The organism is Dolichospermum sp. UHCC 0260 (genome assembly GCF_009711985.1).
Classification (GTDB): domain Bacteria; phylum Cyanobacteriota; class Cyanobacteriia; order Cyanobacteriales; family Nostocaceae; genus Dolichospermum; species Dolichospermum lemmermannii.
This window is the reverse complement of record NZ_VIKZ01000014.1, coordinates 15,876-73,546: the sequence shown is the minus strand read 5'-3', so window position 1 is coordinate 73,546 and position 57,671 is coordinate 15,876. Positions and strand designations below refer to the sequence as shown.

Below are 57,671 nucleotides of genomic sequence, written 5' to 3'. Positions count from 1 at the left end.
GCTCATGAATTACCTCATCTTACACCATTAGATCCAGCATTATTACTATTTACTTCTGGTAGTACAGGCCTACCCAAGGGAGTGATGTTGCATCATCGCAACCTTTTATCTATGTCCGCCGGTACAGTGCGGATGAATAATTTTACACGACAAGAAGTTACCCTAAATTGGATGCCCTTAGACCATGTAGGGGCAATAGTATTTTTAGGAATTATGGCTGTGGATTTGGCTTGTCATCAAATCCATGTGCCAATTGAATTAATTTTACGTCAACCACTCAAATGGTTAGGACTAATTCAAAAGTATCAAGCTACTATCTCTTGGTCTCCCAACTTTGCATTCTCCTTAATTAATCAGCATACTGAAGAACTTAACCAATCTTGTTATGACCTCTCCTCAATCAAATTTTTAGTTAATGCCGGAGAACAAGTTTCGGTCAAAACTATTCGCTTGTTTTTAGAAATTTTAGAAAAACATAAATTGCGGGATAGAGTAATTAAACCAGCATTCGGGATGACTGAATCTTGTTCTGGAATTACTTGGTCAGCAGGTTTAAGCAAAGATGAATTGATAGAAGAAAATAGTTTTGTCTCTCTAGGTCGCCCTATTCCTGGAGCTACTATTAGAATTATTGACCAAGAGAATAATATTTTGCCAGAAAACGAAGTTGGACGACTTCAGATTAAAGGACCTTCTGTAACTGAAGGATATTATAATAATCCCGATCTTAACCAAGAAGTTTTTCAAGATGGAGGTTGGTTTACTACTGGAGATTTAGGTTATCTACACAATGGTGAATTAGTTATTACTGGTAGAGAGAAACAAGAAATTATTATTAACGGTATTAACTACTTCGCCCATGAAATTGAAACAGCGATAGAAGAATTAGATGGTGTAGCTATTTCCTATACGGCTGCCTTTGCAGTTTTCGACCAAAACAGAGAAACAGATTTATTAGTTATTATTTTTAGTCCAGAATCAAATAATATTGATAATGCAGTAAAAGTATTCAGACAAATTCGCAGGCATTTAACACAGAAAGTAGGAATTGCGCCTGCTTATGTGATTCCTTTGGCGGCTGAGTTAATTCCCAAAACATCTATTGGTAAGGTTCAAAAAGCTAAATTAAAAAAAGATTTTGAACAGGGATTATTTAGTGATCGCATCCAAGCAATCAATGAATATTTAGCGAGCGATCGCCAAAAAAACGCCAGCTTACCACAGTCTGAAAATGAACGCCAAATAGCAGCAGTTTGGTGTGAGATTTTACAACTTGATTCAGTAGGTATACAGGATAACTTCTTTGAATTAGGAGGGAATTCTCTACACCTAATTCGTGTCCGAAACCAATTAGAAAAAATTTTTGGTCGCCAGATACCTCTAACTGAAATATTTAAAAATTCTAGAGTTGCCACATTAGCCCATTTCTTAACTGAAGAATCTAATACCACAAATGTTATAGCAGAAAAAAGTCGAAAACGCGCCGAAAATCGTTCGCGTCGCCATCAGGACACTCATGATATTGCTATTATTGGTATGGCAGGTCGATTTCCTGGAGCTAACAACATAGATAGTTTTTGGGAAAATCTCAAAAACGGAGTCGAAACAATATCCTTCTTTTCTGAAGAAGAACTACTAGAGTCGGGGGTTGCTCCTGAACTTTTCCAGCAGCCTAACTATGTCAAAGCTAGACCGATTCTCGACAAGGTAGAATCCTTTGATAATGAGTTTTTTGGATACACAGACCGAGAAGCAGAATTACTCGATCCCCAGCAACGTTTACTGCTGCAATGTAGCTGGGAGTGTTTAGAAAACGCTGGCTATAATCCTAACTCCTATGAGGGAGCGATCGGGATGTTTGCTGGGGCAAGCATGAACACCTATTTTATTAATAATTGCTATCCGTATCGCGGTCAATTAGATGCCAACGACGAGTTACAACCCTTCACATTAGATTCGATGGGAGGGTTTCAAACGATGGTGGCTAACGATAAAGACTATTTGACTACACGGATTTCCTATAAATTGAACCTGCGTGGACCTAGTGTGAATGTCCAAACAGCCTGTTCCACTGGACTAGTAGTTGTGCATCTAGCCTGTCAAAGTCTGTTGAACGGTGAAAGTGACATGGCTTTGGCTGGAGCTGCTTCTATCAACTCTCCCCAAAAGATTGGTTATTTGTATCAAGAAGGTTTGATTGTATCTCCTGATGGGCATTGTCGCGCCTTTGATGCCCAAGCGAATGGTACTATTTTTGGCAGTGGGGTTGGAGTTGTTTTGCTCAAGAGATTAAAAGACGCTCTAGCAGATAACGATCATATCTACGCTGTGATTAAGGGATCTGCCATCAATAACGATGGCGGTAGAAAGCTAGGATTTACAGCTCCTGGAGGAGAAGGTCAAACTTTAGTAGCAGCCGAAGCACTAGCCTTTGCCGGAGTCGAAGCTGATACCATTGGCTTTGTAGAAGCTCATGGCACAGGTACAAAACTGGGAGATCCTATCGAAATCGATGCTTTGGCTAGAGCATATAGCACTGCAAATCAGGGAGAGTGTGCTTTGGGATCGGTGAAGACCAATATCGGGCATATGCAAATTGCTTCTGGTATTGTTGGTCTAATCAAAGCTGCTTTGGCTCTCAAACATCAAATTATTCCCCCGACTTTACACTTCAATACTCCCAACCCCCAGATTGATTTTTCCCAGACTCCTTTTTATGTCAATACCGCAGCCATACCCTGGACTGCAAAGCAAGAAGATGGCAAGGAGTTGCCTCGACGCGCTGGGGTTAACTCTTTAGGAATTGGTGGCGTGAATGCTCATGTGGTGCTGGAAGAAGCGCCCGCCATTATTCCCCAGTCCAATGACATCAAGCGTCCCCACCATTTACTCACACTTTCTGCCAGAACAGAACAGGCTTTGGTAGATTTAGCAAAAAGCTATGCAGAATTTCTTCAAAATCATCCCGCCAGCGATATCTCCGATATAGTATTCACAGCCAATACTAGCCGAGTTCATTTCCAGAATCGTTTAGCGGTGACTGGTTGCCAAATTGATGATTTTGTTACTAAATTACATCAGTTTGGACAACAAAATATAGAGTCAGTAATTCACGCTCAAGTTGATGAAAAGCAGCCTCCCAAAATTGCCTTTTTGTTCACAGGACAGGGTTCTCAGTATCTGGGAATGGCTAACCAACTCTATCAAACCCAACCAACTTTCCGGCGAACTTTAGACCAATGTGAAACAATATATCAAGAACTAACAGGTAGATCTTTACTGCAAGTCATCTTTGCTAATTCTGATGTAGCTTTAAATCATACATCTTATACCCAACCAGCTTTATTTGTTGTCGAAGTAGCACTAGCTCAATTATGGCGTTTTTGGGGCATTGAGCCTACTGCTGTTTTAGGGCATAGCTTGGGCGAGTATGCGGCTGCTTGTTTTGCAGGAGTTTTTGATATTGAAAGTGGTTTAAAACTGGTCGTACAAAGAGCAAATTTAATTGGTGGATTACCCGCAGAGCAAGGAGCGATGGCTGCCGTTTTTCTGGATGAAACATCTGTGCGGCAATTGTGTAAAAATCAGGGGATAAAAGTTGCGATCGCAGCAATCAATGCAAAACAACATACAGTAATTTCCGGCGAACAAACAATCATTCAACAACTTAGCGAACACTTTATTAACGCTGGAGTAAAAGTTCGCCAATTAAAGGTTTCTCATGCTTTTCATTCACCATTAATAGCACCCGTATGTGGAGAATTTAAAAATACCCTGCAAGAAATTGATTTTGCTAAACCCCAAATTCCTATTATCTCTAACCTGACAGGAGAAATTGCAGATGACAGTATTGTTACTCCTGATTATTGGATTCAACATTTGCTGCATCCTGTGCAATTTTATCAAGGAGTTGTGTCTCTAGAATCTCTTGGATGTGATAGTTTTATCGAAATTGGACCACAACCTGTTCTTTTAGGCATTATTCAGTCATCGATATCTTTATCTAACCCTCTAATATTACCGAGTTTACGCTCAGGATTTTCTGATTGGGAAGTTCTACTAGAAAGTCTAGGTAAACTTTATGTACGTGGTGCAAATATAGATTGGTTTGGACTTGAAAAAGATTACCAACCTAAAAGATGTGCTTTACCAACTTATCCTTTTCAGCAACGTCAACATTGGATTCCCTTAAAAACTCAATTCCAAACTGCCAAGGAATCTGCTGTTGTCAAGATGTTGTCTCAAAAAGATACAAACAATTTGATCCAGACTCTAATAGAAACTGGGAATTATTCTGAAGCTGAAAAACAAACTTTATCGGCAATTGTTCAACAATTAATTCAGCTACATCATCAAGACACAGGTAATTCTAATTTTGATAACTTACTTTATCAGTTAGAGTGGCTACCTCATCTTTTATCAGCTAAGAAATTAGAGAATTTAGAAATAATTCAAACTGATTTAGGCTCTTATTTGTCAGAACAAATCAAATCTACACAATTTACAGGAGTTTCTCTAGCTTTTTCCCAAATGGAAGAACTTAGTGCCAACTTTATTGTGAAAACGTTAAAAGATTTGGGATTATGGCAAATAAATACTATCCTCTCTCCAGAAAATAGTTTACGTCAGGCTGGCATTAAAGAGGAGTATAGATTACTATGGCAGCACTGCTTAAAAATATTGGCACAAACAGGCTTTCTAGAAAAGCAGGGTTTGGGCTGGAAAATCATCAGTGAACCGCAACAATCTCACTCTGATTTAACAGTAGATGATTTGATTGTTCAGTATCCAAATGCTTCCATAGAATTAACGCTGTTTAAGCGAGTTGCGGTCAATCTTGCAGCCATAATTACCGGGAAGATTTCTCCTTTATCCATCTTATTTGCTCAAGACGGGCAAATTGGAGTAGCAGAGTTTTATAAAAACACATCTTGGGCAAAAGTTCTCAACCTTAGTATCTCTAAAACAGTAGAGCTTTTATTATCAAACTATTCTCCATTAGAACCAATCCGAATTCTAGAAATTGGTGCGGGAACTGGAGCTACTACCCATCAAATTCTCCAAGCTTGTGCTTCTCGTCAAATTAACTACACATTTACTGATATCTCGCCATTCTTTCTAGAGACTGCCAAAGATACTTTTGCTCATTCTTTCATAGAATACAAAGTTTTGGACATAGAAAAAGACCCCGAAATTCAAGGTTTTTTACCCGGTTCTTACGATCTAATTATTGCAGCAAATGTATTGCATTCTACGCGGGATTTACAAGGAGAAACCTTACCCCATATTCGAGGTTTACTGCGTCCTGGAGGACACTTGTTACTCCTAGAACTTACTCATCAGTCCCGGTGGATTGATTTAATATTTGGCGTGACTCAAGGTTGGTGGCGTTTTAGCGATCGCGATTTACGCTCAGATCATCCCATTATTGCAGCATCTACTTGGCAATCTATTCTCCGAGAATCTGGTTTTGCTCAAGCTGAATTTATTTCTCCTGACGAAAAAATTGGCAGTCCTTTATTTCAGCAAAGTATTATTGTTGCCCAAAATGCCGAAAAAAGCAGCGATATTTCGGGTAATTGGCTAATTTTTACCGATAGTGAAACAGATAATCTAGCTCTAGCAATTCAACAGCAACTAAGCAAAGATTGTGGATCTTGTGCGATCGCCAATTTAGAAAATAGCTCTGAGCTAGAAACACGGCTGGCTTCATCTCTCTGTTGGCGTGGAATTATTTATCTTGTGAATGGTGGTGAGGGCGATCAGTATGAGTCTACTTTATTCAATCGCTGTCACCATCTTTTAAATCTTCTCCAGGCGATTAAAAAAATACCTCATCCTCCCAAATTATTCCTCGTTACCCAAGGCGGTCAACCCTTTCGATTAGAGCAGCCATCTTTTGTTACTCAGTCTCCGCTTTGGGCGTTGGGGCGCGTGATGGGGCTAGAAGAACCAGAACTATGGGGGGGAATGATAGACCTCTGTCCCCACGCCGATATTGCTCAAAATCTTGTTGCTTTACTCTCAGGATTGACTAACTCTGTCACCGAAGATCATCTGATGTTCCGCAAAGGTCAAGCTTACGTTGCGCGTCTTTCCCCACTGGAATCTCTACCTACAAAACCAGTCACTATCCAAGCTCAAGCTACTTATTTGATTACAGGAGGTATTGGTCATCTAGGATTACAACTTGCTCGCCATCTGGTTGATTTGGGCGCAAAACACCTCATTTTGACTACACGTCGTCAATTTCCACTACGAGCAGAGTGGGATTCACAAGCAGAATTTGGGGAAATAATTCAAAATATCAAGACTTTAGAACAAAAGGGAGCAACTGTAGAAGTTTGTCAAGCAGATGTGGGAGATTTTGAGCAAATGTCACGCATCTTTACCAAAATTCAAAAAATATCTGATCCGCTCCGGGGTATTTTCCATCTTGCCGGAGTGTCAGGACGCAAAGCTAAATTAAGCGAATGTACATTAGATGATATTGCAGAAGTTTTTCAGGCAAAAGTTCGCGGTTCTTGGAATTTGCATCAGTTATCTTTAGCAACTCAATTAGACTACTTTGTTTTGTTCTCTACCGCAGGTGCAATTTGGGGAGCTAAAGAGCAAGGTTTATACGATACTGCTAGTCATTTTATGGATGCTTTAGCTCATTTACGTCATCTTCAAAAATTACCAGCTACTAGTTTGAATTGGGCATTATTAGCTGGAAATGGCATAGTTTCTCAAGATTATGAAGATTGGCTCAAACAAATTGGTATGAAAGAAATTGCTTTAGATAAAGCTTTTGCAGCAATGACCGCTATTATGGAATCTGGAAAAACACAAATCTTACTAGCTGATGTAGATTGGGTGCGATTCAAAAATATTTATCAATCTAAAGGCAATAAACCAATTTTTGAAAAATTAGGAGAATACAAAAATTCAGTTAAAGGAATTCAACAGTCAATCTCTACACGTCGTTTTCTAGAAGAAATTCCACCAGGAGAACGTCGGCAACATTTGTTTGAATATATTGGCAAACAAGTAGGGACAATTTTAGGAAATAAACAGATACCAGATACCGAACAAGGATTTTTAGAAATGGGGATTGATTCTTTGCTTTCGATTGAATTAAAAAATCGTTTAGAGAAAGGATTGGAAGTGGCTTTACCTGCTTCTTTGATATTTGATTTTCCTAACATTAGAAGATTAGTTGATTATTTAGTGGAACAGGTGTTTGGTTGGCAGGTTTATGCTTCTGTAAATGTTGTTCCTATTCAGGAGGAGGTTGATCAGGATTTATTTTTACAAGAGCTTGCAGATTTAGAGGCTTTTTTAGGTAATTCTTAATTTTTTAGCTCACGCAGAGAGAAGTTGCGGTGCGAGGGGAACCCTCGTTAAGCAAACTTAGGTAGACGCAGAGGAAGAGGGGAAGGAGAAAAGATGGAGTTGGAGATATCAAGTAACGATAAGTCTGTCCAAGCTAGGGTGTTTAAGGCACTGAATGAAGCGAAGGAGAGATTAAAAGCTGTTGAAGCTCAACAAAGCGAACCGATTGCGGTTGTGGGTTTGGGTTGTCGTTTTGGTAAAAATATTTCCACTCCTGAAGCTTTTTGGTCTTTTCTCAAAGCTGGTGGTAATACGCTCACAGATGTACCTAGCGATCGCTGGAATGTGTCTGATTTTTATGACTCGGATCGTAGTAAACCCGGCAAAATCTATGTATCTCAAGGCGGTTTTCTCAATGACGTGTCGATGTTTGACGCGCACTTTTTTGGGATTGCACCGAGAGAAGCTTTGCATATCGATCCTCAGCAACGGTTACTTTTAGAAGTTGGCTATGAGGCGTTAGAAGATGCTGGTATGGCTGCGCCTACTGCCAGAATCGGCAAAACCGGTGTTTTTATTGGCATCACAAACAATGATTATGCTCGTCTGATTGCACCGGGAGGAGATTATAGCACAATAGGGGCTTATCATATCTCTGGCAACCATATAAATGCTGCTGCTGGACGCATTTCTTATCTTTTGAATCTCAATGGCCCTAGTTTGGCTATCGATACGGCTTGTTCTTCTTCACTGGTAGCAGTGCATTTAGCTTGCCGTTCTTTGCGCTCCCAGGAATGTCGGCAAGCTTTGGTGGGGGGAGTAAACCTAATTCTCACCCCGGAAGTGCCGATCGCCTTGTGCAGAAATCAGATGTTAGCTGCTGACGGTAGGTGCAAAACCTTTGACGAAAGTGCTGACGGATTTGGGATTGGTGAAGGTTGCGGAGTTGTTGTTTTAAAAAGGTTGAGTGAAGCCTTAGCAGATGGTGATCGCATTTGGGCGTTAATTCGAGGAACATCTGTCAATAACGATGGTGCCAGTGGCGGCTTTACTGTTCCTAATGGACCTATGCAGACAGATTTAATTCGTGATGCTTTAGCTGACGCTCATTTAAGCGGCGATGCTATTGATTATGTCGAGGCTCACGGTACGGGTACATCTTTAGGAGATCCGATTGAAATTAAAGCGATCGCTGATGCTTTATGTGTCAATCGCTCTCCATCCCAACCTTTGTTAATCGGTTCTGTCAAAACAAATCTTGGTCATCTAGCGGCGGCGGCGGGGATTTCTGGCTTGATCAAGACTATATTATCTATCTATCATGGCGAAATTCCGGCACATCTCAATTTCCAAAAACCAAATCCTCACATTAATTGGGATAGCATACCTCTGCATGTGGTGACACAGACTCGCCCCTGGACTCAAGGCAATGGCAAGATAAAAGCGGCTGGAGTCAGTTCTTTTGGAGCATCGGGAACAAATGCTCATGCAATATTGAGTGAACCTCCGCAAGTACAATCCCCAACTAAAACAACATTTCCTGTACTGGTAACTCTGTCTGCTAAAGATGAAGAACGATTGCGTCTGTTGGCTGCTAACTTTGTTAATTATATTGACCAAAAACCGGAAGTTAACTTAACTGATATCGCCTTTTCTGTAAATACAGGTCGTTTTCATCATAAACAGCGATTAACTTTATTAGTTTCCAATACTGCTAGTTTTAAAGAACAACTTCGAGCTTTTGTTAATGGTAATGACCGAGAAGCTAATATCATTTACGGTGAGGTACGAGTAAATACTAAAATCGCTTTCGTTTGCAATGATGCAAGAACTATATTTCCGGCGATGGGGAAAGAGCTTTTTGTAAATGAGCCTGTATTTCGTGATGCTTTGATGCAATGCGATCACCTATTTCAAAACTATTTAAATTTCTCTATAGAAGACTTACTTGATAACAATCAAGATATAAACGATCCTTTATATGTTCACCCAACATTATTTGCGCTGCAATATGCTCTTTGTGAACTCTGGAAATCTTGGGGAATCCGCCCTTCTGCAATTTTAGGAAATGGTTTAGGCGAATATATTGCTGCTCAACAAGCTGGAATTTTTTCGATTGGAGATGCAGTTAAATTAGTGGCAACTCGCGTTCATTTATTTAGCGAGCAAAGTGGAGAAAAAGAATTTTTAGCTTTTCAAAAAGTAGCTGAAGAAGTTTCTTATCGTAATCCACAACTCACTTTAATTTCTAATAATGGTGAGGTTGCTAATAATTATATTAAAACTGCTGCTTACTGGTTGCAACAGCTACATCACCTAGACAATATTGAAAAAGGGATTTTTACCTTACATCAGATGGGCTATCAAATATTTCTAGAGATTGGAAATCAGCCCATAAATAATATCGTTCATAGTAAATTACCAGCAAAAGAAATCCTTTGCTTATGTAGTTTAGCAAAAGATTGCAGTAATTATCAGCAAATCCAAACAGTCATAGCTGAACTATATGTAAGAGGAGTAAATATTAATTGGCAAGAATTCCATCGCTCTTGCTCAGGACAAAAAATTAGTTTGCCCAGTTCTCCTTTTATTCGCAAACGCTACTGGGTAGATGCTATTAAATCAAATCGCTCTGGACACCCTTTATTAGGCGATCGCTTCCCCTCTCCCCTCTCTTCTATTCAATATCGAGCTAGTATTAGTCAGAACAACCCAGAATTTTTAACAGAACATCAAGTTTTTGGTAAACCGATATTTCCTGGTGCAGCTTTTATTGAAATGGCGTTAGCAGCGGCACAAAGCCAAGCTGTAATTTTAGAAAATATCGAATTTCAAAAAGCACTATTGCTGCAAGAACAAGAGGATACATTACAGTTAATTATTGAACAAAATTGTTTTCAAATATATCAGCAAAGTAATAATAATTGGGATGTACTTGTTACCGGGGGAATTGATAGTTTAAATATACTAGATGCAAATCGCCAAAATCTAGAACAAATAGCTGCTAACTGTCCAGAGCAGATGGAAATTAATTCATTTTATGAAAGATATCAAAAATCAGGAGTTAATTACGGCAGTAGCTTCCAGATCATTAATAAGCTTCAACGTGGCAAAAATAGTGCATTTGCTAAAATCAAGTTAACACAAATTCAGTGTCTAGAAGCCGAAAAATATAAGTTTCATCCAGTAATGTTGGATGCTTGTTTTCAGGCGATCGCTGCAATTTTATTTCAGCAAGAATCATCTGTAACTTATGTCCCAGTCCGCATTGCTAAATTTCAATTCTTCAAGTCCCCAGGTGCTAGTGTCATCAGTGCAGCTCGACTAACTAAAAATTCTAATAACTATATTATCTCTAATATTGATATTTATTCAGAACAAGGTGAGTTACTAGTAGCAATTACAGGATTTGAACTTAAATCAGTTCAAAGTCAAGAAATTATCCGCCATCAAATCCAACCACAATCTTACATAGAGGAGTGGATTACTTTAGCATCATTGTTACCTGATGGTAGAGATTATTTACTAAACCCTGATGCCATTAAAACTCTAGTTCAACCCCAGCAATTAGAACAGCAATTAGCTGAAAAATTGTACCAATATGAACGCTTGCTTGAAGAAATGGAAACTTTAAGCGTAAGTTATATATGGGAAGGTTTAAAAGAGCTTAACTGGCAACCCCAATTAGGTCAAATTTATCCAGAAGAACAGATTGCTACTCAAGGTGGAGTTGTTGATTTTTATCGTCCTTTATTGTCGCGGTGTTTAGCAATTCTAGCTGAAGAAGGAATAATTACTCAGCAAAAAGATGGATGGTTATTAGCAAAAGAACCTGTTATATCTTCATCTCAATTACCAATTCAACAACTACGTAGGGAATTTCCTGATTACCTTGCAGAAATTAATTTGATAGAACGTTGTGGTTCGGCTTTAGCTGCGGTAATGCGCCGCCAAATTGAGCCATTAGAATTACTATTTCCCCAAGGCGATTTGAATGCGATCACATCTGTATATTCTGATGCGGCCGGTGCTAAATTGATGAATGAACTATTGGCAGCCACAATTAAAACTGTAGTAGCAAATTTACCAACAAATCGACAGTTACGCATCCTCGAAATTGGAGGGGGAACAGGCTCAAGTACCGCAGCAATTTTACCACATTTACCTCCAGAACAAATTGAATACACATTTACCGATATTTCTTCTAGCTTTTTAACCAGAGCCAAAGAAAATTTCAGTAATTATCCCTTCATTAAATATCAAACTTTAGATATAGAAAAAGCCCCCATTTCTCAAGGATTTCTACCTAGTTATTTTGATATTATTATTGCTGCTAACGTCCTTCATGCCACAGCAGATATTAATGAAACCCTTAATAATGTCCGTTCTTTACTAGCTCCTAATGCCATACTCATACTATTAGAAAGTACCGGAGCGCGTCCTTGGGTAGATTTAACCTTTGGGTTAACAGAAGGATGGTGGTTATGCAGTCAAGATCCGCACCGCAATGGTTATCCATTAGTAGATACAGAACATTGGCAAAACCTACTCGCCAAGCATCAATTTACAGAAATTAACATCATCGAACCAACCAATCCAAAGACACGGAACCTATTACAACAAAGCGTAATCATCGCCAAAAGCAGCCTTCCTTCTCTATGCGCCTCTGTGTCTTGGCGCGAAATAATCTTTGCTGACACTAACGGAATTGCTCGCAGTTTAATCACCCCATTCCAACAGCGAGGAATTACTTGTTCCCTCATCTCCCCTCAAGACATTAACCCCGATAACCCCGACGATTACCTATCACTATTACAAAACCTGATAACACCAGAAACCCGTGAAATCATCTACCTCTGGTCATTACAAGAAATAGAAGGCGAAATTTATCAAGCTGTAGAAATTCATTGTAGACGTTTTCTATTTCTACTTCAGGCATTATTACAACAAGAAAACCCCCCCGCGCTCATTCTTGTTACTCAAGGGTCTGTACCAGCAAAAGAAATCACAACCTTAACTTCTCCAGCCCAATCTTCCTTATTAGGAATGGCTTTAAGCTTAGTTCTAGAGCATCCCGAACTAAATTTTAGAGCGATTGATTTAGATCCTCATGCACAAGATTTAGGAGAAAAATTATTTAGAGAAATCCACAACAACACCCAAGAAAACCGCGTCGCTTTGCGGGGCGAACAACGCTTCTGTCCGCGTTTGGTAGAGCGCAAATTAGCAGATGGAAACATCAATTTCCGTCAAGATGGCTTTTATCTAATTTCTGGTGGTACAGGCGGATTAGGTTTAGCCACTGCCCGATGGATGATAGAACATGGCGCGTGCCATTTAGTATTGTGCAGTCGCAGTGGTGCAAAAGCTCTCAATCCTGAAATTCTAGCAAGTCTGCAATCCATTAACGAAGACATCCAAATTAAAGATGTTGATGTCACAGATGCCGAGAAACTGCACGCCCTACTAGAAGAATGCCGATCGCAATATCCGTTGCGAGGAATTTTCCACATCGCTGGCACTTTAGACGATACAACATTACTGCGACTGACACCAGAACGTTTCAACTATGTTCTCGCCCCCAAGGTGAAAGGAACTTGGCTACTGCATCAACTAACCCTGAACGATACCTTAGATTTCTTTGTTTGTTATACCTCTGCTGTGTCGCTCATTGGTTCGGCGGGACAAGCTAATGCTGCGGCTGCGAATGCCTTTGAAGATGCCTTTACCTATTATCGTCATGCACACAATTTACCAGCTACAGTCATCAACTGGGGGCCGTGGAGCGAAATCGGTGCAGCAGTCGATCGCAATGTCTTAGAAAGATTAGCAGCCAAAGGTTATGATGCGATCGCACCAGATTTAGCACTCAATACTCTAGAAAAAATTCTGTTTAATCAAATTGTACGTGCTGGTGTAATTGCTATTGATTGGCAACGTTTTCCATACATTAATCAAAGCTTTTATCAAAACTTCTTACCCCAAATCAAACCTAAATCTCAAACTGCATCCAATCTTTTAGAACAGTGGCAAACCATACCTGTAAAACAGCGTCGTGATTTACTTATCCGCCAAATTAGTTTGCGAGTTTGCACTGTATTAGGACTATCAACTCATGAAGTATCTCCCCAACAAGGCTTTTTTGACATGGGGATGGATTCTCTCACTTCCACAGAACTTCGCAATCTTCTGCAAACAGATTTTAATTGCTCTCTACCCACAACAATCGCTTTTCGGTTTCCCAATGTGGAAACTTTAGCAGATTATCTCCTGCGGGAAATTTTAGTTACCTCTGAGGTGCAAACTCCTGTACAACAACTAATACAAGAAGTTCCCCAAATCCAAATTGAAAAATATACCCCCGAAAAACCGCAACAGGAAGAAGATCCAATTGTGATTGTAGGGATGGCTTGTCGATTTCCTGGCGGTGCGAATGATTTGGAATCATTCTGGCAACTTTTAGAACAGGGGAAAGATGCAGTCAGAGAAATTCCCAGCGATCGCTGGGATATGCAAGCATGGTATCATCCCGATCCAGATACACCAGGAAAAATCTATTCTCCTTACGGAGCATTTCTAGAGCAAATAGATCAATTTGATGCCGAATTCTTTGGCATTGTCCCCCGCGAAGCAGTCGCCATCGATCCTCAGCAACGCCTACTATTAGAAACAACTTGGCAAGCCTTAGAATCTGCTGGGCAAAACCCCCAAAAGTTACGCAACACTCAAACAGGGGTTTTTGTGGGGGCGATGACTCAAGACTATGCCCAGTTGAGTTACGCACCAGAAGCAATTAACGCCTATACTGGTTCTGGCACTTCTGTGAGTGTAGCAGCCGGTCGTCTTTCGTATGTACTGGGCTTACAGGGACCATCAATGACAGTTGATACTGCTTGTTCTTCTTCTTTAGTAGCAGTACATCTAGCTTGCAATGCTTTGCGTAATGGTGAGTGTGACATTGCCTTAGCAGGTGGTGTGAATATAATTTTAACTCCGGTAATTTCCTTAATTGAAAGTCGCGCCCATATGCTTGCACCTGATGGACGTTGCAAGACTTTTGATGCGAGTGCTAATGGTATGGTACGGGGCGAAGGCTGCGGGATGATTGTTCTCAAGCGGTTGAGTCAAGCCGTTAAAAATGGCGATCGCATTTTAGCTAAAGTTCATAGTACAGCCGTAAATCACGATGGACCAAGTAGTGGTTTGACTGTACCTAATGGTGATGCTCAAGAAAAATTATTACATCAAGCATTAAAGGCGGCGAAACTCAACCCAGAGCAAATAGATTTTATCGAAGCTCATGGTACTGGGACAGCTTTAGGCGATCCGATTGAATTAGAAAGTATGGCTGCGGTATTTGGCAAACGTCTCCAAAATCGACCTTTAATTATTGGTTCTGTCAAAACTAATTTAGGACATTTAGAAGGAGCAGCCGGAATTGCTGGGTTAATTAAAACTGTTTTAGCCCTACAACATCACAAAATTCCTCCCCATCTTCACTTTCAACAACCCAACCCCCGTTTTGATTGGAGTTCTCAGATTTTTGAAGTTCCAGTACATGGAAAAAACTGGCATCCTAGCCAACGAGAACGCATTGCTGGAGTAAGTTCTTTTGGATTTAGTGGTACTAATGCTCATATTATTGTTGGAGAAATTGCATCTAATTCTCCACAGCCATCTGAGCAGAAATTTTACCTCCTGCCGCTTTCGGCTCGTTCTCAAAAATCTCTCAAAGAATTAGCAAAAAATTATCAATACGCTTTAAATGAATCTGTGAATTTCGCAGATACTTGTTTTACTGCCAGTACAGGAAGGGCTATTTTCCGGCATCGATTGTGTGTCTTGGCTGACTCAAATACTACAGCCGAAAAAGCACTTGCTGATTTCCAAAAAGGTGAAGATTCTGATAATTTAATTACTCCAATTACATCAGAAACTCAAACAAAAGTAGTTTTCCTATTTTCAGGACAAGGTTCTCAATATTCAGGGATGGGACAAACTCTTTACAACCAAGAACCCGTCTTTAAAAATACTCTGGAACTTTGTGACAACATTCTGCAACCTATTTTAGGAAAGTCGCTCTTAGATTTAATTTTTCAATTGCAAAATAGTGAACAGCTAGAACAGACTCAAATCACACAACCAGCCCTGTTTTCACTGGAATACGCACTTGCGAAATTATGGCAATCTTGGGGAATACAACCTGCTGCCCTTTTAGGACACAGTATTGGTGAATATGTCGCCGCTTGTTTAGCAGGAGTCTTTTCTTTAGAAGATGCTTTGCAGTTAGTTGTTCAACGCGGTCGCTTGATGGGAGAACTACCGCATAATGGAGCAATGGCAGCAATTTATGCTGATTATCAAACAGTAGCCGATCATCTGACTCCCTATGGAAATCAAGTAAATATTGCCGCAGATAATGGTGCAATTAATGTTATTTCTGGCTTGAGTGAAATTGTTGAACAACTAGAGAAATCATTTATGGAGCAAGGTTATAAAACTAGACGTTTGGCAGTATCTCATGCTTTTCATTCTCCTTTAATGGAGCCAATCCTTGATGATTTTGCTAAGATGTTACAGCAAGTTTCTTTCCATGAACCAAGCCTGAATATTATTAGTAATGTCACAGGTAAACCAATTGGCAAAGAAATTGCTACTGCCGGTTATTGGCTGCGCCATCTTCGCAATACTGTACATTTTGGTCAAGGATTTAAATTGTTAATTGACAGTGGTTATCGCCATTTTTTGGAGTTAGGACCAAAGCCTGTGTTATTAGGTATGGCGCGGCTAAATTCTCAAAGCAAAGAAATATTATGGCTACCCAGCATTGTACCTGGACAAGATGAACAAGCCCAGATGTACAGAAGTTTAGCAACACTTTTTGTTAATGGTTATTCTATAGAATGGACAGAGGTATTTAAGCAAGTCCAGCGGGTTCTTTTACCTACTTATCCGTTTCAACGAGAACGTTATTGGTTATCAAATCCACAATTTTTTGTAAGTGATATTAAGACTAAACTGCATCCTTTTATTCATGAGGTTAAAAAGCTAGCTACAGGAGAAATTATTGTTGAAGGAGAGATAAGTTCTGAGTATCCAGATTATCTGGAAGGACACAAGGTATTTGGAAAAATCTTGTTTCCGGCTACGGGTTTTATTGAAACGATTTTAGTAGCTAGTCGGCAAATATTTACTGATGATTTGGCGATTATTCAAAATGTTGCTATTCATCAGGGGTTAGTTTTATCTCAATCTCAAACTAAATTGCAACTGATTTTTAAGTCTAAGAAGTCGTCTGGCTATAGTTTTGAGATATTTAGTAGTGATTCAGCAAAAGATAGTTGGGTACTTCATGTTACGGGTGAGATTAACGTTAATGAAAGACATGAAAAGCTCACACACAGACGCAGAGACGCAAAGGATGAAAGAAGGGAATCTGTAGATCTAGCCAGATTTTATGAGTTTTATGAGCAGATGGGAATTAGCTATGGTCAGCGTTTTCAGGCTATTCAAGAACTCAGGTATTTTAGCAGTAGTTCTCAGGCTAAAATTAGTATCGATCGCAGTTTGGTAGATCGGCGATATTGTTTGCATCCTGTGCTTTTAGATGCTTGTTTACAAAGTATTGGCGCGGCTTTCCCAGAAATTCACGGTCAGGAATTGCATTTACCTTATGGTTTCTCTTCTCTAGAATTATTTGGCAATCCTGGTACTCAAGCTTGGACGCACATTGAGATTAAATCTCAGATTGATGGTGAAATCTGTGTAGATGTAGAGGTTTATGATGAGCAAGAACAGCTTTGCGCTCGGTTTACAGACTTAACAGCACGGCGGATTAATCCAGCAGTTTTACAACGTTTATGGCAAGAAACTGAAAATAATTGTTTTTACCAGGTGCAATGGCAAAAGCTTGATTCAGTTTCAACTATTACAGGAAACTCTCAACATTCATGGTTAGTGTTTGTACGTCCTAGCACAGCTTTGTATCAGTCGATTAATTTATTGCAAAAAGCTGGAGAAAGAGTTATTACTGTAGAACTTAGTGATGATTATAAACGTCATTCTCTAGAAAGTTTTGTCATCAATCCATCTCGGAAATCTGATTTTCAACGTTTATATCAAGAAGCATATCCATCGGGTGAATTTCCTACGGGTGTGATTTTTGCTTGGGAAACTGTACCTAATGAAGCAAGTGCAGATACAGTTTACAAGAGTTGTAATGCTGTATTGTATTTAATTCAAACTATTACTAGTAATATGAAAAAATTACCTGATTTATGGTTAGTAACTCGTGGTGCGAATCGAGTTTTATCTGAAACTTATTTGCAACCGGAACAATCTCCGCTTTGGGGATTAGGAGCAGTAATTAATCATGAATATCCCCAAATTCGTTGTGTATGTTTAGATTTACCAGCAATTGTAGAATCTCATGAAGCTGAATTTTTGTTCAACGAATTTCATACATCAGGCAGTGAGTCATGCCTAGCTTTACGCCGAGGAAACCGTTATGGAGCAAGGTTAGTATCTGCAACAATTCCCGCAGCCCAAAAACAGCAATTAGTTAGCAAAGAGGGAGCTTATTTAATTACAGGTGGTTTGGGTAAACTTGGCTTGCTCATGGCTCAGTGGTTATCACAAATGGGAGCTAGCCATTTGGTTTTGTGTAGTCGCCATGTCAAATCTCAACCAGAAGCGATCGCCTCATTAACTAAAAATGGTACACAGATTACAATTGTCAATGCTGATATTACCTCAGCCGCAGATACGGAACAGCTATTCTCCCGTTTTGGCGCGGATTTACCCCCCTTACGCGGAGTCATTCACGCGGCAGCTGTCCTTGATGATGGGCTTTTAACTAATCAAAATTGGGAAAAATATCAAAATGTTATGCGTCCCAAAGTGGAAGGCACTTTATTATTAGACCGCTACACCCGCAATCTATCTTTAGACTTTTTCATAGCCTTTTCTTCTGCTGCTGTAATTCTAGGTTCACCGGGACAAAGTAGTTACGCTGCTGCTAATGCTTTTATGGATGCTTTAATACAGCAACGACAAAGTTTAGGATTACCAGGTATTAGTATCAAGTGGGGCGCATGGGATACAGGGAATAAAATTGAAAAACAACGTTTTGCTAATTGGGGTATTCACAGTATGCCTTCTGATACCGCTATCAAATATCTCAGTGACTTAATTCTCAGCGACGTTGATCAAGGAATTATTCTTGATATTGATTGGTCTACTTTTAATCAAGCTTTTAACATTAATCAACCATTCTTTGCCGAAGTAATTACAACTAAAGCAGATAGCAAAGAGGCAAAATTATTAGAACGATTAAAGTCTGTATCTATAGATGAGCGAGCAGAAAATTTATCGCAAGGAATTGAGCAAATTTTACGCGAAGTTACCGGATTATCTGCTAGTAGTGTGATTCCTCACCACACCTCATTTTTAGAGTTGGGTTTAAACTCGTTAATGGTACTAGAATTTAAAAATCGGCTGCAAAGTAATTTAGCTTGTACTTTACCTACATCTATAATCTTTGATTATCCTAATATTGCGAGTCTCAACATTTATTTGCAGAAAGAAGTGTTAGCAGATTCTGTTGATTTTGAGATAAAATCAAATGAATCTAGTGAGATTGTCAATCCTTATGAAAGTCTCAATGAAGATGAGTTGGCTATACTACTTAATCAAAAGTTAGCGGAGCTTGAAGAATATGGTGATTAAATATTAAAGCTAAATTTCAGTGCGTCAAAAATTTTTAATTGATAAATAGGAGAGTAAAGTGTTGGAAAATATTGGTAAAATCCCCTTCAACTATGAATGGCGCAATCGCTGGATAATCATCAAAGAATTTATCCAGAATCCACTTCAAGAACTTTGGTTTTTACGAGATAAATTTGAGGTATCTGAACTTTATACTAGGATAGCTAAACGAGAGTGTGATCTTCACGATCCCAATGTTCCCCAATGGCTCAACTTTGGCTATTGGCAAGAGGAAACGACTTATAACGGAGCCTGTGCTGCTTTAGCCCGGAAATTGGGAGAAATTGCCAAACTTAGCCCTGGAGACAAAGTTTTAGATGTCGGCTTCGGTTTTGCTGAACAAGATATACTCTGGGTGCGTGAAAACAATGTAGATGCAATTACTGGGATAAATACGACAGAAATACAAGTAGAAATTGCTCAAGAACGAGTAGCTAAGGCGGGATTATCTGAACGTATAAATCTTCAGGTGGGTTCGGCAACTAACATTCCTTGTGAGGACAATACTTTTGATAAAGTTACAGCTTTAGAATGTGCTTTTCATTTCAATACTCGTGAAGATTTTTTTGCGGAAGCATTTCGAGTTTTGCGCCCCGGTGGAAAGTTAGCATTAGCTGATTGTCTGCCAAGAGTAGGACGAAATATTGACTTTTGGCTGCGCGTCAATAGCAAGAAAATGTGTATTCCTTTTGTTAACCAATATGACCGCAATATTTATGTTGAAAAACTCAAAAAACATGGATTTGTAAATATCCAAGCTGTATCAATTAGTGAATATGTTTGGCCTGCTGCTGTGCGTTACTTTGCTGAGTCCAGTAAAGGCATTAGTAAACACGATTTAGTGATCAATCTCCAGCAAGATAATCCAGGTCTTGAGGCTTGGTCGAGAGATAGAGGTTGGTTTATGGCTTTTGATGATTATCTTTTATTTTCAGGGGAAAAACCGGATTAGATATTACCAGACAATCAAAAAATCGCGGACAAAAGCATGGCTCAAAATACAGATTATAAAAAATTAATAGCTACAACCCTCACAAAAATGGAGGCAATGCAGGCTCGCATTACTGAATTAGAAACTAGACAAAGTGAGCCGATTGCTGTTGTGGGAATGGGTTGTCGTTTCCCTGGAGGAATCAGTTCTCCTGAAGCTTATTGGAACTTTTGTCAAGCTGGACTTGATGCAATTGTAGAAGTTCCTCAAAGCCGTTGGGATATCTCAAAATTTTATGCTCCAGAGCCTACTCCTGGCAAAATGAACACTCGTTATGGGGGATTTTTACAACAGGATATTACAGAATTTGATGCCCGTTTCTTCTCCATATCTTCCCGCGAAGCAACTTCAATGGATCCTCAACACAGGTTATTACTTGAGGTGGCGTGGGAAGCGTTAGAAAACGCCAATTTACCACCAACTAATTTAGCAGGCGATCGCGTGGGTGTGTTTGTCGGTATCACTAGTGTTGACCACGCGATGACAGTCTACAAAAGCAAGTATGATGAAATTGATTCTTTTTTTGGTACAGGAAACTCCCTAAGTGCAGCAGCAGGTAGGTTATCTTATTTTCTCAACCTCCGCGGACCTTGTATGTCTATTGATGCAGCCTGTGCTTCTTCATTGGTTGCACTTCACCAAGCTATTCGCAGCTTGAGAAATCATGAGTGCGAAATAGCCTTAGTAGGTGGTGTCAATCTCATCTTAGATCCGGCAATTACGATTAACCTTTGTCAGTCGGGGATGATGTCTCCCGATGGTCGCTGCAAGACTTTTGATGCGGCTGCAAATGGATATGTGCGGGGCGAAGGATGCGGGGTTTTAGTTCTCAAACGCCTGTCTGTCGCTGAAAAAAATGGCGATCGCATTCTCGCATTACTACGGGGGTCTGCGGTCAATCATAACGGTGCAGCCGCCGGTTTAACAGTTCCCAGTGGCCCCGCCCAACAAGATTTACTTCGTCAAGCCTTAGCTGATGCTAGAGTCAAACCCCAGGAAGTCGGGTATGTAGAAGCACATGGTACGGGTACTTCTTTAGGCGACCCCATTGAGATGAACGCGATCGCGGCTGTGTATGGAGAGCGATCGCAACCTCTTTACGTCGGTTCAGTTAAGACTAATATCGGACATCTCGAAGCTGCCGCAGGGATAGCAGGCACAATCAAGACAATTCTCGCCCTCCAGCATGGTGAGATTCCGTCTCATCTCCACTTCCAAGAACCCAATCCCCTGATTAATTGGCAAGAATACCCGATCAAAATTCCTAGTCAAGCCATACCCTGGTCGAACAATGGCCAAGTCCGTATCGCTGGAGTCAGTTCCTTCGGTTTTTCTGGAACCAATGCTCACATAATTATTGAACAAGCACCTGCTGCCAACATACCAGAAATTAAACTGCAACGTCCCAGCCATCTGTTGACGATTTCTGCTCATAGCGAAACGGGTTTAAAAGAACTAGCACTACGTTTTCACACCCGCTTAGAGTCTCATCCAGAGATGGGAGATATTTGTCATAGTGCAGCAATTGGTAGGTCGTCTTTACCTGAACGTTTAGCGATCGTTGCAGATACATTGACAGAGTTGCAACAAAGATTAGCAGCTTTTGCTGAGGAAAAAAATATTGATCATGGGATTTTTCATCGACGTTTTACAGGAGAAAAATACCCTAAAATAGTCTTTCTTTTCACTGGTCAAGGAGCTTGTTATGCGGGTATGGGTAATCAACTTTACCAAACCCAACCGACATTTCGCCAATATATTGATCAATGTGCAGACATTTTAGGAAATTATTTAGAGTTTCCACTACAACAAATATTATTTGGCGATCGCACAGATTTACTCAATCAAACTGCATACGCTCAACCAGCTATATTTGCTCTAGAATATTCACTTGCCATGTTGTGGCAATCTTGGGGAATCAAACCTAGTTTACTAATTGGCCATAGCGTTGGTGAATATGTTGCAGCTTGTATTGCAGGAGTATTTAGTTTAGAAGCAGGTCTAGCATTAATTGTTAAACGTGGGCAATTAATGCAAACTGCACCTCTAGGAAAAATGGCTTCAGTTTTTGCAGATGAAGCTACGGTATCTGCTCTCATTCAAAACTATGGTAATACAGTTTCCATCGCGGCTATTAATCATCCTCAACAAATTGTGATTTCTGGGGAAAGTAATAGTATTGATGAGATTGTCGCCAACTGCAAAAGCCAAAAAATAGCCGTTCAATTACTATCTGTAAATGGGGCTTTTCATTCTCCATTAATGGAGTCAATCTTAGATGATTTTGAAATTGCTGCTCGTGAGGTTTCGTATCATCCTCCTCAAATTCTACTAGTTTCAGGAATTGATGGACAACCTTTAACAACTGCGCCTGATGCAAGTTACTGGAGACAACAAAGCCGTCAAGCAGTGCAGTATTTCCAGAGTCTAATTACGGCGTTAAACAAAGGATATAACCTATTTTTAGAAGTGGGTCCAAGACCAATACTAGCAGAACAAGGCCGTCGTTATAACGATGACGCTATATGGCTTAGTTCTCTCAATAGAGGCTTGGATAACTGGCAGACGATGCTATCAGCACTTGCCCAACTCTACATTAATGGAGTTAATTTTAACGCCGAAAAATTCAATAAAGATTATGGCTATAGAAATATCCAATTACCAAATTATCCTTTTCAAAGAAAACGTTTTCAATTTAAATCTACTGTTTTATCAGAATCAAGTTTGACCAAAGAAGTGCCTTTAGAAAGAGAGCTAATGGAGACTAATATGAATTTAGCAAAAGTTGCAAATATCAAAAAAAATCAGCAAGAAATCGGTAATAAATTAAAGTCTATCTTGGCTTTGCTACTTAAAGAAGATGAAAATGACATTAGAGATGATGAGACATTATTAAATCTGGGAGCAGATTCGATTATTTTGACCGACTTTGTTCGCAAAATTGAAGAAAAATTTGGCGTAAAAGTCAAGATAGATCAATTATTTACTGATTTACAAACAATTGACGAAATATCTATTTATCTATCTGATTATATTAAACAAAAACCATCAAATACATCTGATGAAACAGCAATAAATGATATTTTAACTAAAACCTCAGTTCAAGTATCTAATTCCGAGTCAGAATTAAATAATTATCTGTGGGTGATTTCCCAATTACAACCAATTGCTGTTGCTTATATCTTGAAAGCTTTAGAAGTATTAGGTAAAAGACTAAGTATAGCAGACACCTGGACAACAGAGGATTTATTACAAACCTTACCCATAGCCTCAAAATATCATATTTTAGTTAATCGTTATTTAAAAACTTTAGAGCAAACTGGAATTATTCAAAATCAAGGTAATGTATGGATAGTAAAAAGCCTACCTACGCCTTTTTCTTTACCAGAAGCTATAGAGAATCTGCAAACAATTTGTCCAGCAGCAAAACCTGAATTGGATATGCTACAACGTTGTGGAGAAAATTTAGCAGAAGTTCTCAAAGGAAATATAGATCCTTTAGAGTTAATTTTCCCAGCAGGTTCAGTTGTCCATGCAGAAAGTATATATGGCAATTCTCCTGTATCTCGTTTGATGAATCAACGAGTATCCCAAGCAATTAACTCTATTTTAAATAATTTTTCTAGTAGCGATCGCCCTTACCAAATTATTGAAGTGGGAGGTGGTACAGGTGCGACATCTGAAGCAATTGTTAATAATTTAAATCTCAATCATACAACTTATTTTTTCACTGAACTTTCTCCTGTTCTCCTCAATAAAGCACGGCAAAAATTTAAAAATAGGCATAAGTTTAACTTCAATCAATTAGATATTGAAAAATCACCCGTTTCTCAAGGGTTAACAGCGCATTCCTATCACATAGTTGTTGCTGCTAACGTGCTTCATAGTACCCGAAATATTACAGAAACACTCAATAATATTCGAGAACTACTAATACCTGGTGGTTACTTGGTATTACTAGAAACAGTAGAAAATAATTCATGGCTTGATTTAACTTTTGGACTCACACCCGGATGGTGGCGTTTTCAAGATAAAGAGTTACGTTTAGATACTCCATTGCTAAGTGGAGAAAGTTGGTGTGCTGCTTTAAAACGTTGTGGATTTGTCAATGCAGATATTTATTCTCAACAAAATAATATCAGCATCTACAATGGACAAGAGTTAATTATTGCTTCCAGTTCTCCTGAAAGTGCTATTGATCACCAATCAAAAACAGTAGCTGTATCAACACCAACCTCTGGCAAAGAAGCTTTGATGATGGCTCAATTGCAATCTTTGAAAGAACTCAAAGATATTCATGAAAAAACTATTATCAAGCAATTAGAAATACTGCAATCTGCACCTGTTGCACCAAGCAATACACCAGAAGTTTTGTTGATTCAAACAGAAACTGCGCCTACTCCTAAAACAAGCAAAACAGAAACCACACCCCCTACCCAAAAAATTAGTTCTCCAAATTTGAATCCACTAGCTTTAAAACTGACAGAGAGTAAATCTTTAACCGAACAACAGCAAGCTTTCATCCAAAAATTAGAGATTGTTTATAATCAAAGAACAGCAAAATCCAAGGCATATTCGCAAAACAGCCGGAAGACAATGGTTGATGTGAAACCTACTATTGACTTCCGTATGGCTTTAAAAGAATTTCAGTATCCCATCGTTTCAGAATCAGCCCAAGGTGCATATTTTCGTGATATCGATGGCAATGATTACATCGACTTAGCGATGGGGTTTGGAGTTAACTTTTTTGGGCATAGTCCTGATTTTGTGTTGACAGAAATTCAGCAACAAATGCAACACGGAATTGGTTTAGGAATGCAGTCTAATATTGCAGCAGAAACAGCTGCTTTAATTTGTGAAATGACAGGTGTAGAACGAGTCGCTTTTAGTAATACTGGTACAGAAGCGATTATGGCAGCAGTTCGTATTGCTCGTTCTCGGACAAAACGCCAAAAAATTGTGATTTTTGCTGGTTCTTATCACGGTACTTTTGATGGCATTTTAGCCCGCGCTGGCGAGGAAGTAGGAACAGCTGAACCATTGAGTCTTGGTACACCATCAGGAATGGTTGAAGATGTTATAGTTCTTACCTATGGAGCGGAAGAAAGTCTAGAAATAATTGCAGAGCAAGCTGATAATTTAGCAGCAGTTTTAGTAGAACCTGTGCAGAGCCGTAAACCAGATTTACAGCCTAAAGAATTTATCCAAAAATTACGTAAATTGACTCAACAAAAAGAAATTGCCCTAATTTTTGATGAGATTATTACTGGATTTCGCATTACTCCAGGAGGAGCGCAGGAATGGTTTGAGATTGAGGCAGATATAGTAGTTTATGGTAAGGCGATCGGTGGTGGTTTGCCTATCAGTATGATCTGCGGTAAAGCAGATTTCTTAGACACAGTTGATGGCGGTTTCTGGAGTTATGGAGATGATTCCCATCCGCAAACAGAATTAACTGCTTATGGTGGTACTTTCTGTCGTCATCCCTTAGCTTTGGCTGCTTGTCGGGCAGTGCTTTTACATTTACGTGAACAAGGCGCAACGCTTCAAGAAACAGTCAATCAATTAACTAATCGATTAGCTATTGAGGTTAATCAGTTCTTTCAAGAAACAGGAATTCCTATCCGCATTGTTCATTTTGGCTCTTTGTTTCGCTTTGAATCTTCTGGTGCTTATAGTATTTTCCTCAAACCTATCGAATTACCACTTTTTTACTACTTATTAAATCTCAAAGGTGTGTATACATGGGAAAAACGAGTTTGTTTTCTCTCAACTCGCCATACCAATGAGGATATAAATAAAGTAGTAGCTGCTGTCAAAGAAGCGATTATAGAACTGCGACAAGCAGGTTTTTTCGCAAATGCTAAACCACCACAAACAAAGAAAAGAGAAGCAAGCGATCGCACTGAAGATGAAGATGCTAGGAATAATTTAAATCAGCAATTTCCTACCAGTGAAGCGCAACGTCAGCTTTGGCTATTGGCAGAATTAGATACAACCGCTTCAGCATCATATAATGTGACTACTTCCTTAGAATTGCGTGGTGCTTTAGATATTTCATCTTTACAACAAGCGATTAATGAAGTAGTCAATCGCCACGAAGCGTTGCGAACCAAAATATTAGAACAAGGCGAACTACAGGAAGTAATCAGTAGTGTCACAATTGACTTACCGTTAATCAATTTGATGGATGAAGATAACCCAGAAGCAACTGCTTTAGTATTGAGAACTGAGTTATCGCAAAAGCCTTTTGACTTGGGTGTTGCTCCTTTATTTGCGGCTGTGCTGATGCGTTTAGCACCTGAACATTATCTGCTAACTTTAAAAACTCATCATATTGTTGCAGATGGTTGGTCACTAGGGCTAATTTTGAATGAACTCGGCAAACTTTATTCAGCAAAAATTGGTGTTGCTACAGAATCTTTATCGCCACCAATGCAGTTTCGCAAATATTTAGCTTTGCGACAGCAAGAAGCGCAAAGTCCACAAATGCAAGAACATCGTGATTTTTGGTTAAAAACTTATGAGGGAGAAATCCCCATATTTGAACTTCCTACAGACTTTCCTCGTCCTGCTGTCAAAACTTACACAGGCGGTAGAGAAAGTAAAATTATTGCTCCTCAACTATGGCAAAATTTACAGACTGTAGGACGCAAAAATCAAGCAACATTATTTATGACAATGTTTGCTGCTTACACATCTTTTTTGCGGCGCATTTCCGGTCATGATGATTTAGTAATTGGTATTCCCATTTCTGGACGACAAGTCGAAGGAAGCGAAAAATTAGTTGGCTTTTGTTCGCAATTTTTACCGATTCGTATCCAGACAGATGTCACTGCTTCTTTTGTTACACATCTTCGTCACACCAAAGAAACACTCATAGCCGCTTTTAAACACCAAACTCACGCCTTAGAAGAATTATTAGCAGCCTTACAATTACAACGAGATTTTTCGCGTTCTCCCCTGATTTCAGTCTCTTTCAATCTCGACCCTAAATTAACTTTACCTGAATTTGAAGGACTGAACGTATCGCTACCACCAGAGCCAATTGGTTACACTCCTTTCGATTTGGGCTTTAATTTCATCGAAGTCAATGACGCACTGATTATCTACTGCAACTACAATACAGAACTGTTTAAGCCGGAAACTATCAAACAGTTTCTAGAAAGTTTTGAAATTTTGATGCAGGGTGTAATTAAAGATGCCAATATTTTACTGTCTGAGTTGCATTTATTAACACAAGTGCAACAGGAAGAATTATTGGCAAAATTAACAGGTTCAACAATAGAATTACCCCAAAATTCTACAATCATTGATGACTTTATTGCTCAAGTTAAATCTACACCCGATGCACCTGCATTAATAGTTGAGGAAAAGACTCTTACCTATCGAGAATTGAATGAGAAGGTAAATCGTTTAACCAATTACTTACGTGAGAAATATAACCTTGGTGCGGGGAAGGCGATCGCACTCGCAATCGGACGCAATCAAAACTTAATTATCGCCATTCTGGCTACTTTTAAAACCGGGGCGATATATGTGCCGATAGACCCCCAATATCCTAGCAGTCGCATCGATTTTATTTTAAAAGATAGTGGCTGTCATCTCTGTCTTACCGAGAGTAATTTTATCTCCCAATTACCCCAAGAAATCGAAGCAATCTGCTTAGATAAAATCGACAATATTTTGACGGATTTTGACATAAATGAGCCTAATTTCCAACCAGACACTAACCAAATTGCTTATATTTTATACACTTCTGGCTCTACCGGAAACCCTAAAGGAGTCATGGGTCGTCACATTTCTATTTTGAATGTAATTCGGAGTTTACGACTGACATTTAACTTAAATAAACATCCTGAATGGCGTTATATCTTCACTGCACCTGTCACCCATGACCCATCTTTTCGTAATATTTTCCTACCTTTAACCATAGGTGCTGCTTTATATATGTACGAAGTACAGCATATAGGGCATTTAGTTTCATTTTTACAAGAAAACAAAATCAATGTACTGCACACAACACCATCTATTTACCGAGAAATTTTAGCTGTACTCGCACCCGAAGAAACTATCCCCACTTTAAAATATATCTCTTGCGGGGGAGAAAAATTAGACCGAGAAACTGCGATCGCTTTACGGAAACGCTTCCCTGCTGAAATTGTCAGCAATGTCTACGGTTCTACAGAAACTTGTGTAGGAGTATCTCAATATACAATAGACGACAACTTAAATACAGACGTACCTCTTGGTCAGGTTTTCCATAACAATCGATTATTTGTCTTAGATGAATTCAATCACCCCGTACCTCTGCACGTAATCGGTGAAATTTGCGTAGAAGGTGCAGCATTAGCAGTTGGTTATCGTAATCTTCCTGAAATTACCAGAGAAAAATTTCAACCCAACTTTTTAAATTCAGAAAAAATTCTCTTTAGAACGGGAGATTTAGGTAAACAAATTGCTCCAGGTGTGATTGAATTTATAGGGCGAAAAGATAATCAAGTTAAGGTCAATGGCTATCGTGTAGATCCAGGAGAAATTGAATACCAAATTAGCCGCTATGCCGAGATTGAGAAAGCAATTGTCTTACCTATAGAGGTAAATAACCAAATTCAATTATCTGCTTATTGTCAAACTGATAAAGATATAAAATTTTCTGAAATCAGAGAATTTTTAGCTAAATATTTGCCAGTTTACATGATTCCTAGTTCCTTTATCTTCTTAAAGCAATTTCCCTTAACTAAACATGGCAAATTTGACTTGCGATCGCTCATCGCTCTCAAGCCAACAGATCAATTAACACAAGTCTCTTATACTGCACCGCGTAATACTTTAGAATCAAAGCTAGTCCATATTTGGGAAAAAATTCTCACTAAACATCCCATTGGAATTTTTGATAACTTTTTTGAAATCGGCGGACACTCTCTGCTCCTTTCTAGAGTAGTCACTCACGTCCATAAAGAATTAAATGTATTAGTTAAATTAGCTGATTTCTTCAAAGTTCCCACAATTCTTGGATTAGCAGCTTTAATATCTAAAGCTCAATCTAACTATCAAGAACCCATACCAGCGATAACTCCACAAGCATCTTATCCCATGTCTCATGGACAACGCCGTCTCTGGGCTTTAGAATTCCTTGATCATAACCATTATGCTTACGGAATGCCCAGTGCTTATCAATTCAATGGTGATTTAAATATTTCTGCCTTTGAAAATGCTTTTAAAAAATTGATAGAACGCCATGAAATTTTACGCACTACGTTTACTTTAATCAATAACGAACCTCGTCAAATAGTAAACGAACAGGTAGATTTTGCAGTCAATCAAATAGACTTAGTAGATGATGAAAACCAAGCAGCAAAAATTGCTGAAGCTATTCGTAACAATGCCAAAACTACTTTTGATTTAGAATCCGGTCTTCTACTCAAGATTAATGTACTAAAGCTGAGTCAACAGAGTAATATAGTCCTATTCAATATGCACCATATCATTTCAGATGGTTGGTCAGCAGGCGTTTTAATTAAAGATTTTACTGCACATTATCATGCCTATGGAAAAGAGAATGTAGAATTACCCCCACCTCTAAGAATTCATTATAAAGACTACACTTCCTGGCAAAATCAGCAACTCCAAACACCAAAATTGCAAGCACAAAGGGATTACTGGTTACCTAAACTGATTCCTGCTCCAGCACCGCTTGATTTACCTTTAGATTATACTCGACCAGCCGTACAAAGTTTTTCTGGTTCTGTGGTTATCTGGAAGCCAAATCAAGAATTCATCAAGGATTTTGAGTTATTAACTAAGACTCAAGAAGCTAGTTTATTTATGGGCTTACTAACATTAGTCAAAGGTTTTCTGTTTCGCTATACCGAGCAGAATGAAATTACAGTAGGCTCTCCCATTGCTGGAAGAAATCATCCCGATTTAGAAGAACAAATAGGTTTTTATGTTAATACTTTAGTCTTGCGCGATCAAATAACAGTAGACGATAGCTTTGCTACTTTACTGGCAAAAGTGAAAACAACCACAATAGAGGCATATGATAACCAAGAATATCCTTTTGATAAACTAGTATCAGATTTAAATTTTAAACGCGATCCTAGCCGTAACCCTTTATTTGATGTTGTAGTTGTTCTGCAAAATAATCAAAATGTAGACCTAGCAATAGATGGAATTGCTGTTAATACCCTTGAGCAGGAACTTGTTACTGCTAAATTTGATCTAGAGTTCATTTTTGTGGACGAAGCGGAATTATATTTGAAGTTAATCTACAACACAGATATATTCGCTAACGAACGTATTTCATTGATGATAAAGTTGTTAGAAACTCTTCTAGAAGAAGTAGTCAAATCTCCTGACACACCATTATTACATCTGTGCGATCACACAGATAAAGCCTGTCAAGAAGATAACAGTCTTTTCGCCACAAATTTTAATTTTTAGTAATTTATACAAATAAAGAATTGCAAATTTGGAGAAAAACTATGAATAAAAAACTACCCGTGCTGGGAATTTTAGGCGGAATGGGGCCTGTAGTTACTATTGAATTTCTCAAAACTATTTATGAATACAACCAGTATATAGACAACGAACAAGAAGCACCCAACGTTATCGTTTTCTCACTTCCTGCTGCACCAGATCGCACGACTTCAGTGCATAGCGGAAATGAAAGAGAATTCATTGATTTTGTGCAAATACATTTAGAAAAACTGAATCAATTAGTAGACCGCATAGTGATTGGTTGTTGTACTGCTCATTATGCTTTGGCTCATCTACCAGAGCATCAGACTAATAAAGTAATCTCTTTAATTAAAATTGCTGATCAACAACTACAAGCACATGATGAACCTGCACTTTTACTTGCAGGTTCAGGTACTTACAAGAAAAAATTGTTTGAGCAAGGTTGTACTGCTGCAAATATGATTATTTCTCCAGATGAAAAAGATTATCACTTGATTCATGAGATGATTTTTAAAGTATTAAAACGAGGACAAAACCCCCTAATAATTCTTGAAGATGTTCAAAAACTGTTAGATAAATACAATACTCGTTCCTTTATTTCTGGTTGTACAGAATTTCATATTCTCGCCAAACATCTCAAGTTTAATAGAATTGATTCTATTCAAGCAATTGACCCTTTAACTACTATAGCTGAAACCTTTTTTCAGTTATTAGATTCATCCTCATCTAATTCTCTTTTGCTGACAAAAACAATGAAATTATCTCAGCAATTTCATTCATAAAATCTTGAGTCTAAAGCATCTTTGTATCAAACAAATTAAGGTTAATTAACATGACAATTATTTACCCCCCCCAAAATTTCCCAAGCAAGACTAAAAATCATAAAGTTCTTTTAATTGGTAAAATGTATGATGAGATAGGTGAAAAACTGCTCGCAGAATACACTAATGTCGAGATTATCAAAGAACCAAAGCAGCATCAAATCCATGAAGCTATTCAAGATGTATCTGGCGTATTTGTCCGTTATCCTACTAAATTAGATGCCCAAGCAATTGGATTGGCAAAAAATTTAAAAGTTATTAGTACTTCTGGATTTGGAACTGATGCAATTGATATTGCTGCTGCAACAAAACGGGGAATTGTGGTAGTTAATAATCCTGGCTTGTCAACAACGGCTGTGACAGAACACACACTTTCCATGATTTTAGCACTTGCTAAAAAACTAACTTTTCTCAATCAATGTGTCAAAGCAGGAAACTACTTAATTCGTAATCAGGTACAACCCATTCAATTAGAAGGAAAAACTCTTGGTATTGTTGGTTTGGGAAGGATTGGTAGTGCTGTTGCGAAAATTTGTAGTACAGCATTGCAGATGCGAGTTTTAGCATACGATCCTTATGTTCCAAGCGGTAAAGCAGATGCCGTCAGAGCAACTTTAGTACAAGATTTAGACTACCTACTTACTGAATCTGACTTTGTATCTTTGCATCCTGAGCTAACTGATGAGACTTGTGAAATGTTCGATCTAGAAGCTTTTAAGAAAATGAAGCCTTCTGCTTTTCTAATCAATACATCTCGTGGAAAGGTAGTTCGCCAACCAGATTTAGTTACAGCTATACGCGAAAAATTAATAGCAGGAGCTGCAATCGATGTGTTTGAGCCAGAACCTCCAGCTATTAATAATCCTTTATATGAGTTTGACAATGTAATTTTCTCACCTCATCTAGCTGGAGTTACACCTGAAGCTGGTATGGCTGCTGCACTTTCCGCAGCTAACCAAATATTGCAAGTGCTTCAGGGCGAGAAGCCACCTTACATCATCAATCCTAAAGTTTGGAATTCATAATTTTTTAGGTTCTTCGGTACTTTTTATGGAGAACCTAGTTCAGAATCCTTGAAAACCTTATTGTGTCGGCATTTCATTCAAAATATGGGCATTATAGTTTATAACCCTTGTCCCGTAACCCCGTAAGGGTTTTGTGATAATCAATCCTCAACCACCATAAAACAAACGCAAGAGCCATAAATATCAATATTAATAATGTATTTTTCTTATTTGATAGCTATACCTTATGAAATATAAAACAAAGTTTCATAATAATTTATAATAGTAAAATATTATTTTTGCAAGATGTATAATATGCAAAATCAAGTTATTTATAATCAAGCTTCAAAAAATACTGCTTTCCTTGCTAATTTTACTCAGTTTTGGGTGGCTGTAAAAGCGATCGCCGCCCCTTACTGGTTTCCAACAGAGCCAGGTGTAAGAGCATTTTCAGATGTGATTCAGGCATGGGGAATGCTTGTTCTCCTCATTTTATTAATAATTGGGCTTGTGGGCATAACTGCCTTTAATAGCTTTGTTGATCGCTATTTAGTCGATGTTATTGTTCAAGATAAAGATATTTCTAAATTTGTTAAGACGTTAGCACTTTACGCCTTTGGGCTGCTCTTAATCACCCTCTTAACAGGATTTTCTAAATTTGTCAGAAAAAAAATTGCCCTTGATTGGTATCAATGGCTCAACAAGCAGATTTTAGAAAAATATTTTAGCAATCGTGCCTATTATAAAATCAATTTTAGCTCCGATATCGATAACCCAGACCAACGTCTATCTCAAGAAATCGAACCTATTGCCAGGACTGCTCTAAATTTTTCTGCTACTTTGTTGGAAAAAGTCCTGGAAATGACAACTTTTTTAATAATTCTTTGGTCAATTTCCAAACTAGTAGTAGCAATTCTACTTACTTATACTATTATAGGTAATCTGATTGCTGCTTATATGAGTCAAGAATTAGATAAGATTACGCAAGAGGAACTTGAATCTAAAGCAAGCTACAACTACAGCCTAACTCATGTTCGGAATCATGCTGAATCTATAGCTTTTTTCCAAGGAGAAAGCCAAGAATTAAATATAATTGACCGCAGATTTAATACTCTCTTGAAAAATTCTGAAAGTAAAATTAATTGGGAAAAAAATAAAGACATTTTTAATAGAGGATATCGATCTGTAATCCAATTGTTTCCGTTTTTAATATTTGCACCTGCCTATATTCGAGGTGAAATTGATTTTGGACAAGTTAACCAAGCAGTTATAGCTTGCAGTATGTTTGCTAATGGTCTGGCAACATTAATTGATGAATTTGGAACTTCTGGAAGATTTTCCAGTTATGTTGAGCGTTTAGCTTATTTCTCGGATGCTTTAGAAGTTGTTACCAAACAACCTGAGAATGTCAGCACTATTAAAACCATAGAAGAAAATCGTCTGGCTTTTGAGGATGTTACCTTACAAACGCCTAACTATGAGCAGGTAATCGTTGAAGACTTATCATTGTCTGTTCAACCGGGAGAAGGTTTATTGATTGTCGGCCCTAGTGGTCGCGGTAAAAGTTCACTATTGCGCGCGATCGCCGGTTTGTGGAATGCAGGAACTGGCCGTTTAGTGCGACCTTCTCTAAAAGACCTGTTGTTTTTACCCCAACGTCCTTACATTATTTTAGGAACTTTGCGCGAACAGTTGCTTTATCCTAATAGAAATCGTCAGATGACCGATGCAGAACTCAAAGAACTATTGCAAAAAGTGAACCTGCAAAACTTGCTCAGTCGAATTGATAGTTTTGATACTGAGCTGCCTTGGGAAAACATATTATCACTAGGAGAACAACAACGCCTGGCTTTTGCACGCCTATTAGTGACTCATCCTAGCTTTACTATCTTAGACGAAGCGACCAGTGCTTTGGATTTGAAGAATGAAGAGAATTTATATCAACAGTTACAAGAGACGAAAACAACATTTATTAGTGTTGGACATAGAGAAAGTCTATTTGATTATCATCAATGGGTTCTGGAACTTTCACAAAATTCTAGTTGGCAACTTCTGACTGTCAAAGATTATCGAAATAAAAAAAATAGTTCATAATTGAATTTTTTTGCTGCTTTTATCATGTAGCAATTATATATCCGATTACCCCCGCTTAGGCTAAAATTGTTTAGAATAAAAATCTATTTTTTCTGCATTAAATATTATGGCTAATCCCAAATCTGACAAAGGCTTTGTCTACCAAGAATTTGGTAACGGTAGTTTACCCGCACTGGAACGCGCTGTAGAACGGGGAATCCAAGACTTACCCCCCAATCAGCAAAATGTAAGAATCCAAGCCACTCGCGCGGGACGGAAGGGGAAAACTGTAACGGTTATTACTGGGTTTCAAACCAAACCTGAAACCTTAGCTACTTTATTAAAACAGTTAAAAGCCCAATGCGGTACAGGTGGAACTCTGAAAGACAACGAAATTGAAGTTCAGGGAGAACACAAACAGAAGATTTTAGAGATTTTGGTAAAATTGGGTTACAAAGCTAAAATCAGCGGTGGTTAAAATTATATTTTGGGTATTGTTCACGCAGTGTGGATAATTGCGAAGAAGTAATGATGTCAGAGAGGTAGATAAAACTGGACTATCTCTCTATCTCTTTCCCTAATTTTCAGCCCTTTAAAGAAAAATCAGGACATGAAAATCAAGTATCCTATTAATTTTCACAAAGGTCTAACATTCCTTATCATTTTAGGACTCATGGTTTTATACCATAATTTTACTATTGGAGCTTGGGTTTATCTTTCCCTGCATGGTACTTATGGTTTTCTTTGGTTACTAAAAGATCGCATATTTCCAGATAAGCAATGGGAGCAAGAAATTCCCACTTCTCAAGGAATTCTTACCTTTGTTCTCCTTTGTTTGTACTGGGTAGCACCATTCATTCTCATTAGTAGTGGTACTGTTCCTCCTTTACCATTAGTCGCTGTTGCTATTTCTTTGAATATTGCGGGAGTGTTTTTACATTTTGCTAGTGATGCTCAAAAATACTATACACTCAAGTACAAAACTGGATTAATTACAGAAGGTTTTTTTGCTAAATGTCGTAATCCTAATTATTTAGGAGAAGTGTTGATTTATTTGGCTTTTTCTCTATTAACTCAACATTGGCTACCTTTCGTGATTCAGGGGTTATTTATAGCCATGATATTTGTTCCCAATATGCGGAAAAAAGATCAATCTTTATCTCGATATCCTGAGTTTGCGGAATACAAAGAAAATTCTGGCTTGTTCTTCCCTAAGTTGTTTAATTCCAGAAGTTCCCAGAAAGAAGAAACTACTGCATAACGTCAATAATTTCGCTCACGACTAAACACACAACCAGATCATATTAGGTTTACAAAGAAGAGAATTATGAACTACAAAGCTATCATTTTATCGGCAATTTTGGGAATTTCTACCCCTGCAATTATTGATATGGCTATTCCTAGTCAAGCAATGGCTGTACAAAAGTTTAATTATCCAGCCGGTGAATTTAGTGATAAAGAGTGGAAAGTGACTTTATCTTTTGACAATAATGTTTATTACTATAATGGCGAAAATCTCAAGAGTAATAATAACATTAACTTATCTGGTGCTGTTGCTTCCGGTACTAAACAACGTCAAGTTTATACTTGGAATAATAATGGCATGAAATACCAAGTTATCTGGAAACCAAGTGATCCGAATTTTATTCGTGTTCAAGTAACTCAACCTAATGGTAAATTGATTTTGAATCGGTTACTTAAAGCTGTTAAAAAGTAGAGATTTTTGATTACAGCAGTTTTCAGCGATTTAAACCACACTCTGATTACTTTCTTCCTTTGCGCCTTTCCTACTTTGCGCCTCTGCGCGAAACAAAAACTGTAGTTCATTGATCTGAAAATCGCTGTAAATATTACCCGAATTTAACAATTGTTGTAGAGACGTTATATGAAACGTCTCTACATTATTTGCTTATTCAGCCCAAGCGATTAACCTGGGTTCATAAGGACTAGAGAGGTATTGATTTCGAGGTAAGACACGCAAAGATAAACCTTGCAAACCAGAAGTGGTGTAAGTGATATTTGCGGTATAAACACTTGAATTATCTGGATCTTGTCCTTGGTAATCCATTACCACAGGTACAGCATTGACAATATCACCATTGGCATCAATAGAACCTTGATATAGCTCTACTTGCACATCATCATTACTCAAAGTTGCTAAATCTACCTTAGCTTTGACCGCTACAGTTTGATTAACTTCAATGTCTGATGCTGCGGATACGTCAATATCCTTGATTTTGATACTAAACCAGTGTTCACCTAATTTTGCTCTCCAAGCCGCTAATTCCTTAGCGGGAGCATAATTATCAACGGTGAGGGTATGATAGCGATCGCTCGCCGGGAAATAGGCTCTCATTGCATATTCTCTCACCATCCGGGCTGTATTAAAGAAAGGACAATTCAACCGAATCGCATCTTTCATTTTTGCTACCCAAGGACGAGGCAAACCATCACCATCACGATGATCATAGAATAGGGGAATAACTTCCTTCTCTAACAACTCATAGAGAGCGTTAGCTTCTATCTCATCTTGATAATTAGGATCATCATAGTTTTCACCATGTCCTATCGCCCAACCGGTGCGAACATAGTCCGCTTCATCCCACCAACCATCAAGAACACTCAAATTGGGTAAGCCATTCATAGCGGCTTTCATACCACTTGTCCCCGAAGCTTCTCTAGGACGACGGGGAGTATTTAACCAGATATCACAACCTGCTACCATTAAGCGGGCGATGTGAATATCGTAGTTAGGCACAAACACCACTTGTTTTTCTAAATGGTGTTCGCGGATAAAGTGGTTAATATCCCGAATTAATTCCTTACCAGGGATATCTTTGGGGTGGGCTTTCCCCGCAATCACAAACTGCACTTTGCGGTGTTTGTTAGCGAGTAAAATCCGCTTAATTCGTTCCAAATCACGCATCCATAAAGTAGCGCGTTTATAGGTAGCAAAGCGACGGGCAAAGCCAATAGTGAAAACGTTAGGATCAAGCACTTCCTGGGCTTGGGCAATATCCGAAGCAGAAGCACCGCGATCGCGCAAATGTTTAACTAAATGTTCTCGAACATACAATACCATATCCAAACGGCAGCGTTCGTGATTCCGCCATAACTCTTCATCAGGAATTGCATCCATGCGTTCCCACAATTGGTTATCCGGTGGTGCTGATGACCAATTTGGACCAAGATAGCGATCGTATAACTCTTGCGTAGATTTACTTACACAACTGCGGGCATGGACACCGTTAGTAATAGCGGCAATTGGTACGTCTTCCACAGGAACTTTTTGCCACAAACCTTGGAACATTTGCCGGGAAACAACACCGTGCAATTGTGCCACACCATTGGAGAACGTCGCCATTTTCAGGGCTAATACCGCCATACTGAAGGGACTGGACAAATCACCAGTATTTTCTCGTCCCAAGCCTAAAAACTGCTCTTTCGGTAAACCAAAGATATCTGCATAGTAACCCAGATAATGCAATATCTTGTCGGGGGCAAATAAGTCAATCCCTGCGGGGACTGGAGTATGGGTAGTGAAGATATTACTAGAAGATACTACCTGTCTAGCTTCTCTGTAATTCAGTCCTTTTTCCTGAATAAGAGTGCGGATGCGTTCTAAAGCAGAGAAGGCCGCATGACCTTCATTCATGTGGTAAGCAGTGACTTCATACCCCAAGGCTTTCAGCATTTGCACACCACCTATGCCCAGCATAATTTCTTGGTGGATACGCATATCTATATCACCACCATACAACTGATCGGTGATATCGTGGTCATAAGCCTTGTTAGGCTCAATATTAGTATCGAGCATATACAGGGCTACTGTCCCTACCTGGACACGCCACACCCGCGCATATACCTTGCGTCCAGGATAATCTACCGCAATCCGTAGTTCTGTACCATCGGGATTCCGTTCCAAATGCAAGGGCATATTATAGAAATCATTGATGAGGTAGCGTTCTTGCTGCCAACCATCAGCATTAAGATACTGGGCAAAGTAGCCTTGTTGATATAATAAGCCCACACCCACCAAAGGTAATCCTAAATCACTCGCAGATTTAAGGTGATCTCCTGCGAGTACACCCAAACCACCTGAATATACAGGTAAGCAATCTACTAACCCAAATTCAGCAGAAAAATAGGCGTAACATTCCTTCTGATGCTGATTTCTTTGTTTTTTATACCAAGTGTATTCCTGCAAATAATCTTCTAACTGCCGCGCTGCTCTGTCTACTTGCGCTAAAAAGCCTTCATCTTCAACAACTTCTAATAGTCGGCTTTGACTAATAGTTCCCAGCATCAATACTGGATTATGGTGGGTAGATTCCCATAAATCAGGATCTAAACGACGAAATAGGTCTTTGCTCTCTACATTCCAATCAAAATGGAGATTATACGCCAGTTTTCGTAAAGGTTCTAGTCTGGACGGTAGTGAAGGAGAAACGTTAAAGGTGCGAATTGGCTGCATAATATACTAAATAACTTACTAAACAATACCCCGATAACTGCCATAAAGTTATTGTTGACTGTTTTTACCTAATCTTGCCAACTCTTTATACTCTGTTTATGATGTTTTCATGACTTTGTTAAGAATTGAAAACTTTTTGATTTTTTCCGGCGATAATAGGTATTTGGGGGTTGACAATTGATTTTAAATTTGTTATCATGATTTTGATAAGGAAGAACTATCTTAAAATCATATTCTAAAAAATCCCGCAAGGTGTAAGATAAACTTTTCTGCCTTAACCATATATTGCGTTGCTTTGCCCAACATAGGAATCTGCGTCCTAATTCCCGCGCCAAAGGTACAAGATATAGGTAAGATAAATTAGTTGCTATTTACCAAACCCCTGGGAGTTAGTTCTATGTTGAGTTTAAAAATCGCTGTTTATATTGTGGTCGGCTTCTTTGTCAGCCTTTTCATATTCGGGTTTTTGTCCAATGACCCAGCCCGCAACCCTGGTCGTCGGGACGCAGAATAAATATCCAACAAATCACCCCTAGTGGCTGGAAGGTAGAAACAGGTTAATATGTAATTCAACCTTCCGGCTATTTTTTGCTTTTTGGTCAGCTTGAACATATGTTTCATCCAGTATTGCCGCCTCAGCTACCTCCAAGTCTTGAATCTTTAAAACCTGTTGATCATCTCGCTTCTACTACTGTTGTTAAGGTTAAAACTGATAGGCGAAAACTGATAATTGTCGATAAAAATCAGAATAGCAAGTATCAATTCAATACTCGCCTCGTCAATGAAGATGTTGTCACGAATAATCAATTATTTTCTGAGCAATCGGCTGTTTTAGCAGAAACATCCATTCCCTCGACAGAGCCAAGTAATGTGAATTTACAGGAATCGGGGGGGAAATTTGATCTGTCTGTTGGTGACAAAAAACCTGCTGTACCAGTCCAAAATATTATTGAATTTAAGCTAAGAAATCCTGGAAATCGAGAGTCAACACCGACTACTGTAGAATTTCCGCCGTCACCCCAACTCCCACAAGTAGAGAAGATTCCCGCTGGGAAAGGCAGAGTTGTGGAGGTAATTGCCGATCGCCAGGAGTATGATGAGCAAAGGCGAATTGTCACGGCTGATGGTAATGTCGTGGTCAGATTTGATGGAGCGGTGATTGATGCTGATAGTCTGCAAATCAATTTAGATAATTTGATTGCGGTGGGGGAAGGTAATGTAGCTTTGACTAGAGGTAATCAGGTACTGCAAGGAAAACGTTTTACTTATAATTTTATTCAAGATAATGGGGAGTTGGAAAACGGTAAAGGTGAACTTTATATCCCCACCACAGGTACAGATTTTGCCTTTTCACCGCCGCTTGCTACAGATATTACAGCGGGTGGTGTCCCTAGTCGCCCTTTAAGTAATCGAATCCGCGCCAACCAGCCTGTAACTGGTGTCAGCAGTCCAGGGGGCATAGAATTTGGTGCTAGTGGTCAATCTGATGCCCGAAATGTGGCCTCACCTAAATTTGGTGGTGTTGTCAAGCGGTTACGTTTTGAAGCCCAACGGATTGAATTTTATCCGCGAGGTTTTCAAGCGCAAGATGTCAGAATTACGAATGATCCTTTTTCACCACCGGAACTAGAAGTTAGGGCGGAACAGGTGACGGTGACGCGAGAAGCACCTTTAATAGACCGGATTGTTACCCAGCGTCAACGGTTGGTTTTTGATCAAAAAGTTGTTATCCCTATTCCTGTGAATCGTCGAACTATAGATCGACGACCACGCCAAGTAAATCCTACTATTGTCTCTCCTGGTTTTGATAATGGTAAACGGGGTGGTGTGTATGTAGAACGCAGTTTTGAACCGATTAATACTGATCAAAAGCGCTGGACTATTATCCCCCAGTTCTATGTGCAAAGGGCGTTTAAAGATAGTGGGAATGTGGCCAGTTTATTTGGTGTCAAGAGCAAGCTGAATGCTGTTTTTGGTCCCAAAACTATTCTGGAAGGTACGGGAGAGTTAACTAGTTTTGATTTCGATCAGGTGGAAAATAGTTTACGCGGGAGTTTGCGGTTACGCCAAATATTGGGTAATGTCAATCCTTATACATTGAGTTTAGAATCTAGTTACCGCGATCGCTTGTATAATGGTAGTCTTGGCTATCAAACTGTACAAAGTAGTATCGGTGGAATTATCTCTTCTCCCGTTATTCCTTTAGGCAAAAGCGGTATCAATCTTAGCTATCAAGGTGGCGCTCAATATATAGATGCAAACACGGATCGTCAAGATTTACTCTCCCCAGTGCGGAAAAATGATCGGATTTCGCTGAGTCGTTTACAAGGAAGTGTGGCTTTGAGTGGTGGTATCAATTTGTGGCAAGGGAAACCATTGGCAGCTACAGCGACTGAGGGACTAAAATATACATCTAATCCTGTTGTACCGTATTTGCAAGCGATCGCAGGTATCACGGGAACTACTAGCTATTATGGTAGCAGCGATAACCAAAGCACTTTAACTGGGACTATGGGTTTAGTGGGACAGATTGGGAATTTTTCTCGCCCTTACTTAGATTATACCGCCTTTAATCTCACCTATTCCCAGGGAACTAACAGCGGTTTATCACCTTTTCTCTTTGACCGTTTAGTTGATAATAAAGTCCTGAATGCGGGTCTTTCTCAGCAACTTTATGGACCGTTCCGGCTAGGTTTGCAAACATCCATTAACCTAGATACAGGTAAAGCTACTAGCACTGATTATATTATGGAATATAGCCGTCGCACCTATGGTATTAGCCTGCGTTACAATCCTGTTCTCCAGTTAGGTGGCTTTAGTATTCGTATTAGTGACTTTAATTGGACAGGTGGTACAGATCCATTTTCTAATGGAGAACTTAAACCCGTTGTTGGTGGTGTAGTCCGTCAGGATAATTAATTGAAAATCAGGAGTTATGAGTATTTAACGGTAAAGTAATTGTAAATGTAGTCCCAACATTGATTTTACCTACTTTGCACAATTTAGGGGTTTTTGGTAGTGCGGGCATCTTGCCCGCGTGAGCGAGACGCTCACACTACAGTCCATCATTTTTATCTTGACAAACTACTAGATCAACTAGATCCCCGACTTCTCCAAGAAGTCGGGGATCTAAACTCCTATCTAGGTTTTCCTAATGTTGTAATGTAGATAACTGCTTCATCCGTAGGGATACCCAATACTTCATTTACTTGGTCATCAAAAAAGCCAGCGATACCACTCACACCTAAGTTCAGACGAATAGCTGCTAAATTCAGCCTTTGTCCGAAAATACCTGCATCTAGGTGTAAATAACGGTAAACACGATCTCCATATTGAGCGATCGCATTTTTTAAATCAGCAGTATGAAATAATACTGCACCTGCATCTCTCCCTAATTCCTGTCCCAAACACAAAAAATGTAACTCCCGACGGCAATTTTTAAAGCGAATTTGCCGTAATTCTTGGGCTTTAGGTGCGTAATAATAACAGCCTGGATCTAATCCTTGCACTCCAGAAACAACAACAAATGTTTCTATTAAATTCAAGTCAAAATAATCAGGTTGGGGATCTAAATTTTGGTCAATGTAATTTTGTGGTTGATAAGTAAAATCAAGTAAAGCTTTCAGTTCATCAAAACTTAAATCATCACCAGTATAAGCACGAGTAGAACGGCGTTTATAGATAGTATTTGATAATTCTGATAAATTTTCTCCCCAAAAAATTGGTGTAGTTCGAGTCGAAAATTTTTCACAAAAAGGAAAATTGTATTTGTCTTCTAAAGATTTTTCTAGTTGCACAGTTGGTAAATTTAACTTACCACCGTTACTAGCTGGAATTTGGGTGTTTAAATGAAAATATTTCAGTAGTTCACCATCAGGAATAGATGGATAATTAGTTGTAGTTGTCGAAGGTAAAGCCGTGCGTCCTAATGGTAAATTTTGGCTCACATCTAACAAATCTGCCAAAGCTAAAACAGCAGTTGTTCCTTCTTGTTCATGATCAATATAAAGTAATTCATTAACAGCTTCATCAGCAAAACCGCCAATTAAATGAGAGCGATAATCGGCAATATTACAAGCTAATTGAATATTACTTAAAAGATGCCCAGTGTCGAGAAAAATTCGCCGATAAGCCCTGTTTTCATAACGCCAAGCGGAACGATAAAAGACCGCAGTGGTAATAATAGCTAATTGGGTATTTTCTAGGGAAGGATGCCAAAAACAAGCTGCTTGTAAAGTTTGCCAAACATCACTTTCCCAAAAGTGCATTAAAGAATGAGTTCGACATTGATAATTATAAAGTCCTGGTGGTAATAATGGCGTACCGCGAGAAACTAAATATACTTCAGCCGGATATAACCCTCCCGCACTGGGCGCAGAACGTAAGTATACTGTATTACCCAAAGAAGGCATTTTTGCTGTGAGTCCATAACTGTGAAATAATAGTTGAGAAAGTCGCCACCACCATTTGGTATCTTGTTTATTAGCAACAGTTGCCGCTGTTTCTTGCAGATAGGGTTTGAGGTCTATATCAGAGCCAATTTTGTACTCTTTGAACGGTACTGGTTGTTTATTCCAGTCTAAATTACGACCTTTACCAGCCAGGGTTTCTGGGTGGTACTTAGTCCGGTCGTGATAGTGTTGGGAAATGGATTGTTCTATTTCTGGCATAGTAATTTTAATATCCTTGTAGTCCTACTTTTGATTTTGACATTTATTAGTTCCATTAATTCGTGCTAATCAGTACAATCATCAAAATTAAAAATTAACCCCAAAAAAGTTATTTTTCTGTTAGAATCCCGAATCACCTATCCTGGAGAAGATTGACCAAATGATGCCTGTACGTCAAACTTTATCAACATCTGATATTCAACTTTCTTATTTAGAATGGAGTCAAGGTCAAGAACCATTACTGTTATTACATGGTATGGCTGATCATGCTTTGGTTTGGTCTAGTTTGGCAGATTATTTAGCAGCAGATTATCATATAGTTGCGCCAGATATGCGTGGTCATGGTGAAAGTAGTAAGCCAGAACAAGATTATACCTTTGCCAGTGCAATTTCCGATCTAGAAGCATTAATGGATAAACTAGGATGGTCTGCGGCTCATATTGTCAGTCATTCCTGGACAGGAAAATTAGCCGCTATTTGGGCTAGAGAGAACCCAGCTAGGTTAAAAAGTATCACATTAGTAGATCCCATTTTCATCTGGAAAATGCCTAGTTTCCTAAAAATCACATTTCCCCTGTTGTATCGTGTTTTACCCTTTCTGAAAAGCATGGGACCATTTGCAAGTTACGAGGAAGCTGAACAAAAAATTAAACAACTCAGTCAATATCAAAATTGGAGTTCTTTGCAACAGCAAGTTTTTCAAGCCGCAATTGAAGAAAAACCCAACGGTACTTGGGGTAGCAAATTTACCATAGCAGCCCGTGATGGCATTTTCGACGCAGTCATGGAAATACCAGGTTTTATTCACCCAGTTGACACACCTGCCCTCTTTATACAACCAGAAAAAGGTGTAAACCGCCAAAATTGGCAAATTCAACCTTACAAAACCAACCTTAAAAACTTAAATTTGTGTCAAGTTCCCGGAAATCATTGGCCATTTCTAACCAACCCCACAGAATTTAATCAAACAGTCGCCGCCTTTCTAGCATCACAAACATGAGATAATCATCTCCAATACTATTGCCAAAACCCTGAAACCCTATTGATATCGTCACGATTTTATTGTGTTTCAGACATATTTAGGAAAATTGGCAATAGTATTGATCTCACGATGCTATTTCTAGGTATCAATTACCAACAGGCATTCTAATTTTTTTAATTTTTAATTCTTAATTTTTAATTGTTTATGAGCCTTTGCATTAATCCAGTTTGTTCTCAACCTAATCATCCAGATAATGACGAAAACCGTTTTTGTCAAAGTTGTGGTTCTCAATTGGAATTGATAGGACGTTATCGAGTATTACGTTTATTAAGTGATAAAACTGGATTTGGCAAAATTTACGAAGCCTATCAACAAGACACCCCAAAAATCCTCAAAGTTCTCAAAGAAGAATTAACAAATGATAGTAAAGCCTTAGCACTATTTCAACAAGAAGCCAAGGTTTTACAACAACTAAATCATCCTGGTATTCCGCAAACAGAAGGTTATTTTCCCTATCAAACCAGAAATAATCTCATATTGCATTGTCTGGTGATGGAAAAAATTGTAGGACCTAATTTAGAACAATGGTTAAAACAACAACAAAACCGCCCCATTTCTGAAGCCCAAGCCATAGTCTGGTTAAAACAATTATTAGAAATTTTAGATTTAGTTCATAACCAACAATATTTACATAGAGATATTAAACCATCAAATATCATGATTCGTCCAGATGGACAATTAGTATTAATTGACTTTGGTACAGCCAGAGAAATTACCAGAACCTATTTAGCAAATAGTGGAGGAATGACAGCAATTTCATCATCAGGTTATAGTCCTCCAGAACAAATGCGAGGACAAGCCATACCTTCATCAGATTTCTTTGCTTTAGGACGGACATTTGTATTTTTATTAACGGGATTTCCCCCCGAACAATTATATAATCCTCATTTAGATATCTTACAATGGCGACATCATGCCAATCATGTTTCTCCATTATTATTAGAATTCATTGATTGGTTAATATCAACAGAAGTCAGTAAACGCCCTAGCAATGCTGAAGAGATTTCTAGAAGATTAGCAGCAATTGAACATCAACTTACAGAAAATACATCCACAACTGTGAATATTGGCGGGTCAGGAAAAACAGAAATAATTAATAAACCAACTACTAATAATACCGTTATTCCTCCACAAAGACAACCCGAAAAATTACCATTATTATCCTGGTTTGCAGCTTTAATAGTTTCTTTATTACTACTTTGGTGGGTATCATTAGCATTTAGAAATACTAAATTTGCGGCTTTACCTCCTGACTATGGACAAACACCAGTTAAACAAGGCAAAGTTGATTATTTTCCCTATGAAGAAGGGAAAGATAGTCAAGGGAGAGTTGCAGAATTTAATATTGCAGTTTTATCAGTAGAATATAAATGGCAATTAGGTAGCACATATCAGATTAAATATAATGATCAAACTATTACCCTTGATTCCTTAAAATCTAATTTAGAACAAGAAGGAATCCAGAAAATTATGGAAAATCCCAGCGAAATTATTTCTGTGGGAACAGCTTCTTGTGAAGGTAATATTACCGCCGAACAAAGTCGCGCTTTAGAACGTTCTCAACAAATTCAATTATTAGGAAAAAAGATATTTAGTAATACACCCAGTGTTAAAGGATATCGGTTATTAAATTTGGGACAATTTCAGAGAAAAGATTGTCAAGCCAACCAAGACTCAACAGCCTATCAACGCAGTATTATTATCATTGGGGTGAAAAAACAATCCCAAGGGGTAATATTAGATGAAGCTTTAAGAGATAGATTAGAGAAAAAACCATTTGCTGATTTTAAATTAGAGGATTATTCTCTGGGTTCACCAGATAAATTTAAAACCATACCCAGTAATTTATAGTAGTTCCCGGTGTTATGAGGTACATATCTAGCGGGCAAGATGCCCGCACTACAAGAGTTTCATGATTCAACTTTGTACCTCATAAGAGCGGAAACCGCTGTAAAGCCTCTCTCCTGGTAGGGGAGAGGTTTGGAGAGGGGTCTGTTTACACATTAAAAACTTTTAAAACATCCTCTAACAGCAAATACTTTTGATCAATTACGTGAACTTATCCAAAATATTTATGCTGCTGAAATACATTAAATTATGAATTATTTAAGCCCCCATACCTGAATACTTTTTTAAACCCATACGCCATAAAAAACGATTGATTCCTAAAAATATGAGAAACCAACCGGCAATTGATAAAAATCCTCTGGTTAAATCTACAGGTAGTCCTACCAAAATACTCGCTGGAAAATTAATCATGTAGGGAAAAGGTGTCCACATAACTATGTTTCTGACGTTTTCTGGAAAAACATCCAAAGGTGCTATCAAACCTGATAAAAATACAAAAAACAACAACCATAGATTTTCTAAAGCTGCGGCTTTTTCTGTCCAAAATGCAAATATAGCAAAGGTATATTGAATTATAAATCTTAAAGCAAAAGCCATAATTGCTGCTAGAATAAATAGCAATAAATTAGTTATACTAGGCAACCAAAAAGCTTGGGGATAGAGAACAAAAAAGAATATTGATAAAAACAATACAAAAGGCATTCGAGCGACTCTTTCACCAAGATGATTCGCAACATGATGCCAAACTGGATCTATAGGTTGTAATAATTTGGGGGAAAGTTTACCTTCTAAAACTTCTTTTTCAAAATCATAAATTACCCAAACAACACTAATTTGTCTAGCCAGAAAAACTGCAAAAAAGTATCGAGCAAAATCAACAGATTTAAAAGCAAATTTACCACTGTCAGCAGCTTGTATCCAAATACCCATCATAATAATTGGTAAAGAACCAGCTAAAACCCAGAATATTAATTCTGACCTATATTCCAGCATCTTCGCATAATTTACTGACAGCAAAGTTAAAGCTTTTTTAACAATTTTTTTCATAGTTATCAATGGTTAAATCCTTTTTGAAAAACTCTACCAATTACTTCTTCTACTGGTGGTTCTGTGACTGTTAAATCTACCACTTCCAAATCGGCTAAAATTTGGGAAACAGTGCGAGTCATGGCTGCTTGTGGCACAATAAATCTAACTGCTCTTCCTTCTAGCATTTGTACATCACCATAGGGCATAAGTTGTTCTAGTGATAATGGTTGAACTAACTCTACATAAATTTCTCGATAAGGGGCAAAACTTGCTAATAACCCATCTAATCTACCATCATACATTAATTTTCCTTCGTGAATTAATAACACCCGTTCACACAAAGCTGTAATATCAGCCATGTAATGACTCGTTAATAATATGGTTGCTTGATATAGCTGATTATATTCTTTTAAAAAGTTACGTACCCCTGCTTGAGCATTAACATCTAATCCTAAAGTTGGTTCATCTAAAAATAAAACTTGGGGACGGTGTAAAAGTGCTGCTAATAGTTCAGCCTTCATTCTTTCACCTAATGATAATTTTCGCACTGGTTGGGTTAATTTACCTGCTAAAGCCAGCATTTCTGTTAATTCCCCAACTCGACGCTGAAATTCTTTGTCAGAAATATTATAAACAGCAGCGTTAATTCTCAGAGAATCTAGGGCTGGTAAATCCCAAATTAATTGCTGTTTTTGTCCCATCACTAAAGTGATTTTTTGTAAAAATGCTTCTTGACGATTAAAGGGAATAAATCCACCAACTTTAACTGTACCCTGAGAGGGATGAATTAATCCTGTGAGCATTTTTAAAGTTGTAGTTTTACCTGCGCCATTGGGTCCCAAAAAACCAACAATTTCTCCAGGCTCAATGCTAAAAGAAACATCCTGAACAGCGTTAATATTGCGATAAGTCCGGCGAAAAAAGTGGCTAATTGTTCCCCCTATCCCTGGATCTTTAATCGCTACTGGATAGGATTTACTCAGGTTTTCTGCAATGATAATTGACATAAAAAATTTATTTCCTTCTGCCTGATAAGGTTGATTTTCTCCCCTCTACTAATGATCGCACAAATGACGAGTAGAAAGCTTGTCCCCAGAAGAATTATTTTCTTCTGAATTTTCTAGTTCCTGATTATTTTGTAAATAATCTTTTACCCAGTTACACGCATAATCTAAGTCGTTAGTAGCAAAGATTTGGGGTAAATTCCAGATAATGGCAGTGCGATCGCCACTAACGGATACTAAACTTTTACCATCAGCACTAAAGGTTAAGGAAGAAACCACTCCTCGATGACCAAATAAGGTAATGATTGGCTTACCATCAAGATCCCAAAGGTTGATGGTGTTATCTTCACTAGCAGCAGAGATCATTCTTCCGTCTGGACTAAATTTTATCTTGTTCAGTCCCGCTTTTGAAGTTATCAATGTTTTTAATAACTTGCCATTGGCTTGCCATAAGTTGATAGTATGATCGTCACTTAACGATGCAATTAATTTACCATCAGGACTAAAGGTGACATCAAAAACTTGGCCGTTATGTCCTTTTAAGGTATGGAGGAGTTGACCCTCTCTATTCCATAGACGGACTGTTTTATCATAACTGCCAGTTGCTAACACTTGACCATCAGGACTAAATTCTACACTAACAATAGGTTCTTTATGTGCTTGGATAGTTTTTTGCCAACGAAAGCTAAAGGGTTTTTTGTAATCTCGTTGCCAAAGCCGTAGAGTTTGATCAAAACTAACAGAAGCGAGAAGTTTACCATCAGGACTCAAGGCAATATTGTCAATGCTCGCAGTATGCCCTGAAAGAGTATCTATGAGAGTACCATCTATGTTCCAGATTTTGATGGTTTTATCATAACTACCAGTTGCTAAATACTGGCCATCTGGACTAAAGACAACGGAGGTAATACCATTTTGATGTCCTTTTAAACTTTTGAGTAATTTGCCATTACGTTGCCAAATATTGATGACATAATCCCAACCTGTGGTAGCAATGATTTTCCCATTAGGACTGATGGCAGCTTGTGTTAAGTTGAGTTGATGACCTCTTAAAACTGTGAGTAAGGGATTTTGTAATTGCCAAAGTTTAACGCTATTATCTAAACTGCCTGTAGCTAGAATTTTACCATCTGGACTCCAAGCGATCGCCCAAATTGCTTGTTGATGTCCTTCTAAAGTTAGTAAGTCTTTACCGTCTATACTCCATATTTTCACTACTTTATCCCAACTGGCAGCAGCAATAGTTTGACTATCGGCACTAAAGGCGATCGCAATTACTGAATATCGTCCCTCAAAATTACTGATTTTTTTACCATCGAGACTCCAAATTTCTATCTTTTTATTATTACCACCTGTAGCTAACCGCTTACCATCAGGAGAAATGGCTAAACCACGCACAGCATCTTTACCATGATTAAAGTTAACTAATTTTTTCCCGTCTTGACTCCAAAGAATTGCTGTACCATCAAAACTACCTGTTACTAATTTTTTTCCATCGGGAGTAAATAGAACTTTATAAATAGTTAGTTGATGAGCCTTAATTATAGTTAGTTTTTCCGCTGCTAAATTCCACAATCCTAAATTACCATCATTCATGCCAATTGCTAAGAGTTGACCATCAGGACTAAAAGCTATACTTTTAACTTCCCCATTCACAGAAATAGTTTTCAACTTTTGCCCATTCACAGACCAAAGTTTGACAGTTTTATCCAGACTACCGGAAGCAATAACTTTCCCATCAGGACTAAAAGCAACTGTGGAAACTGTAGCATGATGACCTTTAAATGTGCGGAGTAATTTGCCATTTTTCTCCCACAATGACACTTCATCTCGATTGGTAACTGCCATCTTTTGGCTATCAGGACTCCAAGCTAAATCCCAAACTAAACCAAGATTATGACCTGATAAGCGATTCCGTTCTTGCGCTCCATAACTAGCTTGACGGAGAACATTATCAGTTAGGTGATCCAGTTCAGGATTATTAATATTTAATTTTTTTAATTTTCTTTTTGCTTTAATAGCATCCCTTACTGCTTCTAATTCTTGATGGGATTTAAAGTTCCCATTAGAAGAGGATATCAGGGCTTTAATTTCACTAATTTTTGCTAATCTTTCACTTTGAAGAGATTGACGATATAACCAGAAAGATATCCCCCCTAAGCTGACAGCAGTTAACAAAGCTGTACTAATTACTCCCAAGATGAGTTTTTGCAACCGAGCATTTTTTTGTTGTTCAAGCAGTTGAATTTCCATATTTTTGGATTTTTCTGCTACTAAAACAAGCTGTTGTTCTCGTCGTTCTAATTCTGCACTTTTAGCTAAAAATTGATTATCTAAATTTGTTAGACTTTTATCCCAAGCCCAAGCTTGAGCATCCGCTAATGCTTGTCCTCTTAGTAAGCGAGATTCATCAGCTTGTTGGGAAGTTAACCACGCATTAAAAGTTTGCGAGTAGGGACGTAAATTAGCTAATTGTTTTTCTACCCAATCTAAGTTAAATACTTCGGCATAAATACGGTTTTTAACAATTAATAATCCTACTTGTTTAACTACTAAACCTGATAGCAATAATTCTACTTGTTCTCGACTATCATCACTTTTTACTTCTACACCTTGCAAAATTTGCTGATAAATTCCTAATAATCTACTTACAAGCTGTTGATTATAAAGTAATCGATCTCGAATAGTTCTTAAATGTTCTGGTTCGTCTTGAGATTCCCAATTTTTAATAATATATTCATTCACAACATTATCTAACCAAAACTCTTCATAACCTTTAGCGAAATCTAGGTAATCACCACTTACTTGAAAATTAGTGATGAGATTACATAACTTTTGGGTTAAAAAAGGCTGCCCTCCTGTCCAATCTAAAATTTGTTTCATGACTGGGTACGGATTAGGTATCACTAACTCTAATCCTCTAATTAAAGAATCCACTTCTGCTATTTTAAATCCTTTTAAATCAATGGCTTGACCAATATTAAAAGGTGTTCTTTTCGCATCTTGAATTAAATCTGATGGAGTCGCAACTCCAAAAATTGCAAATGTCAACCGCTGATATTCTGGATCTATAGCTCTTTGATTATAGCAGTATCTAATTAAGGCAAAAAAATCATCTACGGGAAAATCCAAACTGAGGATACTATCAATTTCATCTATAAAAATAATTAGCCTTTCTTCTGGAAATTGGGTTAATAATTCCGCAATAAACTGACTTAATTTATGGACTAAGGAAATATCATCTCCTGTTTGCCACCATGATTTTAAATTGAATTTTCCTAAAAGTTTAAATCCTCTACATAAATCGGCGATTATGCCCTTATACCATTGACTTGCAGTGATATTTTCACTACCAATATTCGTTATATCAATAGATGTACATTTGAATCCTTCTTGTTCTAAATGATGTTTAGTTCTCACTAACAGAGACGATTTACCCATTTGACGACAGTTAAGAACATAACAAAATTCACTCTTTTTTAAAGCGTTATATATTTCTATATCTGTTTGTCTTTCTACGTAACTAGGGGCATTATTTATGAGACTACCACCGACTTGATATGGATAAGTATTCATATTAGTGATATTTATTATTCATCATAGCCAAATTTAAATTTAGAACTCAAAATACTGCGATCGCGCCCTAATTTCTTAGCTTGATACATTGCTTGATCAGCCGCTTCAAAAAATTCTCTTAAAGAAAAATCTCCTGAAGGAATGATACAGGCAATTCCTAAGCTTATGGTTAAGCTAATCATGTTTGTTAATTGATTTTTTTTGGTTAATTCAGGAATTTTAATTCTCAATGATTTTACTGTTTCTCTGATTTCTTCAGCAATGAATATAGCTGCTTCTGCGTCAACTTGTGGCAAAATTAATACAAATTCTTCACCACCATAACGAGCAACTAAATGATCTGGATTTTTAATTACTGAATTAATTGCTTGAGCAATTTTATGTAAACAATTATCACCACTCTGATGTCCATAGGTGTCATTATGAAATTTAAAGTTATCCAAATCTGCTAATATTAAAGATAGAGGTTCTTGGATGTATGTCATTCTTTCCCATTCTATTTCCAAAGTTTCATCAAAACATTTACGATTAGCAACTTGAGTTAGTTTATCAATATTAACTAACAATTGCAATTTTTCATTTTCTTTTTTTAATTTATCCCACGGAATAGCATTACTTTCTATTAGTAAACTTTTTTGAAAAAATAAACGATACAGTTCGCAAAAAGGTTCATAATTATAGCCACTTAATTTAATTAACCCTAAACTATCTAATTTATAAACCAAATTGTCCGACAAAAATATATTGTTACCTGTAGAATTCACAACTTGATTATATGCTTGAGACAATTCTGCATCTTGTAGCAATATATTGAGTAAATTTCTTAAATATCCGCTGTAAATATATTTACCCTTTGTACAATTATCTAATAGTTCTGGTAAAGAAATTTTCTGCTGGTAGAGATCATATAAAGCCTGATGAATTAAATATGGCTGTCCTCCCACCCAATACATTAAGTTTTTCACAGCTTGACTATCACACCAATCCAATTCATACCGTCTAGCTAATTCTGTTACTTGCTCGACTGTAAATTCTGGTAATTTCAATGACAAACCAACATTAAAGGGAGATTGATTGATATTTAAAGGGATATAAACTTCAGTGGAGTGCAATAATACTAACCGAACCTTTTGCCAAATCGGAGTTTGTTTAGCTTGTTCATGCCAATTGCGGAGGAGAAGTAGAAAATCTTGGGCAATTTGTTGATATTGAAAAGCATAATCTACTTCATTCAAAATTAAAACCAATGGACTTTTAATTTGCTCTAATAAATAACTCTCGAAATAAATTGAAGCACTAACTTTACTACCAATTTCCTCATCCCAATAATCATCCAAATCCGATGCAAGTGACAACTGCCGAGCCACATTCATACAAAACCAGCGTAAAAAATTATTCAGGCTCAAAAAAGTTTGGGTATCTACTAGTTTAAAGTCTATAGTAACTACGGAATATTCATGTATTTGAGCTTGGTGAATTAGCTGTAACATTAAAGAACTTTTGCCCATGTGCCGAGGTGCTTTAATCCGAATTAAACTCCCTGGTTTGAGTAATTCTGCATAAGCATCGCTTTCAACAGGAGGGCGTTCAATATAAAAGCAGGAATTGAATGGTAGTGGATCACCTGGTAAAGTAATATTTTTCTTCATTCACTTGAGGGCGAAATATTTTGTTTCTGATCAGAAATAATAAAGTTTGATTGCGATCCCCAAAAAAAGAGGCTCAAATCTCTTAATTAACATATACTGTCACCAAATACTATCAAAAGTCTAGTTAAGTAGGTGAACGGAAAAAAACCGTAGACGCGAAGCGGCTTCTCGAAGAGTAATATGTAACGAAAAGTAAAGTTGTCCAAACCCTCTTCACTCTTGCCTCTTCACTCTTGCCTCAAGCCTCTTGCCTCAAGCCTCTTGCCTCAAGCCTCTTGCCTCAAGCCATAACGACGATTTTTAACGCCAACCTACTTATAATGAGTGACAGGACTTTGAGCCATCTACCAAGGGTTTTAACTTTTACAATAGGCCAGTAAAGCGGCTATCGGTTTGCAGAATTTTGAGGATCTGCTTAATTTCTTGGGTACGGTCTTTTTTAACTACTAGGGTAACATTGCGATCGCGCACAATTACCACATCTTCTAAACCAATAGTCACAATTACATCATCAGGATTGGAGGCATAAACGATTGCTCCTTGGGTATCTAAGCCCACATGAGTAGCAAGTTCTACATTAGGATTATCGGACTGCTTCAGTAAACGTTCAATAGCATTCCAATCACCCAGATCATCCCAACCAAATGCTACAGGCAAAACATAAGCTAGACTGGTTTTTTCCATCAGCGCGTAATCTATACTTTTCTTAGGTAACTGGGGATAAATATCAGGGCCATGTTGTTCTAAAGGTTTAATAATTTCTGGTGCATGGGTGCGTAATTCTTCTAGAACCACACCGGCTCGAAAAACGAACATACCACTATTCCAGCTAAACCGTCCCGTTGATAAAAAAGTTTCTGCCGTTTCTCGGTCGGGCTTTTCAGTAAATCTGTGAACATGATAGGCTGGCAAGTTATTAAAGCTACCTATTTTTTCACCTTGTTCAATATAACCATAGCCAGTTGAGGGGAAATTAGGTTTAATCCCCAAAGTCACAATTGCTGCTTTCTTAGTTGCCAAATCCATCGCAGCGGCTAAAGTTTCGGCAAATATCTCCTGGTCAGCAATCCAGTGGTCAGCCGGAAAAAAGCCAATAATAGCGTCTTCCCCGTAACGCTTTTTAATTTCTAAACTTGTCCAAGCAACAGCAGCAGCAGTGTCTCGACCCTCTGATTCAATGAGTAAATTTGCAACAGGCAAATCAGGAAGTTGTTCTCTGACCCCTTGAGCAATGGGACTAGACGTAATTACCCACAAGTTTTCCCAACCCCCAGCCAGAGTTAACAATCGATCAGCAGTTGCTTGTAGTAAGCTTCTAGAGCTACCATCAAGGCTTAAAAATTGTTTAGGTCGGTCTAGTCGGCTCAAAGGCCAAAAACGCTCACCTTTACCACCAGCCAGAATCACAGGAAAAAATAAATTATTCATGTTGGCATATACAGATAATTCAGAACAATATACAGCAGAGAACAGACAACAGGGAACGGGCAACAGGGAACTGCTTTGAAAGTCTTTTGGTCTATGGCTTGTCCCCTAAATTTTGTCCCGGATAGCATTAGTCAGCTATTGGCTAACATTCACTGAAGCCTTATTTAGCTAAAATCTGCTTTAAGTCTACATTTATTGACGTTTGGATCATCTTCACTGATGAATTTTGGTGGTCAATTATGTTTCAATTATTACCTATTAAAACTATGAGGACAGCAACACCCAACAAAATCTCAGATTAGCTTTTCACAAAATCTCAAATTTGCGTAGTCAGTTTCATCTCGCAATATTTGTAGCTTGTATTAACATAACTTTAAGGAGTGGTTGAGTGGGGAGAAAATTGTGATTAAACAAGTTCAATGGTCAGAAAATCAGGTAGCACCTCAACAAGTACCAACCTCAGAACCGGAGGTGTTACAGCCACCAGTTCAATGGTCAGAAAATCAGGTAACACCTCAACAAGTACCAACCTCAGAACCGGAGGTGAAACCAAAACAATCAATTAACTCTTCTCGTCACGTCGTTGAATCCGTGGGAGCTATTCCCAACGAACTCTATGACCGCTTAGGTTTATCCGTCCCCCGCTGGTTACTGTGGGTATTAACCATTGTTTTAGGGGTAATTTTATCTGGATTACTAGCATCAAGTTTGGCACTATGGACTCCTCTATGGAGTAATCTCGACCAAGCGAAAGATGATGAATTCGGTGCGAATAAACAAGACCAAATCAAAGTACCGGGAGATTTATGGACTAAGCTTTCTCAGTACAAACTATCAAAACCCATGAACATTTTAATTATGGGTATTGAACCGGTTCCAGGGACTGTAGATGGTTCACCGGAAAGTTTTGCTGGTAAAAGCGATACCATGATGTTAGTGCGGCTAAATCCCAGTGATAAATCCATTCGCTTGCTGTCAATTCCCAGAGGGACAATGATAGCGATTCCCGAACAGGGATTAACTAAGGTATCTGAAGCTAACGCTAAAGGTGGTCCAGTTTTAGCCGCAAGAGTAGTTAGTCGGAGTTTAAATAATGCTCCCATAGATCGGTATATCCGCATTTCTACTAGCGGATTTCGGGAATTAGTTGAACAGTTGGGTGGAGTAGATGTATTTGTCCCCCAAACTATGAATTATCAAGATCAGGCTGGTGGCTTTGCCGTAAATTTAATCAGCGGTTGGCAAAGTCTCAATGGTGAACAAGCAGAACAGTTTGCCCGCTTTCGTGAAGAAGGTATGGGGGATTTACCAAGAGTCCAACGACAACAAGCACTGATAACTGCTTTAATGCAACGTCTCAACAGTCCCACTGTTTTACCCAGGTTGCCCCAATTAACTCGCTTAATGCGGAAGTATTTTGATACCAACCTCAAAATGGAAGAAATGATGGCATTGGCGAATTTTTCCGTCAATGTAGAACGGGATCATTTCCAAATGGCAATGTTACCTGGTACTTTTAGTAAATTCAGTCAAGACCCCAATAGCTATTGGTTAAATATGACTGGCCAACAAAGCTTATTAAATGATTTTGTTGGAGTAAATGTAACTGGGATTAAATCAGATACCAGACCCGTTTCTATCCAAAGAATTGCCGTTCAAAATACGACTAATCAACCCCAGCTAACAGAAAAGGTCATTACCTATCTTAAACAGAAAGGTTTTACTAATGTTTACCCAGTTCCAGACTGGCCAGATAGCCAACGTCAAACTCAGATTATTGTCCAAAAAGGCAACCGACAACCGGGAATTGACTTGCGACAAGTTTTAGGTTTAGGACAAATCGAAGTTTCCGGAAATGGTGATTTGGAATCTGACCTCACAATTCGCATTGGTAAAGATTGGAAATAGTCAGTGGTCAGTGGTCAGTGGTCAGTGGTCTAGAAAAAACGACTGACAACGAACAACTGACGACTGACAACCAACAATTAACAAATTTATGAACAAGATTTTGTTGAGATTTTTAAGTTTGATATTCATTTTTATTTTGGTGGGATTTTCGGTAATTATGAATCCCGAACCAGTTTTTGCTCAAGTTAATACCATTAATTACAATAATGCTAATTTAGAAAATCGGGACTTTTCTCATACTAATTTAGTTGGCGGAACTTTTGTCGCAGCCGAAATGCGGGGAACAAATTTTCAAGATGCAAATTTAACTAACGCCATTTTTACTAAAGGCGTTTTATTAAAAGCCAATTTAGAAAGTGCAAATTTAACGGGCGCTTTAGTTGATCGTGTTACCTTCGATAGTGCTAATCTAAGAAATGCCATTTTCACAGAAGCAACTTTAACCCGCAGCCGTTTTTATGATGCTGATATCACTGGTGCTGATTTCACTGACGCATTAATTGACCGTTATCAAGTATCGCTACTATGTAAAAGAGCAAATGGTGTGAATCCGGTAACTGGTATTTCTACCCGCGATAGTTTGGGTTGTAAATAGAAAATTGACAAC

At 38.3% G+C, this 57,671-nt stretch carries 23 protein-coding genes (1 of these 23 only partly in view); 16 read left to right on the top strand and 7 right to left on the bottom strand.

Features of this window, described 5'->3' with window-relative positions; translation table 11 throughout:
• The 10 genes from FJR08_RS07890 to FJR08_RS07845 form a co-directional block, all read left to right on the top strand.
• Window positions 1-7,338, top strand: partial view of a type I polyketide synthase gene (locus FJR08_RS07890; RefSeq protein ID WP_217357492.1) — the 3' portion only. It extends 570 nt beyond the left edge of the window; only the last 7,338 of its 7,908 coding nucleotides appear in the window; the start codon falls outside the window, past its left edge; its stop codon occupies window positions 7,336-7,338.
• A gap of 93 nt (window positions 7,339-7,431) precedes the next feature.
• Complete coding sequence (locus tag FJR08_RS07885; RefSeq protein WP_174783032.1) at window positions 7,432-19,044, top strand: type I polyketide synthase; 11,613 nt, start codon at window positions 7,432-7,434, stop codon at window positions 19,042-19,044.
• Window positions 19,045-19,102: 58 nt separating this feature from the next.
• The gene (locus FJR08_RS07880; protein WP_015078936.1) at window positions 19,103-20,035 is read left to right on the top strand and encodes a cyclopropane-fatty-acyl-phospholipid synthase family protein; all 933 of its coding nucleotides are present in this window, start codon (window positions 19,103-19,105) and stop codon (window positions 20,033-20,035) included.
• Window positions 20,036-20,071: 36 nt separating this feature from the next.
• Entirely contained in the window at window positions 20,072-30,520 is a 10,449-nt protein-coding gene (locus tag FJR08_RS07875) for a non-ribosomal peptide synthetase/type I polyketide synthase (RefSeq protein ID WP_168632781.1), read from the top strand.
• A 41-nt stretch (window positions 30,521-30,561) separates the two neighbouring features.
• Complete coding sequence (locus tag FJR08_RS07870; RefSeq protein WP_168632780.1) at window positions 30,562-31,320, top strand: aspartate/glutamate racemase family protein; 759 nt, start codon at window positions 30,562-30,564, stop codon at window positions 31,318-31,320.
• 50 nt (window positions 31,321-31,370) lie between these two features.
• Entirely contained in the window at window positions 31,371-32,384 is a 1,014-nt protein-coding gene (locus FJR08_RS07865) for a hydroxyacid dehydrogenase (RefSeq protein WP_168632779.1), read from the top strand.
• 294 nt (window positions 32,385-32,678) lie between these two features.
• A complete protein-coding gene (locus FJR08_RS07860; protein WP_168632778.1) occupies window positions 32,679-34,457 on the top strand; it encodes an ABC transporter ATP-binding protein/permease in 1,779 nt (592 codons plus the stop codon).
• Window positions 34,458-34,563: 106 nt separating this feature from the next.
• Window positions 34,564-34,914: a translation initiation factor gene (locus FJR08_RS07855; RefSeq protein WP_168632777.1), complete on the top strand. Its 351-nt coding sequence runs from the start codon at window positions 34,564-34,566 to the stop codon at window positions 34,912-34,914.
• A 132-nt stretch (window positions 34,915-35,046) separates the two neighbouring features.
• Entirely contained in the window at window positions 35,047-35,697 is a 651-nt protein-coding gene (locus FJR08_RS07850) for an isoprenylcysteine carboxylmethyltransferase family protein (RefSeq protein ID WP_168632776.1), read from the top strand.
• Between the two features lie 66 nt (window positions 35,698-35,763).
• A complete protein-coding gene (locus FJR08_RS07845; RefSeq protein ID WP_168632775.1) occupies window positions 35,764-36,153 on the top strand; it encodes a hypothetical protein in 390 nt (129 codons plus the stop codon).
• 192 nt (window positions 36,154-36,345) lie between these two features.
• On the opposite strand, the gene glgP is transcribed toward FJR08_RS07845, so the two are convergent.
• Entirely contained in the window at window positions 36,346-38,910 is a 2,565-nt protein-coding gene (gene glgP / locus FJR08_RS07840) for an alpha-glucan family phosphorylase (RefSeq protein ID WP_168632774.1), read from the bottom strand.
• 397 nt (window positions 38,911-39,307) lie between these two features.
• On the opposite strand from glgP, the gene FJR08_RS07835 reads away from it, so the two are divergent.
• On the top strand, window positions 39,308-39,424 hold the full coding sequence (locus FJR08_RS07835; protein WP_083881405.1) for a photosystem II reaction center protein I: 117 nt from the start codon (window positions 39,308-39,310) through the stop codon (window positions 39,422-39,424).
• 98 nt (window positions 39,425-39,522) lie between these two features.
• The gene (locus FJR08_RS07830; protein WP_168632773.1) at window positions 39,523-41,829 is read left to right on the top strand and encodes a DUF3769 domain-containing protein; all 2,307 of its coding nucleotides are present in this window, start codon (window positions 39,523-39,525) and stop codon (window positions 41,827-41,829) included.
• Between the two features lie 218 nt (window positions 41,830-42,047).
• Here FJR08_RS07830 and FJR08_RS07825 read toward each other — a convergent pair whose 3' ends face one another.
• Entirely contained in the window at window positions 42,048-43,580 is a 1,533-nt protein-coding gene (locus tag FJR08_RS07825; RefSeq protein ID WP_168632772.1) for a SagB/ThcOx family dehydrogenase, read from the bottom strand.
• A gap of 163 nt (window positions 43,581-43,743) precedes the next feature.
• On the opposite strand from FJR08_RS07825, the gene FJR08_RS07820 reads away from it, so the two are divergent.
• Together FJR08_RS07820 and FJR08_RS07815 are read left to right on the top strand one after the other, a co-directional pair.
• Window positions 43,744-44,580: an alpha/beta fold hydrolase gene (locus FJR08_RS07820; RefSeq protein WP_168632787.1), complete on the top strand. Its 837-nt coding sequence runs from the start codon at window positions 43,744-43,746 to the stop codon at window positions 44,578-44,580.
• A gap of 186 nt (window positions 44,581-44,766) precedes the next feature.
• A complete protein-coding gene (locus tag FJR08_RS07815) occupies window positions 44,767-46,473 on the top strand; it encodes a serine/threonine-protein kinase (RefSeq protein WP_168632771.1) in 1,707 nt (568 codons plus the stop codon).
• Window positions 46,474-46,728: 255 nt separating this feature from the next.
• Here FJR08_RS07815 and FJR08_RS07810 read toward each other — a convergent pair whose 3' ends face one another.
• The 5 genes from FJR08_RS07810 to FJR08_RS07790 form a co-directional block, all read right to left on the bottom strand.
• Entirely contained in the window at window positions 46,729-47,517 is a 789-nt protein-coding gene (locus FJR08_RS07810) for an ABC-2 family transporter protein (RefSeq protein WP_168632770.1), read from the bottom strand.
• A 5-nt stretch (window positions 47,518-47,522) separates the two neighbouring features.
• Entirely contained in the window at window positions 47,523-48,506 is a 984-nt protein-coding gene (locus FJR08_RS07805; RefSeq protein WP_015078202.1) for an ATP-binding cassette domain-containing protein, read from the bottom strand.
• Between the two features lie 48 nt (window positions 48,507-48,554).
• Window positions 48,555-52,079: an AAA-like domain-containing protein gene (locus FJR08_RS07800; protein WP_168632769.1), complete on the bottom strand. Its 3,525-nt coding sequence runs from the start codon at window positions 52,077-52,079 to the stop codon at window positions 48,555-48,557.
• A gap of 14 nt (window positions 52,080-52,093) precedes the next feature.
• Window positions 52,094-53,728: an AAA-like domain-containing protein gene (locus tag FJR08_RS07795; protein ID WP_168632768.1), complete on the bottom strand. Its 1,635-nt coding sequence runs from the start codon at window positions 53,726-53,728 to the stop codon at window positions 52,094-52,096.
• Window positions 53,729-54,091: 363 nt separating this feature from the next.
• Window positions 54,092-55,156 (bottom strand): mannose-1-phosphate guanylyltransferase, encoded by a 1,065-nt coding sequence (locus FJR08_RS07790; RefSeq protein WP_168632767.1) that lies wholly within the window; start codon window positions 55,154-55,156, stop codon window positions 54,092-54,094.
• Between the two features lie 402 nt (window positions 55,157-55,558).
• Between FJR08_RS07790 and FJR08_RS07785 the strand changes: the two genes are divergently transcribed.
• Together FJR08_RS07785 and FJR08_RS07780 are read left to right on the top strand one after the other, a co-directional pair.
• The gene (locus FJR08_RS07785; protein WP_168632766.1) at window positions 55,559-57,064 is read left to right on the top strand and encodes an LCP family protein; all 1,506 of its coding nucleotides are present in this window, start codon (window positions 55,559-55,561) and stop codon (window positions 57,062-57,064) included.
• A gap of 88 nt (window positions 57,065-57,152) precedes the next feature.
• The gene (locus FJR08_RS07780; protein WP_168632765.1) at window positions 57,153-57,659 is read left to right on the top strand and encodes a pentapeptide repeat-containing protein; all 507 of its coding nucleotides are present in this window, start codon (window positions 57,153-57,155) and stop codon (window positions 57,657-57,659) included.
• The last annotated feature ends 12 nt before the right edge of the window (window positions 57,660-57,671 follow it).

Coding starts and splice junctions, on each gene's coding strand:
- FJR08_RS07885 (WP_174783032.1), top strand. CDS start 7,432: ATGGAGTTGGAGATATCAAGTAACGATAAGTCTGTCCAAGCTAGGGTG.
- FJR08_RS07875 (WP_168632781.1), top strand. CDS start 20,072: ATGGCTCAAAATACAGATTATAAAAAATTAATAGCTACAACCCTCACA.
- FJR08_RS07870 (WP_168632780.1), top strand. CDS start 30,562: ATGAATAAAAAACTACCCGTGCTGGGAATTTTAGGCGGAATGGGGCCT.
- FJR08_RS07865 (WP_168632779.1), top strand. CDS start 31,371: ATGACAATTATTTACCCCCCCCAAAATTTCCCAAGCAAGACTAAAAAT.
- FJR08_RS07860 (WP_168632778.1), top strand. CDS start 32,679: ATGCAAAATCAAGTTATTTATAATCAAGCTTCAAAAAATACTGCTTTC.
- FJR08_RS07855 (WP_168632777.1), top strand. CDS start 34,564: ATGGCTAATCCCAAATCTGACAAAGGCTTTGTCTACCAAGAATTTGGT.
- FJR08_RS07850 (WP_168632776.1), top strand. CDS start 35,047: ATGAAAATCAAGTATCCTATTAATTTTCACAAAGGTCTAACATTCCTT.
- FJR08_RS07845 (WP_168632775.1), top strand. CDS start 35,764: ATGAACTACAAAGCTATCATTTTATCGGCAATTTTGGGAATTTCTACC.
- glgP (WP_168632774.1), bottom strand. CDS start 38,910: ATGCAGCCAATTCGCACCTTTAACGTTTCTCCTTCACTACCGTCCAGA.
- FJR08_RS07835 (WP_083881405.1), top strand. CDS start 39,308: ATGTTGAGTTTAAAAATCGCTGTTTATATTGTGGTCGGCTTCTTTGTC.
- FJR08_RS07830 (WP_168632773.1), top strand. CDS start 39,523: ATGTTTCATCCAGTATTGCCGCCTCAGCTACCTCCAAGTCTTGAATCT.
- FJR08_RS07825 (WP_168632772.1), bottom strand. CDS start 43,580: ATGCCAGAAATAGAACAATCCATTTCCCAACACTATCACGACCGGACT.
- FJR08_RS07820 (WP_168632787.1), top strand. CDS start 43,744: ATGCCTGTACGTCAAACTTTATCAACATCTGATATTCAACTTTCTTAT.
- FJR08_RS07815 (WP_168632771.1), top strand. CDS start 44,767: ATGAGCCTTTGCATTAATCCAGTTTGTTCTCAACCTAATCATCCAGAT.
- FJR08_RS07810 (WP_168632770.1), bottom strand. CDS start 47,517: ATGAAAAAAATTGTTAAAAAAGCTTTAACTTTGCTGTCAGTAAATTAT.
- FJR08_RS07805 (WP_015078202.1), bottom strand. CDS start 48,506: ATGTCAATTATCATTGCAGAAAACCTGAGTAAATCCTATCCAGTAGCG.
- FJR08_RS07800 (WP_168632769.1), bottom strand. CDS start 52,079: ATGAATACTTATCCATATCAAGTCGGTGGTAGTCTCATAAATAATGCC.
- FJR08_RS07795 (WP_168632768.1), bottom strand. CDS start 53,728: ATGAAGAAAAATATTACTTTACCAGGTGATCCACTACCATTCAATTCC.
- FJR08_RS07790 (WP_168632767.1), bottom strand. CDS start 55,156: ATGAATAATTTATTTTTTCCTGTGATTCTGGCTGGTGGTAAAGGTGAG.
- FJR08_RS07780 (WP_168632765.1), top strand. CDS start 57,153: ATGAACAAGATTTTGTTGAGATTTTTAAGTTTGATATTCATTTTTATT.